Raw genomic sequence first — 48,418 nt, forward strand, 5'->3', positions numbered from 1 at the left:
ATCTGCCGACGTGCGCCGCGCCGTCTCCGTCGCCGAGCCCGTCGGTCTCGCCGTCCCCGTCCCCGAGCCCGTCGACATCCCCGTCGCCCAGCCCGTCGGTCTCGCCGTCGCCGAGCCCGTCTCCGTCGGACAGTGACGGCCCGTCACCGAGCCCGTCCCCGTCGGACAGCGACGGCCCATCGCCGTCTCCGTCCCCGTCGGACAGCGACGGCCCGTCCCCCTCCCCGTCGCCCTCGGACAGCGACGGTCCGTCCCCGTCCCCGTCGGACTCGCCCACGCACCCGACCCCGCACCCGACCAAGACCCACGACAACGGGCACATGGCGGACACCGGCGCCTCGTCCGGTGAGCTGGCGATCGTCGGGGCGATCGCGGCCGCGCTCCTCGGCACCGGCGTCACCTTCGTGATCCGGATGCGCCGCCGCAACGAGGGCCACTACGAGTGACCCGACCGCGGCACAAGCGGAACAACTGAAGAGTCGGGGCGTCAGGAAGAGGTGAACCGTTCCAGGGCCTCCACCACCAGCGCGTGATCCGCGACCTGGGGGAGGCCCGAGACGGCCACCGTGCCGATGACGCCCACGCCCTCGACCCTGACCGGGAACGCGCCGCCGTGCGCGGCGTACCGGTCGGGGTCGAGCCGCGAGGACTCCTCGAACGTCGTGCCCTTGGCGCGGAACCGGCTGCCCACCAGGTACGACGAGCAGCCGTACCGCTCGACGACGCGGCGCTTGCGGTCGAGCCAGGCGTCGTTGTCCGGCGTCGAGCCGGGCAGGGCCGCGTGGAAGAGCTGCTGGCCGCCGCGCCGGATGTCGACGGCGACGGGCGCCGACCGCCGGCGGGCGAGCTCCACGAGCAGACAGCCGAGCCCCCACGCGTCGTCGTACGTGAAGTGGGGGAGCGTCAGGCGCCGCTCCTGCTCTTCGAGTTCCGCGACGGAGGGGGCGGACGGGGCGGAGGGGGCGGAAGGGACAGAGGGGGCGGCAGGTGTGTCGGGGTGCGCGGTCACAGGGCCACCGCCACGCCCTCGCGGGCCGAGCGGCGCGCGGCTTCGAGTACGTCGAGGGCCGCGGCGGCCTCGTGCGCGGTGACCGGGTTCGGGCCCTCGCCGCGCAGGGCGGCGGCGACGGCCGCGTAGTACGCGGGATAGTCACCGGGCAGCGTGCGCAGCGGGCGGCCGCCGCCGGTCAGCGGGGACTCGCCGGAGCCGACGCGGCCCCACATGCACTCGGCCTCCTCGCCCCAGGGCTCCGCGTCGTCGCCGGGGCGCCTGCCCTCGCGCAGGGCGGCCTCCTGCGGGTCGAGGCCGTACTTCACATAGCCCGCGGACGAGCCGAGCACCCGAAAGCGCGGGCCGAGCTGGGCGGTCGTGGCGCTCACGTACAGGTGCGAGCGGACGCCACCGGCGTGGGTGAGCGCGAGGAACGTGTCGTCGTCGGCCTGCGCGCCCGGGCGCCGCACGTCCGCCTCCGCGTACACCCGCGTCACCGGGCCGAACAGGACCAGGGCCTGGTCGACGACATGGCTCCCCAGGTCGTACAGGAGGCCGCCGATCTCCTCGGGGTCACCGGACTCGCGCCAGCCGCCCTTGGGGTGCGGGCGCCAGCGCTCGAAACGGGACTCGAAGCGCCATACGTCGCCGAGCTCGCCGCCCGCGATCAGTTCGCGGAGCGTCAGGAAGTCGTTGTCCCAGCGGCGGTTCTGGAAGACGGACAGGAGCAGCCCGCGCTCGTCGGCGAGGCCCGCGAGCTCCCGGGCCTCGGCGGCGGTGCCCGCGAGCGGCTTGTCCACGACGACCGGCAGGCCCGCCTTGAGCGCGGCGGTCGCCAGCGGTACGTGGGTCTTGTTCGGCGACGCGATCACGACGAGGTCGAGCTCGTCCGCGCGGTCCCACAACTCGTCGGCCGACGCGGCGGCGCGGGCGCCGTACGCGGTGCGGGCCTCCTGCTGCCGGTCGGGGTTCGACGTGACCACCGTGTCGAGGGCGAGGCCGTCGGTGGCGGCGATCAGGGGGGCGTGGAAGACGGAGCCCGCGAGGCCGTACCCCACGAGGCCCACGCGCAGGTCGTTCTTGCCTTCAGTCATGACGTCCATGCCTTCCACTTTGGCAACGCTGTTGCTTAAGTGCAAGCGGTGGCGACAATGGGGGTGTGAACAGGGCTGACTCAGGTACTCGTCGCGGCGACCGCACCGGCGCCACCGGCGCTCATTCCGCCGGTGGCGCCGGTGCGAATCTGCGGGCGTTGCGCGGGCACAACGCGGCGGTGGTGCTCGACCTGCTCCGGAGCGCCGGGGACGACGGGGTGAGCCGCCTTGAGCTCGCCGACCGGGCGGGACTCACGCCGCAGGCCGTCAGCAAGATCGTCGCCCGCCTCCGGGACGAGGGCCTCGTGGCCGACGCGGGGCGGCGGGCGTCCACCGGCGGCAAGCCCGCCGCGGTCCTCCGCCTCGTGCCGGACGCCGGGTACGCGGTCGGCCTGCACCTGGACCGGGACGCGCTGGTCGTCGTCCTCGTCGACCTCGCCGGGGGCGTGGCGGCCGAGCGGCGGGCCGCCCTCGACTTCGGGGCGGGGGCCGACGCGGTCGTGGACGTCGCGGCGCGGGAGGTCGGGGCGCTGGTCGCGGCGGCGCCGGGCGGGGTGCTCGGGGTCGGGGCCGCGCTGCCGGGGCCGCTCGACCACGGCACCGGTGTGCTGCACCGGGTCACCGGGTTCCCCTCGTGGGACGGGTACCCCCTGCGGGACGCGCTGGCCGCCCGTCTCGACCTTCCCGTCGTGGTCGACAAGGACACCAACGCCGCGGCGCTCGGGCTCGCGCTCGCCGGAGTCGCGGAGTCGTTCGCGTATCTGCACCTCGGCACCGGGCTCGGTGCCGGGCTCGTGCTCGGTGGCGGCCTCCACCGTGGTGCCCGCACGGGGGCGGGGGAATTCGGCCATCAGGTCGTGCAGTTGGACGGGCCGCCGTGTGCGTGCGGTGACCGGGGGTGCCTGGAGGCTCTGTGCCTGGCCGCCGTCGCGCGCGGCGACCTCGACGAGGCGGCGCGGGTGCTCGGCACCGGGGCGGGCAACCTCGTCTCGCTGCTCGACATCGACCTTGTGCTGCTGGGTGGGCGGGTGGTGGGTGGGGCGGTGGAGGTTTTTGTACGGGGGGTCGGTGCCGTTGTCGCTGCGCGGGCTCGGAGGGAAGGTGCCCGTGTGGCGGCGGGCGTCGCCGTTGCCCCCGGTGGGGAGCGGGTCGTTGCCGAGGGGGCCGCGCAACTGGTCCTGGCGCCGGTGTTCGGGCGTGCTGCCCTCGCGGGGGCGCCCCAGACCCGCCCCTTCCCGAAACTAGGGGGCTCCGCCCCCTAGGACCCCCGCTCCTCAAACGCCGGAGGGGCTGGAATGCACCAGCCCTGGTGGGGCGCACCCGGGAGGGCCACGGCTCCGCTGTTCGAGGGGCTTTCGGTGGCCCGGAGGGCAAGGGCGCGGCGCCGCGGCGCCTACGCATGGCAGGGTCACGCCCACGGCCTGTCGTCGCCCAGCCAAAGGTCCCGCATGCGCATCAGCCGCCACCTGGCCGCAGGCGTCACCGCCGTGGCTCTCGCCGTACCCGCCGCGACCCCCACGATGGCGCTCCCCCCGGCAACCCCCGCGCTCCAGCCCACCTGCGCCACCCCCACCCGCACCTCCTTCCCCCTCGACACCCGTGTCCGGAAAGGGCCCGCCACCTACCACCCCGGCGGCGGCTGGCGGCGCTGGGCGGTGCGGTTGACCAACACCACCGAGGGCACCTGCGACACCATCCACCCGGTCGTCGTGCTCGTCGACCGGACGGGGAAGCTGCGGGCGAAGCAGATCCAGCTGGAGTTCCGGGACGGGGACCGCTGGCGGCCCGTGAGGTTCGAGCGGACCGCGCGGGACGAACACGTCGGCGTCTTCGGCGACGGGTCGGACCGGTCAGACGGGTTCGACGGGTTCGACGGGTTCACGGCCGGGCCGGGGGAGACCGTCACGGTCGACGTGCGGCTCGCCTTCACCTCCGACACCGCGCCCGACCACGTCGTGGCGAGCGCCGCCGTCGTACAGCGCAGGGACGACGACGGCGACTGGGTGGGGGAGTCCGACGACTACCCGTTCGACATCGTCGGCGACGGCGGCCCGTCGTGGCCCCTGCCCGGCGAACTCGCGCGGACCGGTCGCGGCAGCGCGCTCGGCCTGGGCGCCACCGCCGCCGCGCTGCTCCTCAGCGGCACAGCCCTCATGGCGGCCGCCCGGCGCCTACGGGGACTAGGGGGCTCCGCCCCCTGAAATCAGCCCGTCCGGCGTTTGAGGACGAGGCCGAAGGCCGATTGCTTTGCGGGGGTGCCAGGGGGCTGGCCCCCTGGTTCGGGAAGGGGCGGGACTGGGGCGCCCCCGCGACGGCCGCACGCCCGGTCACCCACCCATGCGACCATCCCCCCGTGGACTACCAGGACAACCGCACCACCCCACCCGCCCACCTGCGCGACCAGGCCCCCGGCGCACCCATCCGCTCCGGGATCCCCGAGCACGGCCGCATCCCGAAGTACTACGCCGTGAAGGCCCGCATCGCCGGACTGGTCGACGAGTTGGGCGAGGGCAGGGCGCTCCCCACGGAGCGCGATCTCGCCGAGCGGTACGAGGTCGCGCGCGAGACCGTGCGGCAGGCACTGCGGGAACTGCTGCTCGAAGGGCGGCTGCGCCGACAGGGACGCGGCACGGTCGTGGCCGGGCCGAAGCTGGAGCAGCCGCTGTCCCTCGCCAGCTACACCGAAGGCGTACGCCGCCAGGGCCGCACCCCGGGGCGGAATCTGATCTCGCTCGACCGCTTCCCCTGCCCGGCCGCCCTCGCCGCCGACATCGGGGCCGAACAGGGCGAGCCCGTCTGGCACATGGAGCGCGTGCTGCTCGCCGACGACGAGCGGGTCGGCCTGGAGAGCACCTACGTCTCCGTGGCCCGCGTGCCGCACCTCGACCGGGACTTCGACCCCGACTCGTCCTTCTACGCGTATCTGCGCGACGAACTCGGCATCGCGTTCGGCGACGCGGACGAGCGCATCGAGACCGTGCTGGCCACGCCCCGCGAGGCGCTGCTCATCGGGACGCCGCCCGCGCTGCCGATGCTGCTGATCCACCGCCTCTCGCGGGACACGGCGGGGCTTCCCCTGGAGCGGGTGCGGACCCTCTACCGGGGGGACCGCTTCTCGTTCACGACGCATCTCGGCTGAACCACCCCTTTCCGGGCGCCAGTTGGCCGCCAATGGTCACGAGAAGATAACGGGTCTAGTCCAAGCTTGCGCGCCCGTTCACCGTCCCGTTGCCGGACCGCCCCCGCCGGGTCACCCGTCGGCAGGAGCGTTGCCGCCGTGAGAGTCATCGTCGTAGGAGCCGGCGTGGTGGGAACCATGCACGCCTGGCACGCACTGGAGCGCGGCCACGAGGTCGTACAGATCGAGCGCGAGAGCGAGGCCCGCGGGGCGTCGCTCCGCAACTTCGGGCAGATATGGGTCAGCGGCCGCGCGGGCGGCGAGGAGCTCGACACGGCCCTGCGCGCCCGCGAGCTGTGGGAGGAGATCGGCGCCCGCGTCCCCGGCATCGGCTTCCGCGCCAACGGCTCGCTGACCCTCGTGCGCAACGAGCGCGAGCGCGCCGTCGCCGAGGCCGCGCTCGCCCGCCCGGACGCCGCCGCCCGCGGCTACAAGCTGCTCACCGCCGACGAGGCCCGCGCCCTCAACCCGGCGCTCCGCGGCGACTTCACCGCCGCCCTGTCGTGCGAGCGGGACGCCGCCGTCGAACCGCGCACCGCCCAGCTCCGGCTCCGCGAGGAGCTCGTGAAGTCACCCCGCTACACCTTCCTGCCCGGCCGCGAGGTCCGCGACGTCGTCGGCCCCGCGTCCGTCCGCGACGACCACGGCGACGTGCACACCGGCGACACCGTCGTCCTGTGCACCGGCGCCTGGCTCGGCGGGCTCGTCCGCGAGCTCGCCCCCGACCTGCCCGTGCGCCGCGTACGCCTCCAGATGATGCAGACCGACCCGCTCGGCGAGCCGCTCACCACCTCCGTCGCCGACGCCGACAGCTTCCGCTACTACCCGGCGTACCGCTCGCCGCAGCTGGACGCGCTCAACGCCGGGCAGGCGCAGACGCCGACCGCCGCCGCGCACAAGATGCAGCTGCTCATGGTGCAGCGCGCCGACGGCGGCCTGACCATCGGCGACACCCACGAGTACGAGCACCCCTTCGCCTTCGACACCCTCGAAGACCCCTACGAACACCTCACCGAGGTCGTCGAGGGCTTCCTGGGGCGCCCGCTGCCGCGGATCCGGCGGCGCTGGGCCGGGGTGTACGCGCAGTGCGTCGACACCAGCCGGGTCGTGCACCGCGAGCACGTGCGCGACGGCGTGTGGCTCGTCACCGGGCCCGGCGGGCGCGGCATGACGTGCTCGCCCGCGATCGCCGAGAAGACCGCCGACGAGCTGGGATGGTGAGGGAGTTGAACAGGCAGACAAAGCTTGTGGTGCTCGACATGGCCGGGACCACCGTCGCCGACGGAGGGCTCGTCGAGCGGGCCTTCTCGGCGGCCGCCCAGGAGCTCGGCGTCGAGCCCGGCTCCGCCGACCACGCCGCGAAGCTCGACTACGTCCGCGCCACCATGGGCGAGTCCAAGATCTCCGTCTTCCGGCACCTGTTCGGCGCCGAGGACCTCGCCCGGCGCGCCAACACCGCCTTCGAGAAGGCGTACGGGGAGCTCGTCGACGACGGCCTCATCGCCCCCGTCGACGGCGCCCGCGAGGCCATCGAGGACCTGCGCGGCGCCGGCCTGACCGTGGTCCTCACCACCGGCTTCGCCCGCGTCACCCAGGACGCCATCCTCGCCGCCCTCGGCTGGCGGGACCTGGTCGACCTCACGCTGTGCCCCGCCGACGCGGGCGGCCGCGGCAGGCCGTACCCCGACATGGTGCTCACCGCGTTCCTGCGCACCGGCGCCGCCGACGACGTGCGCGAGATCGCCGTCGCGGGCGACACGGCGTACGACATGCGCAGCGGGACGCGCGCCGGAGCCGGGATCGTCGCCGGGGTCCGCACCGGCGCCCACGGCGAGACGGTCCTGCGGGACGCCGGGGCCACGCACGTCCTGCCGTCCGTGACCGAACTGCCCGCCCTCGTCCGGGACTTCGGGTCATGAGCAGCGGCATACGGTTCGACTCCGTGTCGGTCGCCTACGGCACCAACGTCGTCCTCGACACCCTCGACCTGACCGTCGAGCCCGGCGAGGTCATGGCGCTGCTCGGGCCCTCCGGGTCCGGCAAGACCACCGCGCTGCGGGCCGTCGCGGGCTTCGTCAGGCCCGCGTCGGGGCGGGTGTTCATCGGCGGCAGGGACGTGACCGGCCTGCCGCCGCACCGGCGCGGCATCGGGATGGTCGTCCAGCAGTACGCGCTCTTCCCGCACATGCGGGTCGCGGACAACGTCGCCTTCGGACTCAAGGCGCAGAAGGCCCCCAAGGGCGAGATCCCCGGACGGGTCGCCGAGGCCCTGGAGATGACCGGCATGGCCGCGTACGCCAAGCGGTATCCGCGCGAGCTGTCCGGCGGCCAGCAGCAGCGGGTCGCCATCGCGCGGGCCCTGGCCATCCGGCCCGGCGTGCTCCTCCTCGACGAGCCCCTTTCCGCGCTCGACGCGCAGCTGCGCTCCGGAATGCTGGGCGAACTCGCCCGGCTGCACCGCGAGTTGCCCGACGTGTCGATCCTGTACGTCACCCACGACCAGGTCGAGGCGCTGACCCTGGCCGACCGGATCGCCGTCATGGACAAGGCGCGCCTTCGCGATGTGGGCACGCCGCAGGAGCTGTACCGGCGGCCGCGTACGGAGTTCACGGCGTCGTTCGTGGGCAACGCGAATCTCCTGCCGGTTTCCGTGGGGTCGGGTGCCGTGTCGTTCGGCGGCACCGATCTGAAGGTCGCCACCGACGGGGTGGCGGCCGGGGTCACGGCCACGCTCTGCCTGCGGCCGCACCTGGTGGGGCTCGGGCCCGGGCCCAACTCCCTGACCGGGGAGGTGTCCGAGGTGCAGTGGCGGGGGGCCACGCATCGGCTGTACGTGGATGTGGGCGGGCACGTGGTGAAGGCCGACGTGCGCGAGCTGCGGGAACCCCCTGGTCTCGGTGAACAGGTCACGTTGCACTTCGCGCCGGAGGATGCGGTGCTGTTGGCCGCGGGGGTTGGCGATGGGTAGCACGACGCTCACGGCACCCGCACAGAAGACCGAGTCACCCCGCCGACCGCCCGGCTGGGTGTGGGCCCTGCCCCCCGTCGTCCTCCTCGGGCTCGTCTTCCTCTATCCCCTCGCCCTCGTCGTCAAGCAGTCCGTGCAGCCCGATGCCGGGGGGACCTCGGTTCAGCCGTACTCCGACGTGTTCGGGTCCGAGGCGTTCCGGGAAGCGCTGGGGACCACCGTGTGGCTGGCGGTCGGGGCGACCGTGGGATGTCTCGTCCTCGGGTTCGTGCTGGCGCTCGTCATCGCCTTCGTGCCGTTCCCCGGCGGGCGGGCCGTCGCCAGGTTCATCGACGTCTTCCTCTCCTTCCCGTCCTTCCTCATCACCCTCGCGCTGCTCTTCATCTACGGCACCAAGGGCATGGCCAACGGGGTGTGGACGGACGCGACGGGAGCGGCCGACGGGCCCTTCCAGTTCCTGACCACACCGTGGGGCGTACTGCTCGCCGAGATCACGTACTTCACGCCGTTCGTGATGCGGCCGCTGCTCGCCGCCTTCTCACAGATCGACACCGCGCAGCTGGAGGCGGCGTCCAGCCTGGGGGCGCGGCCCGCGCGGGTGGTGCGGCGCGTCATCCTGCCGGAGGCCCTGCCCGCGCTCGCCGCGGGCGGCAGCCTCGTCCTGGTGATGTGCCTGAACGAGTTCGGGATCGTCCTGTTCACCGGCGCCAAGGGCGTCACGACCCTGCCGACGCTCGTGTACGGCAAGGCGATGCTGGAGTCGGACTACCCCGCCGCCTGTGTCGTCGCCGTCGTCAACATCGCGATCTCCGTGGGCCTCTACGGCCTGTACCGGGTGGTGAGCCGTCGTGCTGGTGCATAGCCGCAAGGGCAAGTGGGCGACGTGGGCGGTCTTCTTCGTCCTCTTCCTGCCCGTCTTCGCGCTGCCGCTGCTCGTGATCGTCGCGGCGTCCTTCGCGAGCCACTGGTCCGGGGCGTTCCCGTCCGGGTTCACCGCCGAGCACTACGACGCGGCAACGCGCGGCGAGTCCCTGGACGCCCTCACCACCAGCCTGCTCACGGCGCTCGGCGCGAGCCTGCTCGCGCTCGCCGCGGGCACCTGGGCGGCGCTCGCCGCGGCCCGGCTCGGGCGGGGCGGGAAGAAGGCGCTCGACGCGCTGTTCATGCTGCCCGTCGCCGTGCCCTCCGTCGTCGTCGGCCTCGCCGTGCTCGTCGCCTTCAGCAAGCCGCCGGTGATCCTCAACGGCACGTCCACGATCGTCGTCCTCGCGCACGCCATTCTTGTCACGGCGTTCGCCTACCAGTCGGTCTCGGCCGCCATCGTGCGTCTCGACCCGGCGTACGAGCAGGCCGCGGCGTCACTCGGCGCCCGGCCCGCGTACGTCCTGTGGCGCGTGAAGCTGCCGCTGCTCCTGCCGTCCCTGACGGCCGCCGCGGGCCTGTGCTTCGCCCTGTCCATGGGCGAGCTCAGCGCCACGATGATGCTCTACCCGCCGGACTGGACCCCGCTGCCCGTGCGGATCTACGCGGCCACCGACCGCGGCGCCGCCTTCACCGGAGCCGCGCTCGCCGTGGTCCTCATGGCGGCGACGCTGCTCGTCCTGTTCGCCGTCTCCCGCATCCGCACCCGCGCCTCCTACCGCTGAGCCCCTCCCCTTCAAGCCCCTTCAAGACCCTCTAAGCCCCTTCTAAGGAGTACGACACGTCATGCGCACCCTCACTCCCGTCCGCACGCTCGCCGCCCTCGGCGGCTGCGCCCTGCTCGCCGCCGGCCTCACCGCCTGCGGCGGCGACTCCTCCGCGTCCGACGCGAAGGTCGTCACCGTCTACAGCGCCGACGGCCTCAAGGGCGAGAACGGCGACGGCTGGTACGACAAGGTCTTCGAGGACTTCGAGAAGAAGACCGGCATCAAGGTGAAGTACGTCGAGGGCGGCTCCGGCGAGATGGTGCAGCGCGCCGTCCGCGAGAAGTCCAACACGCAGGCCGACGTCCTCGTGACGCTGCCGCCGTTCATCCAGCAGGCCGACGAGAAGGGCCTGCTCACGGCGTACGAGCCCAAGGGCTCCGAGCAGGTCGACGGCGCGAACAAGGCGCCCGACGGCAAGTGGACCGCCGTCGTCAACAACTACTTCGGCTTCATCTACAACAAGGCGGAACTGGGCGGCGCCAAGGCCCCCAAGACCTGGGACGAGCTGACGGACGGCCGCTTCAAGAACAAGCTCCAGTACTCCACGCCCGGCGTCGCGGGCGACGGCACCGCCGTGCTCATCAAGGCCATGCACGACTTCGGCGGCAAGGAGCCCGCCCTGAAGTACCTGGCGAAGCTCCAGTCCAACAACGTCGGCCCGTCCGCCTCCACCGGCAAGCTCGCGCCCAAGGTCGACAAGGGCGAACTGCTCGTCGCCAACGGCGACGTCCAGATGAACTACGCCCAGTCCAAGGACATGCCGAACCTCGGCATCTGGTTCCCCGCGAAGCAGGGCAAGAAGCCGACCACCTTCGCGCTGCCGTACGCCGCCGGACTCGTGAACAAGGCGCCGCACAGCGCCAACGCCAGGAAGTTCCTCGACTACCTGCTCAGCCGGCGCGCGCAAGCGCAGGTCAGCGGGGTCGGCGGCGGCTTCGCGGCCCGCAAGGACATCAAGGCCACCGACGCCAACGCCATCGCCCTCGACAAGATCATGGACGGCGTCGAGATCTTCGAGCCCGACTGGGACGACATCTCCGAGAACCTCACGTCGTACGTCGAGGACTGGAAGTCCGCCACGGACAGCTGACCTGCCGGCCGCCTGATTAGGCTGAGGGTGTCCCACCAGCCACCCGCTTCATCGCAGACCGCAGGAGTGCACCCCATGGCAGAGCGCAAGCCCATCGAATCGTGGCTCACCGACATGGACGGCGTACTCATCCACGAGGGCGTGCCCATTCCTGGCGCGGACGCCTTCATCAAGAAGCTCCGGGAGTCCGGCAAGCCGTTCCTGGTCCTGACGAACAACTCCATCTACACCGCGCGCGACCTCCAGGCCCGCCTCACCCGCATGGGCCTGGAGGTCCCCGTCGCCAACATCTGGACCTCGGCCCTCGCCACCGCCAAGTTCCTCGACGACCAGCGGCCCGGCGGCACGGCGTACGTCATCGGTGAGGCGGGCCTCACCACGGCCCTGCACGACATCGGGTACGTCCTGACCGACCACGACCCGGACTACGTGGTGCTCGGCGAGACCCGCACGTACTCCTTCGAAGCCATGACCAAGGCCGTGCGGCTCATCAACGACGGCGCGCGCTTCATCTGCACGAACCCGGACGAGACGGGCCCCTCCACGGAGGGGCCGCTGCCCGCCACGGGGGCCGTGGCCGCGCTGATCACCAAGGCGACCGGGAAGAAGCCGTACTTCGCCGGGAAGCCGAATCCTCTGATGATGCGGACGGGGCTGAACGCGATCGGGGCGCACTCGGAGACCAGCGCGATGATCGGGGACCGCATGGACACGGATGTCCTTGCCGGCCTCGAAGCCGGGATGGAGACCTTCCTCGTCCTCACCGGTCTCACGTCCCGTGCCGACATCGACCGCTATCCCTTCCGGCCCTCGACGGTCGTTCCGTCGATCGCCGACCTGGTCGACCGGATCTGAAGCTGAGCGGGTGCGGGTCGGTGGGGGGTCCGCCGCTACCGCGGCGGCTTTTTCCCACCCGCCCGCCCGTTTCCACCCTCCCAGGGGGTGGGCGCCCCTCGTGGGGGTTCCCCGCCGTCGGCGGCTGCGGGGGTGGGCCGGATGGGGGCGCTGGGGATGCGGGGGGTGGGTGGGGGCGGGAATCTTCTCGGTGAGGAGGTTCACGATGCGTATACGTTTGGTCGCCGTGAGCGGCGTGGGGGTGATGGCCCTCGCGGCGGGGCCCGCCATCGCGCACGACCAGGACCAGGTCAAGGCCAGGACGACCCCGTCGACAGCGGCCCCGTCCGCCCACGTGGAGGTCCGGGTCGAAGGCTGCAAGGGCACCACCGGCGCCGCCGGGTCCGGCGCGTTCCAGGCGGACGCCGAGCTCACGGGCCGGTCGGGGGCGCTGTCCGGGTCCACCCGGATCAAACAGGGCGTCTCAGGAACGTACGAGATCACCGTCACCTGTGACGGCCACCCGCACCAGGGCGTCGGCACCGTCCAGGTGACCGGCGCGGGCCCCACCCCCGTGTCACCCGTACGGGCGGGCGGCGGCGGCACCGCCCCCCTGACACCCGCCGTCGCCGCCCCGGAGGAGACCGGACCCGGCACGCGCCACGCCGTTGTGGGCCTGGTCCTCGCGGGCGCGGCGGCCGTCGCCGTGGCGCTGCGCAGCGCCCGCCGGCGCCGCCCTGGGTGAGCCGCCGACATGACAGGGCCGGAGCCCCCCAGCGGCCACCCGCACGGCACGAGCCGTCTCGTCATGGGCGTGGCGTGGGCCGTGCTGCTCGTCGGCCTGTGGCTGTGGGGCAACGAGATCACCGACGTACGCGGAGGCCTCTCCGACCCCACGACCGGTGACGTCGCGGCCGTCGGCCGCCCCGCCGGGGTCGACCTGCCGCGCGCCCACGAGCCGCTGGCCCCGGCCCGCCCGCAGCGCGTCGACGTACCGTCCCTCGGCGTGCGCGCCCCGGTGGTGGCCCGCGGCCTGGATGTGCGGGGAGCGATCGACCCGCCGCCGTACGCGCAGCCGGGCGTCGTCGGCTGGTACGGCGGGGGAGTGCGGCCCGGCGCGGCCGGTACCGCCCTGTTCGTCGGGCACGTGGACACCGAGAGCAGGCCCGCGATCTTCTACCACCTCAGCGCGGTGCGCCCGGGCGAGAAGATCCGGGTGACCCGCGACGACGGCTCGCTCGCGGAGTTCACGGTGGACGACGTGCAGGTCCTCAGCAGGGACGACTTCGACGCGGGCCAGGCCTACGGCCCCCGCGAGACGGGACGCGCCGAACTCCGCCTGATCACCTGCGGCGGCACCTTCGACCGCGCAAGCCGCACGTACTCGGCGAACGTCGTCGTCTCCGCGTACCTCACGGGGACCGGACCCTAGGCCGTGTCCGCCCCCGGCCGACGGCCAGGCGGGCACACGGGCAGGCACGCGGGCTGGCGGGTCAGTGCCGGGGGCGGGCCGGCCTGGCACCTCCCCGAGCCCTCGCGTTCGTCCGCTCGCCCGAGCGGGCGCCCCCCGCTCCTTGCCTCGCGCCGGTCCATGGGACAGCGCTTGGCCCTGCCGTCGCCCCTGGCCCGCCCCTCGGGACCTTGCGGACACGACCTGGGCCCCTGCCCGCCCCCGGCCGACGGCCAGGCGGGCACGCGGGTCAGTGCCGGGGGCGGGCCGGCCTGGCACCTCCCCGAGCCCTCGCCCTCCTCCGCTCGCCCCAGCGGGCGCCCCCCCGCTCCTTACTTCGCGCCGAGCCCCCGGACAGCGCTCGGCCCTGCCGCCGCCCCCGGCCCGTCCTTCGAGCGGACGGCGGGGGAAGCGACGACAGGGCCAGGGCCGGGAGGTCCGGGGCTACGCGGTTGCCGGAGTCTGGGCCTCCGTTGTCGTCCCGGTCCGTGCCGGGGCCTTGGCCCGTAGCGCGCGCAGGCCGAGGCCGCCGAAGACTGCCGCGAACACCGCCCACATCAGGACGTGGGACGCCAGGGACAGCATGCGGAAGTCCCAGAGCAGCGTGGGACTGACCGGGACCGGGTCGGGGTTGTCCGGCAGGGCCCAGAGCAGGGCGAGGACCGCCGTGGCCGTCACGGCCGCGGCGGCCTGGCGGACCGGCAGCGGGCGGGACGCCAGGCGCACGTACACCTGCCACACCAGGAACATGCCGAGCACGCCGACGGCGACCGCCCCCAGCCACATCTCCTGCCGGTCGCCGACCGTGCCGGAGTCGCCCACGCCCGGCGGGTTCGCCGGATAGCGCAGGGCGGGGAAGAGGGACACGGCGAGGAACGCCGCGGCGCAGAACGCGAGCGCTCTCGGCCACGGGTTCGCGCGCGGATCGCGCCGGTGCACGAGGGCGTACGCGACGGCGAACAGCACGCCGATCGCGAGGCCCGCGACGACCAGGGCGATGACCAGGCCCGCGTGCTGGGTGGAGCGCGAGAACAGCTCCTCGTGGTGCTGGACCGCGCCACCCGCGGCCTCGTGGGCGTGCTCCTGCGAGCGGGCCTCCTCCGCGCGGATCGCCCGGTCCATCAGGGGCTCCGCGAGGAGGAGTGAGAAGAGCCCGGCCGCGAGCCCGCCCAGGCCCCCGGCCGCGAGCCCGCGCCCGAGCAGCGACAGGACGGGCGAGGGCGAGGACGAAGACGAGGGCGGTATCGGGACGGAGGAGTCAGCGGAGGCGGACTCGGGGGGAGAAGTGCGGGGAGCGGTGAGCGAGTTCGGGGAATCGGGGGACGCAGGCATGGTGCGGGCGGCCCCGATCAGTGGCAGGGGGCACCGAAGAGGTGCCGGCCGTCGTGGGCGAACTCGTGCAGATAGTCGCCGGTCGCCGAGATCAGCGAGCCGTTGTCCATGAAGACGGCGTAGAGCACGATCAGCGCCACGAGCGCGGCGCCCGCCGCGATCAGCCAGTCACGGGCCTGGATCGTCGCGGACTGTACCGCCGCGGTGTCGGTGTGTGGTGCGGTGTGCGCAGAGGTAGCGGACATACCGTGGCTCTCCTTCTGGGGTTTCCACGCCCCATGGCAGGAGGACGACGGGTTCAGTTCCTGACTTTCCCGCGCGACGTCGGCGTGCGCGTGGGATCACAGTGGCGGGACCGTCCCGGATTCGCACCGGGTTCCTGGCAACCGTCGCCTCGACGTATGGACTTGTCGCCCGGAGAGTCCCAGGTGGTCATGGACACTGTCAACCAGGCCGGGCGCCCCTGACGGCGGCGCGCGGATGCGCGGCGCGGGCGCGTGAGCTGCGGATGTGTGACGGCCGTGGCGCGGGGACACCTGGCCCGGTCAACGACCCGCTCCCCCCGGAGCCGCTGACCGGGCTGGTCCTCGACCGCGTGCGCTCGAGCTGCGGGAGTAACCCGGCGCCGGCGCGGGAGGCCTTGGATGGTCCCATCGTGGTGGAGTGCTGACGTGAGTCAACTCGGGCCGGGGGCTTGGGCCGTTGACACGACTCTAGAGCGGATGACGGCCCTGTTCTAGAGGGGGTTTGACGCCAAGTGGTCTTTTGCGGGCGGTGCTTGCTACGGCGGTTTCGGACCGTCGTCGCGCAGGGCGGCGTCGTCGATCGCCCCCTTGAGCACGTTTCCGGCGACCACGTCCATGGTGAGGCGCTCCCTGCGCGCGTACCGGCGCAGCGCGTCGAAGGCCGTGTCGAGCCCGGTGCCCCAGCGCTCGGCGAGCATCCCCTTGGCCTGCTCGATGCGGATGCGGCTGGTCAGCGCGGCCTGCAGCTGCTGCGAGAGGTCGCGGTACGCGGTGTACGCGCGGTGGTGGTGCAGCCCGACGGCGGCGGCGTCGGCGAGCGCCTGCGCGAGCTCCAACGCGCCCTCGTCCTCGCCCTCGTGCGGCACGACGCCGTTGCGGGACACGAACACGTTCAGCACCCCGAACACGTTGTCCCGCACCCGCAGCGGCACCGCGAAGGTGGCGCCGACGCCCCGCGCGCGGGCCCGCTCGGTGAACCCGGGCCAGCGGGTGAGCGCGGCGTCCGAGGCGAGCCGCACCGACGGCACGGGCTTGCCGGAGCCGTAAGCGTCGAGGCACGGCCCGCCCAGGTGCTGCGCCTGGAGGAGGTCGTACGCGAGCTCGCTCCCGTGGTGGCTCGCGGCCAGGTGCACCTCGGTGTCCCCGTCCGCGTACATCACACCGGCCGCGAGGGCGTCGAGGAGCTCCACGCAGTGCTGGGAGACACGGGCCAGATGGTGTTCCGCGTCGAAGTCGTCGGTGAGGGTGTCCACGATCTCGACGAGGGCGCGCGCGAGCTTGAGCTGAGAGGTGCGGTCCGGCATGGGCCTCCCCTTATCCGCCGCCCCCCACAGATCTCGCCTACCCCGCATCGGGACGGTGTAACAGCTCTCCAACAGGTGCTTTCGCGCGCTTGCCCGCCCTCGTGGGCCGCTCGTAGTTATGTCAGGATTGAGCACCGCACCGTGCACCCAAGGGGGAGTGGATGTACCGCAAAAACACAGGTCGCGGACGGGGGTTCGCGGCCAGGGGGGTGTCGGCGCCGGTGGCCCGCACGGGGGCCGCGCTGCTGCTGTCCGCCCTCGCCCTGTCAGGGTGCTCGTCCGACGGCGACGACGGGGACGGCGAGAGTGCCACCCGCCCGGTGAAGCAGCAGCCGAAGGGCGAGGACCCGTTCTGGGTCAACCCCGACGGGAACGCGGCGCAGCAGGTCGCCGCGTACGAGAAGGACGGCGAGAAGGACGACGCGGAGCAGATCCGCAAGATCGCCGAGCAGCCCGTCGGCGAGTGGATCGGCCCGGAGAAGCCCGAGGAGGAGGCGCGCGGCTTCACCGAGGCGGCCGAGAAGGCCGACCGGGACGCGCTCCTCGTCCTCTACAACATCCCGCACCGCGACTGCGGCCAGTTCTCCAAGGGCGGCGCGGCCGACGGCAACGCCTACCGCGCGTGGATCGACGGCGTGGCCAAGGGCATCGGCGACCGGAACGCCACGGTCGTCCTGGAGCCGGACGCGGTCCTGCACATGGTCGACAAGTGCACGCCGGAGCAGTTCCACGAGGAGCGCTACGACCTCCTCAGGGGCGCCGTCGGCAAGCTCAAGTCCCTGAAGAACACGAAGGTCTATCTGGACGCGGGCAACGCGGGCTGGTCCCACCCGGACGGTCTGTACGAGCCGCTGAAGCGCTCCGGCGTCGAGCAGGCCGACGGCTTCGCCGTGAACGTGTCCAACTTCCAGACCACCGAGGCCAGCAAGACCTACGGCAAGACGCTCTCCGCCAAGATCGGCGACAAGCCCTTCGTCATCGACACCAGCCGCAATGGGCGCGGGCCCTACACGGGCAAGGGCAAGGACCCCTGGTGCAACCCCCCGGGCCGGGCCCTGGGCGAGACGCCCACCACCAAGACCGGTGACCCGAAGGTCGACGCGTACCTCTGGGTCAAGCGGCCTGGGGAGTCCGACGGGACGTGTCGGGGCGGCCCGCAGGCTGGTCAGTGGTGGCCGGAGTATGCCCTCGCCCTTGCGAAGGGGAGTAAATAACTGAAGGGGCGCGGTGAACTGCGGGTCCGTTGTGGCTGGTCGCGCCCACGCGGCGGAGCCGCATATCGACACCGCCCCGCGCCCCTTATGGGGCACTCCTTACGGCACGTGCACCCACTGCGCCTTGCTCGGCGTGCCCTCGCCATCCGTCACGAAGAGCATGTACCAACCCGACTCCACCAGGCTCCGGTTCTTCGGCACCGTCACCGTGATCTTGTCGCCGGACTTCTTCATGTCGAGGGCGATCGACGTCTGGTCGATGTCCGTGACATGGGTCGTGGCGGAAGGACGGATCAGGCGGGCCTTCTTGAGGGACGCGGCGTCCTTCGTCGGGAACGTCCCCGACGCCCCCCGCTTGATGGCCCTGGGGCCAGCACCAAGCGTCGGCTGGTCGCCGTGGTACAGATACGGCGGCGTATAGATCTCCACACGCTGCTCGAAGCTCCCCGGCTTGGTGTTGGCCTTGTCGGCGTAGAGCGAGTCCGAGCCGAAGAACATCACGCGGCCGTCGGGAAGCAGGATCGAGCCCGAGTGGTAGTTGCGGCCCACGTGCGGGTCGGCGACCTTGTCGAGGGTGTTCTTGCGCGGGTCGTAAAGCCGCGCCTCGTGGATGTTGGAGGCGCCGCGGCCGCGGTAGTCCTCGGAGCCGCCGGAGATCAGGACGGAGTCGTCGGGCAGGACCGACGCCTGCGGATAGCGGGTGCCCTTGTCCAGCTCCGGGCCGTCCACGAAGCGCGGCGCCTTCGCCTTCAGGTCGACGATCCGCGTCTTCGTGCTGGACTCCTTGGACTCGCCGACGCCACCGCCGCCGACCACCATGTACCGCTGGTCCTGGGCGGGCGGCAGCTCCACCGTGTTGGAGGTCTCCAGGAGGTCCGGGTCGCTCATGCCGGGGATCTTCTTGAACTTGTTCGTGCTGAGGTCCCAGATGCCCGGGTCACGGCCGACGTCGTCGGGGCCGTAGCCGGCGTTCGAACCGGAGTAGAAGAGCTTCCCGTCGGCCATCTGGAAGATCGCCGGGTACGTCGGGAACTGCCGGACGCCCTTGGTGTACGTCCACTTCTTGGTCTTCGGGTCGTACACCTCGTTCTTGCCGGGGACCAGCTGGCCGATCTCGTCGAGGCCGGAGAGGCTGAGCACCTTGCCGTCGGTGAGCGTGGTCAGCGTGGGGTACCAGCGCGCCTCGTTCATCGGGTCGACCTTGATGTACTTCTCCGCCACCGGGTCGAACTCGAAGGTGTCCTTGATGCCCTGGAAGTCCTTCTTGTCGAGGGCGAGCTTCTGCGCGATGCCGTAGGTGTTGCGGGCGTCGGAGCCGTTCAGGCCCTGCACGCGGTAGTTGTCCTGCGTGCCGGTCTCGTACTGGGCGCCGCTCTTCTGCGCTTCGACGTAGATGCGGCCGAGGCCGGGGTCGTTGCGCAGGAACCGGCCGGTCTGCTTGTCGAAGACCTTCTTGGCGCGCTCCACGACGACCGGGTCCTTCGACACGAACGTCTTGCCGTTCTTCTTGCCGGTGAACCTGGTGCCCGCGGGCAGCGTGATCGGCTTGTCCGGGTTCTCGTTGTGGACGATCATCAGGCCGCCGGCCTTGGTGACGTCGCCCTTCAGCTTCTCGTACCGCTTGGTGCCGCCCGCGATGAGCAGCTTGCCGTCGGCGAGCTGGGTGTGGCCGGTGCAGAAGAGGTCCGTGGGCGTCGGGATCTTCTTGATGGTGTTCTTCTCGGGGTCCCACAGGCGGGTGTCGAACTTCTTCTCGTCGAAGTTCTTCTGGTTGTTCCCCGACCCCGCCACCATCAGGATCTTGCCGGTGTGGAGCAGCGACGCGTGGATCGTGTTCTGCCGGTACTCCTCGGGGAAGTCGATGACCTTCCAGTGGCCGTTGGCCGCCTTGTACTCCGGCTTGTTGATCTTGTAGTTGTGGTACTTCTCGGAGCCCACGCGCCACAGCCAGGGGCCGTTCATCCCGGCAAGGGCAAGCACCACCGCCGTGCCTATCGCGATGCGGCGGGCGCGGCGGCGGCTTGAGGGGTCTCTCATTTCTCGTGGCTCCCGAGGGCGATCTGCATGGTCTCCTCATTCGAGGCCCAGCTGGGCTTCTGCTGTCCGTGCGGTCCGTGGTGACCGGGCTGGCCGTGGTGTCCGGGCTGGCCGTGGTGCTGCCCGTGCTGGCCCTGCTGCCCGTACCCGGCGTGGTGCGTCGGCACGGCGCCCTGCTGCGCCGCGCGCGCGGCGTCGGTGTCCCCGGCGGCCCGGCCCGGCTGCCGCGTCTGCTGCTGCTTCTTCTTCTCCTGCCGCATGCCGTGCCGCCAGGCGAAGATCGGCGACGCGGTGATGAGCAGCGCGAACGTGGCCCAGATGATCATCGCCGGATGCGCGTGGTCGTACACGTACGCCGCCGTGATGGACCCGGCGAAGACCAGGATGAAGAACAGATGGATGCGGAACGTGCCGAACAGCGTGTCCGGGCTCGCCGAGTCGCCCTTGGGCGTCACCACGAACTTGGACTTGCGGCGCAGCGCGGCGTCCATCAGTGAGCGCGCGTAGATGGGCGCCGAGAGCGCCGACATCACCATGCCCGCGACACCGCCAGAGCCCTCGGGCTCGTGCGGCGAGACGTTGTGGCGGCGGTTCCAGATGTACAGGCCGATCTGCAGCGCCGACGCGTTGCCGTACAGCATCAGCCAGATGGTCGGGTCGATGTTCACGCCGGACGCGCCGAGGCCCAGGAACAGGGCGCAGCTCAGCGCCGCAAGGATCCAGTTCATGGCGGACATCGGGTAGAAGATGACCATCATCGTGTAGTTGAAGAACCGCCCCGGGGGCAGCGAGAACGGCGCCTTCCAGAACTGCTTGAGGATGGTCTCGTACGTCCCGCGCGACCAGCGCAGCTGCTGCGTGAAGAAGTCCGTCCAGGCGTTGGGTCCCTCGCCGACGGCGAGGACGTCCGGGGTGTAGACCGACTTCCACTTCTTCCCGGTGTCCGGGTTCTTGGCGCGGTGTATCTCGAAGCCCGTCGCCATGTCCTCGGTGATCGAGTCGTACAGGCCGCCGATCTGCTTGAGGGCCTTGATCCGTACGGCGTTACTCGTGCCCACGAACATGGGTGAGCCGTAGGCGTTGCCCGCGCGCTGGATCAGGGCGTGGAAGAGGAACTGCTGGGACTCGGCGGCCTTGGTGACGAACGTGTCGTAGTTGCCGTACACCTGCGGGCCGATGACGAAGCCGACGTCCGGGTCGCGGAAGAAGCCGAGCATCCGCTCCAGGTAGTTGGGCATCGGGACGTGGTCGGTGTCGACCGAGGCGAAGTAGTCGTAGCCGTCGCCGTGCGCGTCCAGCCAGGCGTTGTAGTTGCCGTGCTTGGTCTTGGCGCGGTGCGGGCCCTTGGCCTGGTTCCACTTCGCTATGCCCTTGCGGGAGAAGTGGTGCACGCCGAGGCGCGCGCAGACCGCCTTGACCTCGGGGTCGTCGCCCTCGTCGAGCAGCCAGACGTGCAGCAGGCCGCGGTGGCGCAATTTGACCGCTGCTTCGAGCGTCTTCGTCACCATCTCGATCGGCTCCTTGCCGGGCACGAACGAGGTGAGGAAGGCGACGCGCGTGCCGGTCTCGGGCACGACGGGCACCGGGTCACGGGCGACGAGCGTGGCGTGCGCGTTCGACAGGACGTTCATGCAGCGGAAGAACTCGATCAGGCCGATCGAGACGAGCATGACGACGTCGAGCACCGGCAGGAAGTCGTACGCGGGGTAGTCGCGTTCGGTCCAGTGCTCGGGCTGGAGCAGCCAGGCGAGCAGGACGAGCGAGAGCAGCGGCGCCGCGCCGAGCATCAGGGCGGCGCGGATGCGGTGCGGCTCCTGGGAGAGCAGCGAGCGGTACTGGACCTTGTACGGCTTCGACGGGTCCGGCTGTGTGAGGGGCCCGGCCAGGCGGCTGTAGTGCTCGTAGTCGTAGCGCGGCAGGGACTTCTTGATGCGACGGAAGCCGCCCGTCCGCGACACCGCTCTGAGCTGGGTCGTCTGGGACGGGTCGCTGTGCTGCTCGCCCGCCGGCGTGGACGTCATGGTCATCCCCCCGCACGCGGCCGTCCGCGTGGTCGTCGGTCCTTCCGCCCGCCGGGTCGTCTCCCCGGCCTTCGCGGACGCATGAGTGGCCGGCCACTCTCTGCTGAGACAGCGAAAGGTGGCCTTCCGGTTGCATGATGCCCCCCTCGGCATCCGTTCATGAACGCGGGGACCCCCTGTCCTGGCGTTCATGCGGAGCTCTCACGGCGGCCCGTGCCCAAGCCCCCCAACTGCCCCGTGCCGCACGCTTCATGAAGCCCGGGCCTGCCCGGGACTCCCGTCAGGGTTCTACGCGCCTAGCCATGATCGCAAGAGCGAAACAAGGAGTTTACCGGTCATATGTGGGATGGGGGGCGGTTGTTGAGGCGGGAGCGGTCAAACGGGTGCGAATGTTACCGAAGTGTTCCCTTATCGCCCGCTCGGCCCGGAGCACGTCCGAGGAGCGCACCGCGTCCAGGATCTCGCGGTGCTGCCGACAGGTGATCTTGGGGTCCTGGGGGACGTCGACCAGGTCGGTGCGGACGCGGTGGAAGGCGTCCCAGAACGCCTCGAGGACCTCGCCGAGCAGCCGGTTGCCCAGGCAGCGGTAGAGGGTGGTGTGGAAGGCGCGGTCGGTCTCGGCGCGCACGGCGCCGCCGGGCGGCGCGGCCTCGGCGTCCATGCGGTCCACGAGGGCGTCGAGCTCGGCCAGGTCGGCGGGCGGGATGGAGCCCGCGAGGCGCGCGATGAGGCCGGTCTCGACGGCCTCGCGCAGTTCGAGCAGCTGGAGCAGGCTGTCCTCGCCGCGGTAGTGCCCGGCGACGGTGCGGAACGTGAGGCCCTCGATCATCGGCGCCACCGACATCGGCCCGACGTAGGTGCCGAAGCCGTGGCGGATCTCGACGATGCCCATCGCCTGGAGGGCCTTCAGGGCCTCGCGCACCGAGTTCCGGCTGACGCCCAGGTGCTCCATCAGCTCGGGCTCGGTGGGCAGCACGGCCCCGGAGGGCAGCCGCTGGTCGATGATGAGCTTCTTGATCCGCTCCTGGATGTCGCGCGCCATGGCGCAACGGTAGCGGTCGTCCCTGGTCGGCAGGGGGGTGAGCAGCGAAAAGGCCCCCCGTCGGAACGGAGGGCCTTTTCGTGTCTGTGCGCCGCCAGGGACTCGAACCCCGGACCCGCTGATTAAGAGTCAGCTGCTCTAACCAACTGAGCTAGCGGCGCCTGCTGACCTGGATAACTCTACCGGACGTCCGGGGGTGGTCATGACCACCGGCTGGCGGGGTGGGCCGGGGCGGGTTCCTTGGCGGGCCATTCGGGGGTGTCGTGCGTACGGGCGGGCCCGGACCCGGAAAGGCGGGGCGCTCCGTCATTCGGACCGTCAACATGCGCCATCCGGAGACAGTTGAGAAACTGACGGATGTGCAGATGCGCGGACAAGCCGCTCGGGGGGAAATCCCCGGGGAACTCTCGGGGTGTGAGGGGAATCGCATGGAGGCTGCTCCGGTATTCGAGGAATTCGAGCCCGCGACCGACTGCGACTGCCCCGGATGCGTGCACTGGCGGCGCTCGGGAACGCACGCCCTGCCGCCCCGGCTCGGCGGCCACCCGGCGGCGCACGGGGCCCGCCGCGCGCTCGTCCTCGCGACCGCGGCGGGCTCCGTGCTCGGATCGGGCCAGGCGGTGGCGGCCCCCGTGACGGCCCCGGTACCGGGATGGTTTCCGCAGGTCAGAGAGGGTGCGCTGGCCGATTCCCGGCCGGGTGTCGACGATCCGGCCACGCCGCAGGGCAAGCAGAGCGCCCTGCACGGGGCCGCGGGACAGGGCGCGCGGCTGCGCACGACGACCCGGGCCGAGATCATCAACCGGGCCAAGCGATGGGTGGCCGCCGAGGTGCCGTACAACCTGCACGGCTTCTGGTCCGACGGCTACCGGCAGGACTGCTCCGGCTTCGTCTCCATGGCCTGGAATCTCGGCGGGAACGAATGGACGGGCAGCCTCGCCACGTACGGCACGCGCATCTCCAAGGACGCGCTGAAACCCGGCGACATTCTCCTCTTCCACAATCCGGCGAACCCGGAGAGAGGTTCGCACGTGACGATTTTCGGCGGCTGGACCGACTACACGCGCAACTATTACCTCGCCTATGAGCAGACCCGGCCGCACGCCCGCAGAGCGGCCACGCCCTATGCGTACTGGAAGTACGCGGACCGCTATCTGGCCTATCGCTACAAGGGGCTGCGGAGCGCGGGCCAGGGCGCGCCCGACGCCTCGGACGCGGCGCGCTACCCCGGCGCGCGGGCCTTCGGACCCGGCGCGAACAACCCGTACGTCACGCGGCTCGGGAAGATGCTGGTGGCCCGGGGCGGCGCCCGCTACTACCGCTCGGGCCCGGGGCCGCGCTGGACCGAGGCCGACCGCAGCGCGACGCGGGCGTTCCAGCGGGCGCAGGGCTGGACGGGCGCCGACGCGGACGGGCTTCCGGGGCCGACGACCTGGTCGTATCTGGTGCGTGGGGCGGGGCGGGACATTCCGGCGGGCGGGGGCGGGACCGCTGGCGCGGGTGGCGCGAACGGTACGTCGGGTGCGTCCGGTGGGTCTGGTGGGCCCGGTGTGCCCGGTGTGCACGGGGTTCCCCGGGTTCCGGCCTTCCCCGGTAAGGGCTATTTCCGGCCGGGGCAGCGCAACCGGTACGTCGAGCTGCTCGGGCGGCAGCTGGTGCGCAAGGGGTTCGGGGCGTCGTACGCGGTGGGGCCGGGGCCGCGCTGGGGCGAGGCCGACCGGCGCGCGGTCGAGGCGTTCCAGCGGGCGCAGGGGTGGCGGGGCGGGGCGGCGGACGGGGTTCCGGGGCCGGAGACGTGGCGGCGGCTCTTCCGGTGAGGGGGATGTCGGTTCGGGGGTCGGGTCCGGTACGGAACGCGCGACGGAGGCACGGATGAGTACAGCGACACAGCGGCCGTCGGAGTCGGGCGGCGGGACGGGTGCCGGGCCGGGCGGTGGGACCGGCGGTGGGACCGGCGGTGGGACCGGCGGTGGGAGTGGGGTCGGCGGGGCCGGTGGTCGGCCGCCTCGGCTCATCCACAGTGAGGCCACCACCGAGATCCCCGTCCACCTGCTCTTCCGCGACGACCCCCAGGACCCGGTCGCCCTGCCGCCCACGGTGGTGCGGCGGCACGGCACCGAGCCCACGCGTGCGGCGCGGCGCGCGGCGGACAAGGCGCCCCCGTCGGTGCCGTCCGCTCCGGCCGGCGTCGTCCCGGGGCCCGCCCCCGTGGCCGTGCCCGACATCGACCCGGACCTCGTCGAGCGGCACGCGCGCGTGCTGCCCGGGGCCGTCGGGGTGCTCGTCGGCGGGGCGGGCGCCGCGGTGTGCGTGCTCGCGCTGTGGTGGGCGGGGGTGCTGCCGGGGCCGGTCGTGCGGATCGTGGGGCTGCCGGGGCGCGGCGGGTCCGGGGTGGCGGGGAGCGGGGCGGCGGGGATGGGGGGCGCGTGGTGGGCGGTGCTCGCCGGGGGCGGGGCGCTCGCGCTGTTCGGGTTCGGGGGGCTCGCCCGGGGGCGGGTCGGCGGGGCGTGGGTGCTCACGCTCTTCGGCCGGTACCGGGGGAGCGTGCGGCGGACGGGGCTGCTGTGGGTGAACCCGCTGCTGCTGCGGCGCCGTGTCGACGTACGCCTCCGGCACTGGCGCAGCGAGCCGATGCCGGCCGTGGACCGCTCGGGTGTCGCGCTGCGCGTCGTGGTGCTCGTCGTGTGGCGGGTCAAGGACACCGCGCGGGCGACGCTCGCCGTCGCGGACCACCAGGAGTATCTGCGCGAGTGCGTCGAGGCGACCACGGCGCGCGTCCTGTCCCGGCTGCCCGCCGACGCCTTCCACGACGTCCATGGCTCAGCCGGTGCCGCCACCGGTGCCGCCGCGGGTGGGGCCGACGACGGTCCGACGCTGCGCGACGCCGAGGCCGTCGGCGAGGCGCTGACCCGGGCGCTCGCCGCGCAGGCCGAGCCGGTCGGCGTCGAGGTCTTCTCCGCGCAGCCGACCCGGATCGAGTACGCACCGGAGGTCGCCGCCGCGATGCACCGCCGCCGGATCGCCGCCCTCGACGCGCGCCACCGCGACAGCGTGCTCACGTCGGTCGTGGACGCCGTCGAGGACACGGTGGCCCGCCTCACCGGGCGCGGCCTGGTCGAGCTCGACGACTACGAGCGCAAGGCGCTGGTCAAGGATCTGACGGTGGCGTTCTACACGGGGCACGGCGAGCGCTGACGGCGCCTGGCGCCCCGTCCGGACCGCACCTGGCCCCCGTCTGACCGCACTGCACCGCACCGGACCGCACTGCACCGCGCGCGGCGGCCCGGCCGCATTGCCGGTGAACCGGTGGCGGCCGGGCGGGAACGGCACGGTCGGATCGCTCCGACTATTGGTATGGACATGTTCAACTACGCGCAATAATCTGGGACTTGGTCTAGACCGCACTTCCCCGCAGTGCCCCAGGGGCACCGACACAGCTCGGGTCCGTCAGTGCCCCAGGGGTCCCAGAGGGCTGCCCCCGCACCACGCGGCCTTCCCTGTCGGCACGAGCGACACCAGCCCCACCAGCGAGACCACCAGCCCCACCAGCCTCACCAGTCCTACCAGCCCCACCAGGCAAGACAAGTCCGTCAGCGCGCGCACGGCTCACAGAACTCCCCCACGTTCTTCAGGAGCAGCAGCATGCGAAAGAAGATGTCCGCGGCCATGCTCGGGATGGCGACGGTCGGAGCGTTCGCGCTCTCCACCGGCGGCGCCAGCAGCCATGGCTACACCGACCTGCCCGCAAGCCGTCAGATCAACTGCGCCAAGGGCGTGGTGACCGGCTGCGGCGCCATACAGTACGAACCGCAGAGCGTCGAGGGCCCCAAGGGCTTCCCGGCGGGCGGTCCTGCCGACGGAAAGCTCTGCTCCGCCGGGCTCGCCGGCTTCAGTTCGCTGAACAAGCCGACGCAGCCGAACGGCAACGCATGGCCCACGACGAAGCTGTCGGGCGGCCAGAGCTACACCTTCCGCTGGCAGTTCACCGCGCGGCACCGCACCACCGACTTCCGGTACTACATCACCAAGCAGGGCTGGAACGAGAGCCAGCCCCTGACGAGGGCGGCGCTCGACACCCAGCCGTTCCTCACCGTTCCCTACAACGCCCAGCAGCCGCCCGCGACCCTCTCGCACAGCGGCACGATCCCGAGCGGCCGCAGCGGCCACCACGTGATCCTCGCGGTCTGGACGATCGCCGACACGGGCAACGCGTTCTACGCCTGCTCCGACGTCACCTTCTGATCCGTTCCGACCCGTTCCGAGCCACCCCCCACGGGGCTGTGCCGCGCACGCCGTCCGCACGGACGGCGTGCGCCGGCACGCGCCTCTCCTCATCTGACGGAGCGTCAACTACCGTGCCCCGTCATGGACGCCAAGGACAGCACGCCGGGCACCGTCGCCGAACTCGTCGCGGCACGCTGGGGCGACCACCGCCCCGGCCTGCGCTTCGAACGGCTCACGCTCAGCCACCACCAGGTGGCCGCGGGCGCCGCGGCGCGGGCCGCGCTGCTCACGGAGCGGCTGCGGCCGCGCGGCGAACCGCACATCGGCGTGCTCCTCGACAACACACCTGAATACCCGCTGTGGCTGAGCGCCGCGGCCCTCGCGGGCGCGGGCGTCGCCGGCCTCAACCCCACCCGGCGCGGCGCCGAACTGGCCCGCGACATCCTGCACACCGACTGCCAGATCCTGGTGACGGAGCGGGCGCACCTGCCGCTCGTCGACGGGCTCGAACTGCCGGGCGTGCGGGTGCTCGTGACGGACACGACCGCGTACGAGGAGCTCCTGGCCGCGTACGAGGGTGCCGCACCGGAGACCGCGCCGGGCGTCGGCCCGCGCAGCCGCCTGCTGCTCTACTTCACCTCCGGGTCGACGGGAGCGCCCAAGGCGGCCCTGTGCAGCCAGGGACGGCTCGCGGCGGCGAGCCGCTCCCTGGTGTCGCACTTCGGCGTGCGCGCCGACGACGTCCACTACGTGTGCATGCCCCTGTTCCACGGCAACGCGGTCATCGCCGACTGGGCGCCCGCGCTCGCCGCCGGGGCCCAGGTGGCGCTGCGCCGCCGCTTCTCCGCGTCCCGGTTCCTCGGGGACGTACGCCACTTCGGAGCGACGTACTTCACGTACGTGGGCCGGGCCGTGAGCCATGTCCTCGCCACGCCGGAGGCCCCCGACGACCACGACAACCCGCTGCGCGTCGGCTTCGGCACCGAGGCCGGGGCCGTGGACGCGCGGCGCTTCGAGGAGCGGTTCGGGGTGCGGCTGGTCGAGGGGTACGGGTCGTCCGAGGGCGGCGCGGCGATCCAGCGGAGCCCCGGTACGCCGCCCGGTGCCATCGGCCGCGCCGCGCCCGGCGACGACCTGGTGGTCCTCGACCCCGCCACGCGTGCGGAGTGCCCGCCCGCCGTCTTCGACGCCGACGGCCGCGTCCGCAACGGCGACGCGGCGATCGGCGAGCTGGTGAACCGGGGGCCGAGCCCCTTCGAGGGGTACTGGCGCAACCCCGCCGCCGACGCGGAGCGCGTCCGGGACGACGGCTGGTACTGGACCGGGGACCTGTTCTACCGGGACGCCGACGGCTACTTCTACTTCGCCGCACGCGCCGACGACCGCATCCGCGTCGACAGCGAGAACCTCGCGGCGGCGATGATCGAGGACATCCTCGCGCGCTGGGACGACGCGACGGCCGTCGCCGTGTACGCGGTCCCGGACCCGGTCGCGGGGGACCAGGTGATGGCGGCGCTGGCCCTGCGCCGGGGGACGGCCTTCGACCCACTCGCCTTCACCGCGTTCCTGCGGGCACAACGGGACTTGGGGACGAAGATGGCGCCACGCTTCGTACGCGTCGTACGGGAGCTGCCGACGACCGCCACGAACAAGGTGGCGCGGGCCGCCCTGAGGGGGGAGGGGTTCCACTGCACGGACCCGGTGTGGTGGCGCCCGCTGTCAGGGGAGGACAGGTACCGACGCTTCACGGAGGAGGACGCGACGGACCTGGTAGAGCAGTTCAAGAAGCGAGGCAGACAGGACCAACTCCCCCCGCAGCCGCCGACGGCGAAGCACCCCCACGAGGGGCGTCCCCCCGAAGCCAGGGTGGAAACGGGCGGGCGGGTGGGAGAGGCCGATAGCGTGAGCCCATGTGGCGGGGGACAGCATGGCGAGGCGCACTCTACGTAGGGACGGGATTCCTCCTGGGCCTCCTCCTATGCGCCGGGCTGGCCCTGGGACTCACCCTCAGCCTCATCCTCATAGGCATCCCCCTGCTCGCCTTGGCGGGCATCCCCGTAGGCGCCCTGGAACGCCAACGGCTACGCCTCATGCTCCCGGGGCCCGCGGCCACCCCGCACCGCACCCCCGAGGCCCCCGGCCTCACCGCATGGCTGCGCCTGCGCGTGAGGGAACAGGCGACGTGGCGCGAGCTCGCGTACGCCGTCCTGATGGCGGTCGTCCTGTGGCCCCTGGACCTGACGGTGGCCGCGTGCACCCTGGGCCTGCCCCTCGCCCTGGTGGCGGCGCCCGCCCAACTCGCCCTCACGGGCGGCCCGGACGGCGGCGGCGCGAGGCCCGCCAAGCTGTGGCTCGTCGACGCCTACCCGGCGGCCTGGGGCACCGCCGCGCTCGGCCTGGTCCTGCTCGCCGTCCTGGCGTACCCGCTCGGCGCGTACGCCGTCGCCCGCGCGCGGCTCGCCCTGCTGCTCCTGTCCGCGCGCGAGGCGGAGACGGAGGCCCGGCTCGCCGAGGTGACCCGCTCGCGGGCCCGGCTCGTCGCGGCCTTCGAGGCGGAGCGCCGCAGGATCGAGCGGGACCTGCACGACGGCGCGCAGCAGCGCCTGGTCGCGCTCAGCATGACCCTGGGCCTCGCCCGCCTCGACGCGGACCCGGAAGGGCCGCTCGCGGCGCGCCTGGCCACCGCACACAGGGAGGCCGACCAGGTGCTCGCGGAGCTGCGCGAACTGATCCGCGGCGTGCACCCGCAGGTCCTCGCCGACTACGGCCTCGCCGCCGCCCTGGAGGACGCCGCCGACCGCTCCCCGGTGCCGGTGGACACCGACGTGCGGCTGCCCCGGCTGCCCGAACCCGTCGAGTCCGCCGGGTACTTCGCGGTCCGCGAGGCCCTGGCCAACGTCGCGAAGCACAGCGGGGCCGCGCGGGTCGCGCTGCGCGCGCGGTACGCGGACGGCGCGCTGCGCGTCGACGTGCGCGACGACGGGCACGGCGGCGCCGACCCGGCGCGCGGCACCGGCCTGACGGGGCTCGCGGACCGCCTCGCCGTCCTCGATGGCACACTGACCGTCACCAGCCCGCCCGGCGGCCCGACCGTCCTCTCCCTGGAGATCCCGTGCAGCCCCGCACCCACCGCGTAGTCCTCGCCGAGGACAGCGTGCTGCTGCGCGAGGGCCTCGTCGGGGTGCTGAAGCGCTTCGGCCACGACGTCGTGGCGGCGGTCGGCGACGCGGACGCGCTGCGCGCCGCCGTGACGGCGCACGAGCCGGACGTCGTCGTCACCGACGTACGGATGCCGCCCGGGTTCCAGGACGAGGGCCTGCGGGCCGCCGTCGCCCTGCGCGCCGAACGCCCCGGCCTGCCGGTGCTCGTGCTCAGCCAGTACGTGCAGCGCGCGTACGCCGCCGAGCTCCTCGACACCGGGGACGGCGGCGGCGTCGGCTACCTCCTGAAGGACCGGGTGGGGCAGGTCGAGCAGTTCGTGGACGCGTTCACACGGGTCGCGGCGGGCGGCACGGTCGTGGACCCCGAAGTCGTACGCCAGTTGCTGCGCCGCAGGCGCGACCCGCTGGAGCGGCTCACCCCGCGCGAGCGCGAAGTCCTCGCCCTGGTCGCGGAGGGCAGGTCCAACGCGGCGATCGCCGCCGAACTCGTCGTCACGGAAGCCGCCGTGGGCAAGCACATCGGCAACATCCTCGGCAAGCTCGACCTGCCGGTCACCGACGGTACGCACCGCCGTGTCCTCGCCGTCCTCGCGTATCTGAGGGCCTGAGTCCCCGTGCCCGTACCCGAGTTGACGTGTACGTATCGACTACGATCCCGGGCATGAGCGTGTCGGACCAGGCGCCAGCGGAACGGAAGGCCCTCACCCCGCGCCAGGCGCGGCGGCTGCGCGTCGTCGCCGCCACCGCGGGGATGGCGGTGGCGGCGGTGCTGCTCGGGGCGCGCCTCGCGAACAGGTCGTCCGTCCTGGTCGTCGGCGTGTACGGGCTGCTGCTCATTCTCTGCGGTCTGGTCGTCGAGCTCAGCAGGCGCGGCCGGACCAGGCTCGGCAGCTATCTGCTCGGCGCCGGCCTGGTCGCGGCGGTGGTCATGGACGTCGCCGTGCTCTCCTGAGGTGCGGTCCCGCCGGTGCGGCGCCGAGGCTCAGCAGCGCCGGTACACGTGGCCGCGCTCCCCGGCGGGGCGTACGTCGCGGTCGCGCAGGACGACGGACAGCTTTGCGCCCCAGCGGCGGCACGCGGTCTCGTACCCCTTCGTCTCGTACTCGACGTCGAAGACCTTCCCGTCGAACTCCTCGGCGTACGCCTCGCACTCGTCGTACTGCCCGCACTCCTCCGCGACCGCGAAGTCGAACCCGATCCGCTTGCCGAGGAGCTCGGTGGTGTTCTTCTGCGCGATGGCCAGGCCCTGTGCGTGCGCCCTGCGCACCAGGAGGCGCGCGAACCTCACCGCGTCGTCGTCCTTGAGCCGGCCGCCGGAGCGCGCGTACGAGTCGAGGTTGTCGGGCTCCACGGCGTCGTACCCGGCGCGTGCGCAGCCGTCGATCCAGGGGCCCACGACATCGAGCAGGGCCTTGCGCCGGTCCGCGGTGGAGATGTCGAGCAGTGGCTCGTTCCAGTCCTTGTCCATGACGAGCCCGCCGTCGTCGTCGCGCAGGAGGAGACGCGGGTGCTCGTCCCGCCACCACTTCTCGGTCTTGCGTCCTGGCTGGGCCTGGAAGGCGTTGACGTAGCAGATGTTGTAGCGGCCGGGTACGGGCTTCGCCGCGCGGTCGCGGGAGACGGCCTTGACGCCGTCGGGGGGCGGGTAGGCGCCGCCCAGCTGGTAGTCGAAGGGGGTGTCGGGGCGGGGCAGGCGCGGGGTGCCCTCGGCCTTCGTGGGCGACGGGTCGTCGGTGGCGCAGCCCGCGAGGAGGGCCGCGGCGAGGGCGAGGCCGAGGGAGAGAGGGAGGGCGCGGGACGCGCGTCGTGCCGGCATCGGACCGTCCTGTGAGTTCCGGGTGAGGTGCGCGTCCCAGTGTGCGCTCGCCGCGCGGCGCTCAGTCCGCGTAGGACGCCCCTTCGACGACCGCGAACGGCGGGTCGTCGGCCAGATAGAAGTGCCCGCCCGCGAAGGTGAGCAGCTCGAACGCGCCCCCGGCCGACTGCTCCCATGCGGCGGCCTCCTCCGGGGTCACCCGGGTGTCCGTCTCGCCGAGGAGGGCCGTGACCGGGCAGTCGAGCGGGCCCGGCGTGGCCGCGTACCCGGCGACCATCCGGAAGTCCGCGGTCACGTACGGCATCACGAGCTCCAGGAAGACCGGGTTGTCCAGGAGCTCCGCGTCCGTGCCGCCCAGCTGCCGCAGGGTCCGCAGGATGGACTGGTCGTCCAGGGCCAGGGCCTTCTCGGGGGTGCCGTTCGTGGTCCGCGGGCCGCGCGCCGCCGAGGCGAAGAAGTGGCTCACGCGGCGGCCGCGCTCCTGCAGCAGGTGGGCCACCTCATAGGCGACGAACGCGCCCATGCTGTGCCCGAAGAACGCGAGGGGCCGGTCGTCGGCCGAGGACAGGAGCTCCGCGGCCACCTCGCGCGCCATCCCCTTCAGGTCCGTGGCGGGCGGCTCGGAGATGCGCTCCGCGCGCCCCGGATAGCGGACGACGTGCACCTCGAAGTCCGTGAGCGCCTTGCCCCACGAACGGAAGAAATAGGGCGAGCCACCGGCGTGCGGGAAGCACACGAGGCGCCGCGCGGCAAAGGGACGCGCTTCGGTCCGTTCGGTCCACACCATGTCGATCCCCCACCATCCCCCGTAGGTCAAGACCGTTACCGCGCCCATGATTCCATCTCGCACTGACGTGCGCCGGGCCGGTGCCTGTGACGTGCGGCACCCCGGTCCCGCGCTCAGGGAGGGGGAAACGACGAGAAGGCCCTCCGCCGGAGCGGAGGGCCTTCTCGCTGTCTGTGCGCCGCCAGGGACTCGAACCCCGGACCCGCTGATTAAGAGTCAGCTGCTCTAACCAACTGAGCTAGCGGCGCCTGCTGACAGAGAAAATATTACCTGGTCCCAGGGGGTGCTCGTGACCACCGCCCCGTGCGGCGGGACCGTGCACCCGGTGAGGGCGGACCGCGGGCTCAGAGGGCGAGGGAGAGCAGCACCGGCGCCGCCCTGCGGTTCAGGGTCTCCGCGGCGGCCCGCAGCCGGTGGGCGCGCTCGACCGGCAGGGACAGGGCGAGGGAGCCGACCGTCGCGCCCGCGGTGATCGGGACGGCGGCGCAGACCGTGCCGACCGCGTACTCCTGGAGGTCGAGGACCGGGACCGTCGGGGCCTGGGCGGCGAGCCTGCTCAGCAGGATCCGCTCGCTGGTGATCGTCCGCGAGGTGAGCCGGGCCATCTTGTGGCGGGAGAGGTGGTCCCGGCGCCCGTTCACGTCGAGCTGGCCGAGGAGGCTCTTGCCGACCGCGCTGGCGTGGGCGGCGACCCGGAAGTCCACCCACTCGTTGACCTTGGGCGTGCGCGGGCCGTCCGCACAGTCCGTGACGCGGATCTCACCGTCCACATAGCGGCTCACGTACACCGCGGCGCCGATCGCGTCGCGCAGGCCGCCGAGGGTGTCCTGGAGCTTGTCGCGCAGGACGAGGCCCCGGTCACGGGCGGAGCCGAGCCGGGAGAGCGAGACCCCGGGGACGTACGCCCCGTCGGTGATCTGCTCGACGTACCCCTCGCGGCGCAGCATGCGCAGGAGCGGGGTCAGGCGCGCCGCGGGCAGCCTGGCCTCGCGGCACAGCTCGGACTCGGTCACGCCGCTGCCGCGGCGCGCGACGACTTCGAGGACGCGCAGGGCGTGCTGCACCGACTGGTGCGCCGTCGTCTCGTGCTGCAACGCCACAGTTCCCCCCACGGAACAGTTCCAGACAGCTGGACAACGTCCACGATAGCTGTCAAATCCCCTCCGGGGAGAGGGTGTTGACAAGCCAGGTGGCGCACTTCCGACCTTTCGGGTCGGGGGCGCGCCACCGGCTCACAACGCGGCCGTCGCGGCGCGGCGACCCCGGCCCCGCGTCACAGCACCGCCGACAGGAACTCCCGGGTCCGCTCGTGCTCCGGATCGCTGAAGATCTTCTCCGGCGGCCCGGACTCGATCACGCGGCCCGCGTCGAACATGAGCACCTGGTCCGAGATGTCCCGCGCGAAGTTCATCTCGTGCGTCACGCAGAGCATCGTGATGTCCGTGGTGTGCGCGATGTCCCGCAGGACGTCGAGGACGCCCGCCACCAGCTCCGGGTCGAGCGCGGACGTCACCTCGTCCAGGAGCAGCACCTGCGGCCGCATCGCGAGGGCGCGGGCGATCGCGACGCGCTGCTGCTGGCCGCCCGAGAGCTGCGTCGGGTACGCGTCGCAGCGGTCCCCGAGCCCGACCATCTCGAGCAGGTCACGGGCCCGCTGCTCGGCCTCGTCCTTGGGCAGGCCGAGGACGGTGACGGGCGCCTCCGTGATGTTGCGGAGCACCTTCATGTTCGGGAAGAGGTTGAACTGCTGGAAGACCATCCCGATGTTCTTGCGGACCTCGCGGACGTGCTTCTCGCCCGCGGGCACGAGCTTGCCGTTCTTCTCCTCGTGCGTCAGGTACTCGCCGCCGACCTTGATCGTGCCCTCGTCGGGCTTGAGCAGCGTCATCAGGAGCCGCAGGATCGTCGTCTTGCCGGATCCCGAAGGACCGATCAGCGTCACGTGCTTGCCGGAGTCGACGGAGAAGTCGAGCTCGTCGAGGACCGTGTTCGACCCGAAGCGCTTGACGACCTTGTCGAAGCGGATCAGCTCGCTGCCGTCGACCGCGGGGTTCGGCTGTTCTTTGGAAAGGCTGGTGTCAGCGGACAAGACGGCGCTCCAGGGCTCGCAGGAGGAGGGACGACGGGTAGGCGATGAGGATGAAGGCGACGCCGACGACGGTCAGCGCCTCCGTGTACTGGAAGGTCTGCGCGGCCTCCAGACGGGAGCGCTGAAGCAGCTCAAGGACGCCGATGCTGGCGAGCAGCGGGGTGTCCTTGAGCATCGCGATGACGTAGTTGCCGAGCGCGGGCACCACGCGGCGGATCGCCTGCGGCAGGATCACCGCGGTCCACGTGCGCGGGTACGACAGGCTGAGCGCCTTGGCGGCCTCCCACTGGCCGACCGGCACGGCCTCGATGCCCGCCCGGTACACCTGCGCGGTGTACGTCGAGTAGTGAAGGCCGATCGCGACGATGCCGGTCGTCTCCGCGGAGAACTGGATGTCCCACTCCGGAAGCACGAAGAAGAGGAAGAACAGCTGCACCAGGAGCGGGGTGTTGCGGATGAACTCGGTGATCAGGCTGACGGGCCAGCGGACGAAGCGCGTCGGCGCCCGGAAGGCCAGCGCCCACACGAGCCCGAGCGAGAAGGAGATCAGCGAGCCGAGCACGAGGATCTGGAGGGTCTCGACCACGCCGTCCCAGAAGTGCGGCATGAAGTCGGCGACGGCGCCCCAGTCCCACTTGTCCGCAGTGTTGTTGCCGTCGTTCATCGGGACACACCCCCGCCCGTGACGCCCGCGCTCCTCAACTCGTCGGACTTCGCCGATGGCTGACGGAACCTCAGCCACGGCCCGATGCCCTGGCGCGGCTCCGGGAACTGCCCGACCCCGGCCTTCGCCTTCCGCTCCAGGACCTTCATGCCGCGCGTGAGCAGGAAGGCGATCACGAAGTAGATGACGAGCGTGATCGAGTAGATCTGCGCGCTCTCGGTCGTGGCGAGCCGCACCAGATAGGCGGCGAAGGACACGTCGCCGATGCCGAGCATGGAGACGAGCGCGGTGCCCTTCAACAGCTCGATCAGCAGGTTGCAGAACGACGGGATCATCTCGGGGACCGCCTGCGGCAGCAGGATGAGCCGCATCCGCTGCCACGGCGTGAAGCTCAGCGCGACCCCCGCTTCGCGCTGGGCCGGGGCCACCGCGTTCAGGGCGCCGCGGACGATCTCGGCGCCGTAGGCACCGTAGGAGAGGCCGAGCGCGAGCACCGCGGCCCACATCGGCACCAGCGCCCAGCCCACGAGCTGCGGCAGGACGAAGAAGATCCAGAACATCAGGACGAGCGCGGACGTGCCCCGGAATATCTCCGTGTAGAGCCCGGCGAAGAACCGCACGACGCGCAGCCGGTGCGTACGGGCGATGCCGATGCCGAAGGCCACGACGGTCGCGAGCGCGGCGCTGTACAGGGTCAGCTGGATGGTGATCCAGATGCCGGGCAGCACCCACTGTTCCCACAGACCCGCTGTCATCGGCACAGCTCCTTGGCGGTCAGGGTGGTCATCTCGGCCTGCGTGAAGCCGAATCGTTTGAGCACCCGGAAGAGCTCGCCGCTCTTCTTCATCTTGTGGATCTCCACGTTGAAGGCGTCGCGCAGCCCGGTGTCCGTGGGCCGGAACGTGAAGCCGCCGCCGTCGACGTGCTTCTTGCCGTCGATGACCGGCGCGAAGGCCTTGGTGGCCTCGGCCCTGCGGCTCTTGCGCACCACTTCGCGCGCGGTCAGGGCGGTGCCTCCGAAGACGTCGATGCGCCCGGCCTCGACGGCGTTCATGCCGGCGACCTGGTCCTGGAAGATGACGATGTCGCTCTCGCGGTACCCGGCGGCGACGGCGTAGCCGATCTCGGCGTACCCGGTGCCCGTACCGAACTTGGCCTTCTTCCGCACGACGTCCTGGTACGTGTGCAGGCCCATCGGGTTGCCCTTGCGGACGATGAAGGAGTCCAGCATCTGGTACTCGGGGTCGGAGAAGATGACCTTCTGGCAGCGCTCCTTGTTGATGTACATCCCGGCGGACACGACGTCGAACTGCTGGGTCGTGAGCCCCGGGATCAGCGAGCCGAACTCGGTCGCGACGGGCTGCACGCTGTCGACGCCGAGCCGCTTGAAGATGATCCTGGCGAGCTCCACCGCCTCGCCGGTGAAGTCACCCTCGTCGTTGATGTACCCGTACGGCGCCTCGCCCGCGATGCCGAGCCGCACCGTGCCCTGCGACTTCAGGCGGGCCAGGGTGTCGCCCGTCGGCACGCGGCTGCACCCCGCGGCGCCGAGCGCCCCGGCCGCGCCGAGACCGGCGACGGAGGCGAGCACGGCACGCCGCCGCGGGCCTCTTCGCGTCCCTTTCGGTGCTCTCTGTGTCTGATTCGGGTTCCTCAGTGGTGGAGCCATGGGCGCGCGGCTACCCGACTCGATGCGAGATATGCCGGTGACTTCGAGCCCCTGACCCGATCGTTGTCGTCTTGACGCGGGCCGTGATCCGGGGAGGACCATGGGGTCCATGGCAGACCGCTACATCGAAGTCGCCCTGGCCAAGCGCGGTGTCCGCGCGACCGCGAAGCTCCTGGACGAGCGGGCTCCGGTGACGTGCGCCGCCGTGTGGGACGCGCTGCCGCTCGGCGGCGACGTCTACCACGCGAAGTACGCCCGCAACGAGATCTACGCCCTGTTCCCGGCCTTCGCGGCCGAAGAACCCCCCTTGGAGAACCCCACCGTCACCCCCATCCCCGGGGACCTGTGCTACTTCACGTTCACCGGGACCGAGCTCGGCACCACGTCGTACGGCTACGACAGCGCCCAGCGCGGCACGATCGTCGACCTCGCCCTCTTCTACGAGCGCAACAACCTCCTGATCAACGGCGACGTCGGCTGGGTCCCCGGCATCGTCTGGGGCCAGGTCGTGGAGGGCCTCGACCGCATGGCCGAGGCCTGCGGCGACCTCTGGCGCGGGGGAGCGGAGGGGGAGACCCTCCACTTCCGCCGCCTCTAGCCGCGGGGGCGGGGGAGCGACGGCACCCCCGCCTCGTACAGCGCGTGCGCCGCCCTCAGGACCAGCCCGTCCGCGAACCTCGCCCCCACCAGCTGCACCCCCACCGGCAATCCGTCGCCGTCCACCCCGCAGGGCACCGTCCCCGCCGGCTGCTGCGTGAGGTTGAAGGGGTACGTGAACGGCGTCCAGCCCGTCCACCGCCGCGCCCCGCCGCCCGGCGGGACCTCGACGCCCGCCGCGAACGCGGTGACCGGCAGCGTCGGCGTGACCAGCAGGTCGTACGTCTCGTGGAACCGCCCCATCCGCCGCCCCAGCTCGACCCGCACGTCCACCGCGGCCAGATAGTCGAGCGCGCTGTAGCGCGCGCCCCGCGCGCAGATCTCCTGCAGGCCCGGATCGAGCAACTCCCGCCGCGCGGGCGGCAGATGCTGCGCGACCCGCGCCGCCCCGCTGAACCACAGCGTGTGGAACGCCTCGACGGGATCGGCGAAGTCGGGATCGGCCTCCTCGACGTACGCGCCGAGCGAGGCGAGGGTCTCCACCGCGCCCCGCACCGCCGCGGCCACCGCGGGCCGCACCGCGACCTGCCCGCCGAGCGTGGGCGAGTACGCCACCCGCAGCCCCCGCACGCCCCCGCGCAGCTCGTCCCGGAAGCTCCCGGCGCGGGGCCCGACGCAGGACCAGTCACGGGCGTCGGGCACACCGATCACGTCGAGGAGCAGCGCCGCGTCCGCCGCGTCCCGCGTCATGGGGCCGACGTGCGAGAGCGTGCCGAACGCCGACGCCGGATACAGCGGCACCGTGCCGTACGTCGGCTTGAGCCCGAAGATCCCGCAGAACGACGCGGGGATCCGCACGGACCCGCCGCCGTCCGTGCCGAGCGAGAGCGGCCCCGCGCCGAGCGCGACGGCGGCCGCGCTGCCGCCGCTGGACCCGCCCGCGGTGCGCGACGTGTCGTACGGATTGCGGGTGATCCCGTGCCGCGGGCTGTCCGTCACGCCCTTCCAGCCGAACTCGGGCGTGGTCGTCTTGCCGACGAACACGGCGCCGTGCTCGCGCAGGCGGGCCACGGACGGCGCGTCCTCGTTCCAACTCCCCTCTTCCGCCACGGCCTTGGAGCCGCGGAGGGTGGGCGCGCCGCGCTGGAGCAGGATGTCCTTCACGGTGACCGGCACCCCGTCCACCAGGCCGAGCGGCTCGCCCGCGCGCCAGCGCGCCGCGCTCTCCTCCGCCCGGACCAGGGCGTCCCGCTCGTCGACGCGGACGAACGCGTTCACGGCGGGCTGGATCTCCGCCGCCCTGCGCAGCACCGCCCGCACCACGTCGACGGGGCTGAACTCGCCCTTGCGGTAGCCGTCGACCAGGTGGACGGCGGTGAGGTCCGTGAGCTCGGTCATGCGCGCTCCTTACGTGAACGGATCGGATTGCGGGGGCGACGGATCAGTGTCCGGGGACATACCCACGTTTCTTGTCGACCACGTTCACCAGCGGCCGACCCGCCTCCCAGCGCCCGTACAACTCCACGAACTGCGCGCCCAGTTCGTCCCGCCAGCCGACCGTGTCGCCGCTCATGTGCGGCGAGACGAGCAGCCCCGGCGCGGTCCACAGCGGGCTGTCCGGCGGCAGCGGTTCGCGCTCGAAGACGTCGAGGGCCGCGCCCGCGATCCACCGCTTCGACAGGGCCGCCACGAGGTCGTCCTCCACGACGAGCTGGCCGCGCCCCACGTTGATGAAGCGCGCCGACGGCTGCATCACGCCGAAGCGCCGCTCGTCGAACATGCCGCGCGTGTCGTCCGTGAGCGGTGCCGCGCACACCACCCAGTCGGCGCGCGCGAGCAGCCGGTTCAGGTCGTCGGGCCCGTACACGCCGGTGCGCGGGGTGCGGCCGACGAGCGCCGTCGTGATGCCGATCCCCTTCAGCATCCGCACGATCGCCCGGCCGATCGGCCCCGAACCCACCACGCACGCGCGCGTGCCCGCGATCCGCTGGCTCTCGCGGTGCCGCCAGGTCCGCTCGCGCTGGAGGTCGAGCGTGCGCGGCAGGTCCTTGGCGAGGGCGAGGACGAGCGCGGCCACGTACTCGGCGATCGGCCGGTCGAAGACGCCGCGGGCGTTGGTCACCACCGTGTCGGACGCGGCGAGCTCGGGGCACAGGAGCCGGTCGACGCCCGCGCTCGCCGTGTGCACCCAGCCGGGCCGCGGCCCCTCGCCGGGCCAGGCGCGCCGCACCGCGTCGGACAGGAAGTCCCACACGAGCAGGACGTCGGCGTCCGGGAGGCGCGCGGCGAGGGTCGCCTCGTCGGCGTGCAGAATGCGCGCGCGCCCCGTGAGCGCGCCGAGGCGCGGTGGGGGCGCGGGCGCCGGCGCGTCGAGCACGAGGACCGTGGGGGCGACGGCGGCCCGGCCGGACCCGGCACTTTCGGACACGGCGGAGAAACCATTTCGCAACGAGAGCCCGCTTCCCTGGTAAGGGCGTCTGGCCGACCTGCCGAGCACCTGGCGCCTGCTGACACGTGACGCGAACCGCCCGCGACTGTCTGAGATGCGCGGATTGACCACGCTGGCACCCGAACCTACCTTCGTCAACAGAGGCGGTTCCGTACGCGGATCAGTACCCGGATCAATGCGGGGATCAGTACGTGGTCCCGTATCCCGGACCGGCGCGAGACCCCCGTGCGAGACCGCCACCGCGGGACCCTCCCGCGTCCCCGTCCCGACGTCCCGGCGCGTCGCCGCCGCCCGCACCACTTCCGGCCCCCGGCCGGCCCTGTCCCCGCTCGCACGACTTAAGGGCCTGCTCATGGACGTCACTTCGTATTCGTCGTACGCGATGTTCCGTGGACCTCAGCCGCAGCGAGGCGTCGGCGTCGTCGCCCCCTTCGACTTCGCCCTCGACCGCGAACTGTGGCGCTGGGTCCCGGACGAGGTCTCCCTGCACCTGACGCGCACGCCGTACGTGCCCGTCGAGGTCAGCCTGGACCTGGCGCGCCTGGTCAGCGAGCACGAGACGCTCGCCGAAGCGGTGCGCGCCCTGTCGGCCGCCGAGCCGGAGGTCCTCGCCTACGCCTGCACGTCGGGCAGTTTCGTCGGCGGCATCGCGGGCGAACGGGCCATGTGCGAGGCCATGGCCCGCGAGGGCACGGTGGCGTCCGTGACCACGTCGGGCGCGCTCCTGGAAGCGCTCGACGAACTGGCCGCGCACCGCATCGCCCTCGTCACGCCCTACACCTGGTCGGTGACCCGCGCCCTGGAGGAGTTCCTGGCCGAGGCGGACGTGGCCGTCGTGGGCCGCGCCTACCTGGGGCTCACCCGGCACATCTGGAAGGTGTCGTACCGGGACGTGGCGGACATGGCACGGCGCGCCGTGCGCGGGCCGGTGGACGCGCTGTTCATCAGCTGCACGAACCTCCCCACGTACGACGTGATCCCGCAGCTGGAGGCGGAGCTGCGGGTCCCGGTCCTGTCGGCGAACCAGGTGACGATGTGGTCGGCACTGCGACGGTTGGGTACGCGTGCGGTAGGGCCCTACCAAGCGCTGATCGACGCGGGCGCGCGGCCGGGCGCGGAGGAGCTGACGGCGCCGCTCGGCGCGCCACCGCTCGACCCGCCACCGGTCGCCGCGCTCGAACCCTCGGCGCTCGACCCGGCGGCGTACGACCCGGCGGCGTACGATCCGCAGGTGCCGCCGCCCGCGCCGGCGGCCCCGGCGACGCCGCCGGCTCCGCAGGTGCCGACGGAGGGCCTGCCCGACCCGCCGCCCGCGGGTCCCGGGCCCGCGGGACCGGAACCCGCGGGACCCGCAGGACCCGCCGCCGAAGGAGGCTGGACTTGACCGCACTCGGATTCCTCTATCCCGGCCACTCCGCCGAGGACGACTACCCCCGCATCGAACAGCTCATCGGCTCCGACATCCGCCTCCAGGTCGTCCACACGGACATCGGCGAGGACGCGCACCGCGTCGACGCCCTCCTGGAGATGGGCGCGCCGGGGCGCCTCGCCGCCGGGGTCGAGGAGCTCCGCCTGACCGGCGCGGAGGCCGTCGTGTGGGCATGCACCAGCGGGAGCTTCGTGTACGGCTGGAAGGGCGCCCACGACCAGGTGCGCGCCCTGGCCCGGGCCGCGGGCCTGCCCGCGTCGTCGACGTCCTTCGCCTTCGCGCACGCCGTACGGGAGGTGGCGGCGTCCCGTGTCGCGGTCGCCGCGACCTACCCCGAGGACGTGGCCGACCTCTTCGCCGGCTTCCTCGCCGACGCGGGCACCGAGGTGGTGGCGCTGCGGGGGAGCGGGATCATCACGGCGGCGGAGGTCGGCACGTGGGGGCGGGACGAGGTCCTGGCCCTCGCCCGTGCGGGCGACCACCCCGAAGCCGACGCCCTGCTCCTGCCCGACACCGCCCTCCACACCGCCGCGTACGTCCAGGAGCTCGAGTCCGAGCTCGGCAAGCCGGTCCTCACGGCCAACCAGGTCACCGTTTGGGAGGCCCTGCGCCTGGCGGGCCGCCGCGTCAACGCCCCGTCCCTGGGCGCCCTGTTCACCCGCCAGCCGGTGGTCCAGGTCCCCGTCGACTGACGACGGCGGGGGACGGGCCGACCGGCGGCGAGGCACAGCCCGTCCCACCTGCGGGGAATAAGCGGAGACCGCCTCCTGTTAGATCGTGGCGTAGCTCAAGACGCCCGCCCGAGCAGGAGGCACCCGTTGGACCGCAACGAAGAGGGAATCCACGGCCCGCGCCACGGAACCGCCCCCACCCCCCTCTCCGTCCTGGACCTGGTGACCGTCGGCTCCGGCCGCACCGCCACCGACGCGCTGCGCACCTCCGTCGAGCTGACCAAGCTCGCCGAGTCCCGCGGATACCACCGCCACTGGGTGGCCGAGCACCACTCCATGCCGGGCGTGGCCTCCTCGTCCCCGGCGGTGATCCTCGCCCACCTGGCGGCCCACACGAACCGCATCCGCCTCGGCTCCGGCGGCGTCATGCTGCCCAACCACGCCCCGCTGGTCATCGCCGAGCAGTTCGGCACGCTGGAGGCCCTGGCCCCGGGCCGCGTGGACCTCGGCCTCGGCCGCGCACCCGGCACGGACGGCGCCACCGCGGCCGCCCTGCGCCGCACCGACCGCCTCCACGAGGGCGCCGACGAGTTCCCCCAGCAGCTCGCCGAGCTGACCCGCTTCCTGGACGACGACTTCCCCGACGGCCACCCCTACGCCCGCATCCACGCGGTCCCGGGGCCCGTCCAGGCCACGTCCCCCGGCGGCGTGCAGTCCCCGCACCGCCCGCCGATCTGGCTCCTCGGCTCGTCCGGCTTCAGCGCCCGGCTGGCCGGCACCCTCGGCCTGCCGTTCGCCTTCGCGCACCACTTCTCCGCGCAGAACACGATCCCGGCGCTCGACCTGTACCGCGACGCGTTCCGCCCGTCCGCGGTCCTGGCCGCCCCGTACGCCCTGATCGGCGTCTCCGCGCTCGCCACGGACGACGAGGAGGAGGCGCGCCGCCAGGCCAGGGCCGCCGCCCTCAACATGATCCGCCTGCGCACCGGCCGCCCGGGCCTCGTCCCGACCCCGCAGGAGGCCGCGGCGCACGTCTTCACCGACGCCGAGCGGGACTTCGTCACCAGCTGGAACTCCAACGTCATCCACGGCACCGCGGAGCAGGTCCGCGCGGGCCTCGACGACCTCGCCAAGCGCACCGGCGCCGACGAACTGATGCTCACGGCCAACGCGCACGGCGGCGACGTACGCCTGCGCAGCTACGAACTCATCGCGGACGCCTACGGACTGCCGAAGAGCACTCCGTAGCGGCCGGGGGTGAGGGCGCCGCCCCCGACGGGGGTGGGGGCGGCGCCGTACCCCGCGCCCACCGCGCGCCTACGCGGCATCGCCGTCCACCGGCAGTGCGGAGACCTCTCCGGGGAGCACGGGCACGTCTCCGGAGAGCGTGGGTACGTCTCCGGGGAGCGTCGGTACGTCTCCGGGGAGTGTGGGTACGTCTCCGGGGAGTGTGGGTACGTCTCCCGGGAGCGCGGGCGCGCCCCCAGGGAGCGCGGGCACATCTCCGGGGAGCACGGGTGCGTCCTCCAGAAGTACGGAGATACGATCCGCCCCCACCGCCCGCGAGTACAGCCACCCCTGCCCGGTGTCGCAGCCGATCCTGCGCAGGCGCTCCGCCTGCCCCGCCGTCTCCACGCACTCCGCGGTGACGGTGAGCCCGAGCTGGTGGGCGAGCCGCACCATCGCCTCGACGATCACCTCGTCGGCGTGGCTGCCGTGCTCCGCCCGCTCGTCGCCGTCCTCGTACTGGAAGCCGCGCACGAAGGAGCCGTCCAGCTTCAGGACGGACACGGGCAGACGGCTGAGGTAGGCGAGGTTCGAGTAGCCGGTGCCGAAGTCGTCGATGGCGATGCGCACCCCCATGTCGCTCAGGGCCTGGAGGGCCTGCAGGGGGCGCCCCGCGGAGCCCATGACCGCCGACTCGGTGAGCTCCAGCTGGAGCAGGCGCGGCGCGAGGCCGGTCTCGTCCAGGATCTGCGCCACGTCCGCGACGAGGTCGGAGTCCCAGACCTGCCGCACGGCGACGTTGACGCTCACGAACAGCGGCTCCCTGTCCGGGTGTTCGAGCTGCCACCGGCGCGCCTGCCGGCAGGCCGTGCGCAGCACCCAGCGGCCCAGCTGCACGATCGACCCGTCTTCTTCAGCAAGTCCGATGAACCGATTCGGCGTGAGCAGGCCGAACTGCGGATGGTCCCACCGCACCAGCGCCTCGACGCCCCGGAGCCCGCCGTCCTCCAGGCTCACCAGAGGCTGGTACTCCAGGACGAACTCGTCCCGCTCGACGGCGGGCCTGAGCGAACTGGCGAGGGCCTGACGGGTCATGCGGTGCGCGTTGCGCTCGGGGTCGAACAGCGTCCAGCGGGCCTTGCCGTCGGTCTTCGCCCAGTACAGCGTGGTGTCCGCGGCCTGCATCAGACCGGTCGTGGTGGTCCCCGCGGCGCGGCGCTCGACGACGCCGATGGAGGCCGAGAGCGAGAGTCTCTGCCCGGACAAGTCGAATGGTTCCTGCAGGGCCCGCAGGGTCGCGTCGGCGAGCTCCGTCAGCTGGTCGGTGCCCGTGGAGTCCTCCACGAGCAGCGCGAACTCGTCCCCGCCGAGCCGCGCGACCAGCGGCGCCGACGCCCTGCCGTACGCGGCCCGGTCGGCGCAGGCGGTCAGCCGCTCGGCGACGGCCGCGAGCAGCCGGTCGCCGACGCGGTGCCCGAGCGTGTCGTTGACGGCCTTGAACCCGTCGAGGTCGAGATAGCAGAGCCCGACCCGGCCGGTGCTCGTGTCGTCGTACGCACCCGCTTCGAGGGCCGAGGCGAGCCGCTCGAAGAACAGGGCGCGGTTGGGAAGGCGGGTCACCGGATCGTGCATCTGCAGATGGCGGAGCCGGGCCTGCAGGTCGCGCCGTGCGCTGATGTCGGCGGCGGCGAGCAGCACCGTGCCCGTCGGCCCCGCGCGCCCCGGCAGCGGCGACACCGTGACCTGGGTCCACAGCGAGTGCCCGTCGGGGTGTTTGAGGCGGCGCGTGCAGCGCAGCTTGGCCTGCCGGCCGCGCAGCACCTCGCGGTACGCGTGCCAGGTGCGGGCGTCCGACGCGAGGTCCACCAGATCGGCGGCGACGCGCCCGGTGAGCTCGGCGGCGTCCGTGCCGATCAGCGCGGCGAACGCGTCGTTGGCGCAGACGACGAGGCCGTCGCGGTCGACGACGGCCAGGGGCAGGGGGGCCGCGGCGAAGGCGGCGTGGTAGTCGGCGGGGGCGTAGGAGCCTGCCCGACGTGATTGGTTACGCTCTGTGATGGCGGGCCGCGTGCGGCCCGGTGCTGTGACCGTTGTCGTAGTCGGCCCTTCAGACGTTCCGTTCACCGCTTGCTCCCGCAGTGCAATTGATCGAGCAGGTCGATGGGGCCCCTGGTCCTGGCGGGTCTGGGGTGGTGGCCGACCGGATGGCGGGCGGCCGTTGGGGCCGGGAAAGTGTGCCGATCATAGAGGGTGGTCCGCGGTGGCTACAGCCGCTTCGTGAGCCAGAGCCGGGCCCAGGATCACCGGCAGATCGTTTCTGCTCGGCACTGCCCGCCTTTCTCCCGACACGGACCGGTTGTGACACTGAGTGAGTGCTCGGAGTGTCGTCCCTCTGACCGTTCTCACTCGACCGGGTCAGACAAACTGGGCGAAGTTCAACAAAATATTTCAAGGTGGGTGAGGTGTCTCGCATTCCGCATCCGGAGGTCGACGTGGAGCGTCAGCTCCCCCCTTGGCGGCTCACCCGTGGAGGGGAGCGCCGGCGCCTGCGCAGCGCGGCGGCCCTGTTCACCGGCCTGACCGCGTTCGCCGCCACGTCCCTGGTGGCGGGCCCCGCGATCGCCCACGGCGCGGCGGGCCCGTGCGCCCTGCGCCGCACGTCCGCGCACCACTCGGAGGGGCTCGACACCTGGAACGCCGCGTACCCGCGCCCCACCCGGTCCCTCGACGCGGTCCTCGTCTTCCTGTCCTTCCCGGACTCGCCGCCCCTGACCTCGCCCGCGGAGCTGACCGCCGACCACTTCCCGGCCACCAGCGACTTCTTCGAGCGTGCCTCGTACGGGCGGTTCCGGTTGCGCGCGCATCCCCAGTCCGAGTGGATCGCGATGCCGCAGGCCTCCACCGCGTACGCGATAGAGCGCGACTGGAGCCCGCGGCTGCGCGGCGCCTACCTGAGGGACGCGCTGGCCGCGGCCGATCCGCACGTCGACTTCTCGGCGTACGACATCGTGTACTTCGTCGCGGACCCGGACGCGCCGGGCGTCGACTCGGACGCGACGAAGGTGGTCAACTTCGACCGCCCGATGCGCGCGGACGGCAAGGGCATCCGGCGCATCGTCACGGTCTTCGAACGCCACCCGCCCGACCGCAACGTCCTCGCCCACGAGACGGGCCACGTCTTCGACCTGCCGGACCTCTACCACCGCCCCACCGACGGCAAGGGCGACTGGGACACCCACGTCGGCGACTGGGACGTCATGGGCAGCCAGTTCGGCCTGGCCCCCGACCTGTTCGGCTGGCACAAGTGGAAGCTCGGCTGGCTCGCGCCGCGCCAGGTGGCGTGCCTGCGGGGCGGTACGAAGCGGCTGACCCTCGACCCGCTGTCGTCGCCGCCCGCCCGCGGCGGCGTCGGCGGCACCAAGCTGGCGGTGGTCCGCACGGGCCGCGGCACCGCCGTGGCCATCGAGGCCCGCGGTTCCCTGGGCAATGACCGCGCGACGTGCGGCGAGGGCGTCCTCGCCTACCGGGTGCGCAGCGAGACGGCGTCGGGCCGCGGCCCCGTCGAGGTGATCGACGCCCACCCGCGCTCGGCGTCGTGCTGGGGCGACTCGGTCTATCCGCCGCTCGCGGACGCGCCGGTGCGGGTGGGGGAGAGCTTCACGGTGCCGGACGCGGGGGTGCGGATCGAGGTGGAGGGCCGCATGGCGTCGGGGGCGTGGACGGTGACGGTGACGGCGTCCTGAGCGCCGTGACCTTCACGTCGACAGCCACTCTGTGAGGGGGGTGTGGGTGGGCGAAGCCCCCCACAACGCGCGGCGAAGCCGCGCAAGAACAACGATGGCGAGACAGGATCGCGCTTTCCGCGATCATGCCTCGCCATCGACAACGTGCGCCGCCAGGGACTCGAACCCCGGACCCGCTGATTAAGAGTCAGCTGCTCTAACCAACTGAGCTAGCGGCGCCTGCTGACGTCGTAGACCTTAGCATCCTGATCGGCGGAGGGAAAAATCGATATACGCACCGCCGGTCCCGCCGCCGCGCGGGCGGCCCGTACGCACGCCCAGAGGACCACCTCGGGCCCCGGCAGCCAGGGCCTGCGGGTGTCGGGGGCGACCAGCCACCGCGAGCCGAGCCGGTGGTCGCTCCAGGCGCCGTGGGCCAGCGGGGGCACGGTGACGGCGTCACCGGCGCCGTGGCACAGCAGCGACGGCACGGCGGCGCCCCACTCCTCCCACTCCAGGAGGGCCGGGAGGCGCTGGGCCGTGCCGGGGGCGACGAACAGCAGGACGCGCCCGCGGTGCGCGGCGACAGGGCCGGATCCCGGCCCCTCGTGCCATAACCGGTCGACCATCCGCCGCCCGAAGACGGCGGGCACGCTCACCACGTCGAACACGGTCCCGCAGGGCAGCACGGCGGGCGCCGTGGGCCGGGCCCGCCAGTCGGCGAGCACCCCGCGGGCGTACGTTTCGGCGGACGTGAGCCAGGCGGCCCCGTCGGCCGTGACGTCGGCGGCGGACCGCTCGCTGGTGTGGGGGAGGGGGATGCTCATGCCAACTACATGTACGGGTGGTGAGCACCCCGTCCCGCAGAGTTGCCGAAACCGGGGACAGGGCGGCGCGGCCTCCGGTACCGTGCCCCGCCCGGCATATGCCAGCGGGTCTTACGGAGCCTCGTCGGTACCGCGCAGCAGGTCCCGCCCGAACTCCACCATCTTCTTGGCGTAGTCCTCGGTCCACTGGGCGCGCTCGGCGATGGCCGCGGGGGTGAGCCGGTCGAACCGGCGCGGGTCGGCGAGCTGGGCGGCGGCGATCGCCTGGAACTCCACGGACCGGTCCGTGGCGGCCCGGAAGGCATGGGTCAGCTCGGTCGCCCTGGTCAGCAGCTCACGAGGGTCCTCGATCGACTCCAGGTCGAAGAAGTGCTCGGGGTCGGCGGCGGCCTCCGCGGGTTCGAAGAGCAGCGGCGCCGGGCGCATGCGCTTGCCCTGTGCCGGGGGTTCCGCCATGTCCACGTTCCTTCCCTAGTACGCCGGCTGACCACCCCCATTCTCCCTTGCCCCGCAAGGCCGTGGGGGTGGTGGTGTCCTCGCGGGGGCGCCCCAGGCCCGCCCCTTCCCGAAACTAGGGGGCTCCGCCCCCTAGGACCCC

At 72.6% G+C, this 48,418-nt stretch carries 47 protein-coding genes, 3 tRNA genes and 1 riboswitch; of the genes, 26 read left to right on the plus strand and 24 right to left on the minus strand.

Annotated features, from left to right (window positions below; translation table 11 throughout):
* Positions 1-277: hypothetical protein (locus ACFWZ5_RS08085; RefSeq protein WP_384890535.1), on the minus strand; the 277-nt coding region annotated here is incomplete at its 3' end.
* A gap of 43 nt (positions 278-320) precedes the next feature.
* Here ACFWZ5_RS08085 and ACFWZ5_RS08090 point away from each other — a divergent pair.
* Entirely contained in the window at positions 321-446 is a 126-nt protein-coding gene (locus ACFWZ5_RS08090) for an LPXTG cell wall anchor domain-containing protein (protein WP_384806764.1), read from the plus strand.
* Between the two features lie 41 nt (positions 447-487).
* Here the strand turns inward: ACFWZ5_RS08090 and ACFWZ5_RS08095 are convergent, their stop codons facing one another.
* Together ACFWZ5_RS08095 and ACFWZ5_RS08100 are read right to left on the minus strand one after the other, a co-directional pair.
* Positions 488-1,009 carry a heme-degrading domain-containing protein gene (locus ACFWZ5_RS08095; RefSeq protein WP_384806767.1) on the minus strand — a complete coding sequence of 174 codons (522 nt, stop codon included), beginning with the start codon at positions 1,007-1,009 and terminating at the stop codon, positions 488-490.
* Entirely contained in the window at positions 1,006-2,094 is a 1,089-nt protein-coding gene (locus ACFWZ5_RS08100) for a Gfo/Idh/MocA family oxidoreductase (RefSeq protein ID WP_384806769.1), read from the minus strand. The genes ACFWZ5_RS08095 and ACFWZ5_RS08100 overlap by 4 nt, the downstream gene beginning before the upstream one ends.
* 56 nt (positions 2,095-2,150) lie before the next feature.
* On the opposite strand from ACFWZ5_RS08100, the gene ACFWZ5_RS08105 reads away from it, so the two are divergent.
* From ACFWZ5_RS08105 to ACFWZ5_RS08160, 12 genes are all read left to right on the plus strand, one after another.
* On the plus strand, positions 2,151-3,347 hold the full coding sequence (locus tag ACFWZ5_RS08105) for an ROK family protein (protein ID WP_384890537.1): 1,197 nt from the start codon (positions 2,151-2,153) through the stop codon (positions 3,345-3,347).
* A 186-nt stretch (positions 3,348-3,533) separates the two neighbouring features.
* On the plus strand, positions 3,534-4,286 hold the full coding sequence (locus ACFWZ5_RS08110) for a hypothetical protein (protein WP_384794843.1): 753 nt from the start codon (positions 3,534-3,536) through the stop codon (positions 4,284-4,286).
* A gap of 152 nt (positions 4,287-4,438) precedes the next feature.
* Positions 4,439-5,224 carry a GntR family transcriptional regulator gene (locus ACFWZ5_RS08115; RefSeq protein ID WP_384794841.1) on the plus strand — a complete coding sequence of 262 codons (786 nt, stop codon included), beginning with the start codon at positions 4,439-4,441 and terminating at the stop codon, positions 5,222-5,224.
* 138 nt (positions 5,225-5,362) lie between these two features.
* Positions 5,363-6,484 carry a TIGR03364 family FAD-dependent oxidoreductase gene (locus ACFWZ5_RS08120; protein WP_384794839.1) on the plus strand — a complete coding sequence of 374 codons (1,122 nt, stop codon included), beginning with the start codon at positions 5,363-5,365 and terminating at the stop codon, positions 6,482-6,484.
* 5 nt (positions 6,485-6,489) lie between these two features.
* Positions 6,490-7,182: a phosphonatase-like hydrolase gene (locus tag ACFWZ5_RS08125; RefSeq protein ID WP_384794837.1), complete on the plus strand. Its 693-nt coding sequence runs from the start codon at positions 6,490-6,492 to the stop codon at positions 7,180-7,182.
* Entirely contained in the window at positions 7,179-8,231 is a 1,053-nt protein-coding gene (locus ACFWZ5_RS08130) for an ABC transporter ATP-binding protein (protein WP_384794835.1), read from the plus strand. Before ACFWZ5_RS08125 ends, ACFWZ5_RS08130 begins: the two co-directional genes overlap by 4 nt.
* Positions 8,224-9,093 (plus strand): 2-aminoethylphosphonate ABC transporter permease subunit, encoded by an 870-nt coding sequence (locus ACFWZ5_RS08135; protein ID WP_384794833.1) that lies wholly within the window; start codon positions 8,224-8,226, stop codon positions 9,091-9,093. The genes ACFWZ5_RS08130 and ACFWZ5_RS08135 overlap by 8 nt, the downstream gene beginning before the upstream one ends.
* Positions 9,080-9,877 carry an ABC transporter permease gene (locus tag ACFWZ5_RS08140; RefSeq protein ID WP_384794831.1) on the plus strand — a complete coding sequence of 266 codons (798 nt, stop codon included), beginning with the start codon at positions 9,080-9,082 and terminating at the stop codon, positions 9,875-9,877. Before ACFWZ5_RS08135 ends, ACFWZ5_RS08140 begins: the two co-directional genes overlap by 14 nt.
* A gap of 61 nt (positions 9,878-9,938) precedes the next feature.
* Positions 9,939-11,009: a 2-aminoethylphosphonate ABC transporter substrate-binding protein gene (locus tag ACFWZ5_RS08145; RefSeq protein ID WP_384794829.1), complete on the plus strand. Its 1,071-nt coding sequence runs from the start codon at positions 9,939-9,941 to the stop codon at positions 11,007-11,009.
* Between the two features lie 75 nt (positions 11,010-11,084).
* Complete coding sequence (locus ACFWZ5_RS08150; protein ID WP_384794827.1) at positions 11,085-11,864, plus strand: HAD-IIA family hydrolase; 780 nt, start codon at positions 11,085-11,087, stop codon at positions 11,862-11,864.
* Positions 11,865-12,069: 205 nt separating this feature from the next.
* Positions 12,070-12,588: a hypothetical protein gene (locus ACFWZ5_RS08155; RefSeq protein WP_384794825.1), complete on the plus strand. Its 519-nt coding sequence runs from the start codon at positions 12,070-12,072 to the stop codon at positions 12,586-12,588.
* Between the two features lie 9 nt (positions 12,589-12,597).
* Positions 12,598-13,275: a class F sortase gene (locus ACFWZ5_RS08160; protein WP_384794823.1), complete on the plus strand. Its 678-nt coding sequence runs from the start codon at positions 12,598-12,600 to the stop codon at positions 13,273-13,275.
* Between the two features lie 462 nt (positions 13,276-13,737).
* Here the strand turns inward: ACFWZ5_RS08160 and ACFWZ5_RS08165 are convergent, their stop codons facing one another.
* The 3 genes from ACFWZ5_RS08165 to ACFWZ5_RS08175 all read right to left on the minus strand — a co-directional run bounded on the left by ACFWZ5_RS08165 (position 13,738) and on the right by ACFWZ5_RS08175 (position 16,174).
* Positions 13,738-14,625 carry a CbtA family protein gene (locus ACFWZ5_RS08165; RefSeq protein ID WP_384794821.1) on the minus strand — a complete coding sequence of 296 codons (888 nt, stop codon included), beginning with the start codon at positions 14,623-14,625 and terminating at the stop codon, positions 13,738-13,740.
* Between the two features lie 17 nt (positions 14,626-14,642).
* Positions 14,643-14,870 (minus strand): CbtB-domain containing protein, encoded by a 228-nt coding sequence (locus ACFWZ5_RS08170; protein WP_384794819.1) that lies wholly within the window; start codon positions 14,868-14,870, stop codon positions 14,643-14,645.
* A 54-nt stretch (positions 14,871-14,924) separates the two neighbouring features.
* Positions 14,925-15,007: riboswitch (cobalamin riboswitch) on the minus strand.
* A 399-nt stretch (positions 15,008-15,406) separates the two neighbouring features.
* The gene (locus ACFWZ5_RS08175; RefSeq protein ID WP_384794817.1) at positions 15,407-16,174 is read right to left on the minus strand and encodes an ANTAR domain-containing protein; all 768 of its coding nucleotides are present in this window, start codon (positions 16,172-16,174) and stop codon (positions 15,407-15,409) included.
* 161 nt (positions 16,175-16,335) lie between these two features.
* Between ACFWZ5_RS08175 and ACFWZ5_RS08180 the strand changes: the two genes are divergently transcribed.
* Positions 16,336-17,388 carry a glycoside hydrolase family 6 protein gene (locus ACFWZ5_RS08180; protein ID WP_384794815.1) on the plus strand — a complete coding sequence of 351 codons (1,053 nt, stop codon included), beginning with the start codon at positions 16,336-16,338 and terminating at the stop codon, positions 17,386-17,388.
* A 99-nt stretch (positions 17,389-17,487) separates the two neighbouring features.
* Here the strand turns inward: ACFWZ5_RS08180 and ACFWZ5_RS08185 are convergent, their stop codons facing one another.
* The 4 genes from ACFWZ5_RS08185 to ACFWZ5_RS08200 all read right to left on the minus strand — a co-directional run bounded on the left by ACFWZ5_RS08185 (position 17,488) and on the right by ACFWZ5_RS08200 (position 22,649).
* On the minus strand, positions 17,488-19,425 hold the full coding sequence (locus ACFWZ5_RS08185) for a galactose oxidase-like domain-containing protein (protein WP_384794813.1): 1,938 nt from the start codon (positions 19,423-19,425) through the stop codon (positions 17,488-17,490).
* On the minus strand, positions 19,422-21,446 hold the full coding sequence (locus ACFWZ5_RS08190; RefSeq protein ID WP_384794811.1) for a glycosyltransferase family 2 protein: 2,025 nt from the start codon (positions 21,444-21,446) through the stop codon (positions 19,422-19,424). The genes ACFWZ5_RS08185 and ACFWZ5_RS08190 overlap by 4 nt, the downstream gene beginning before the upstream one ends.
* 328 nt (positions 21,447-21,774) lie before the next feature.
* A complete protein-coding gene (locus ACFWZ5_RS08195) occupies positions 21,775-22,488 on the minus strand; it encodes a FadR/GntR family transcriptional regulator (protein ID WP_384794809.1) in 714 nt (237 codons plus the stop codon).
* 87 nt (positions 22,489-22,575) lie between these two features.
* Positions 22,576-22,649: transfer RNA gene (locus tag ACFWZ5_RS08200), tRNA-Lys, on the minus strand.
* A gap of 267 nt (positions 22,650-22,916) precedes the next feature.
* Between ACFWZ5_RS08200 and ACFWZ5_RS08205 the strand changes: the two genes are divergently transcribed.
* The 7 genes from ACFWZ5_RS08205 to ACFWZ5_RS08235 all read left to right on the plus strand — a co-directional run bounded on the left by ACFWZ5_RS08205 (position 22,917) and on the right by ACFWZ5_RS08235 (position 30,825).
* Complete coding sequence (locus ACFWZ5_RS08205) at positions 22,917-24,305, plus strand: peptidoglycan-binding protein (protein WP_384794807.1); 1,389 nt, start codon at positions 22,917-22,919, stop codon at positions 24,303-24,305.
* A gap of 55 nt (positions 24,306-24,360) precedes the next feature.
* Positions 24,361-25,683, plus strand: a complete 1,323-nt coding sequence (locus ACFWZ5_RS08210; protein WP_384794805.1) for an SPFH domain-containing protein — start codon at positions 24,361-24,363, stop codon at positions 25,681-25,683.
* A gap of 447 nt (positions 25,684-26,130) precedes the next feature.
* Entirely contained in the window at positions 26,131-26,730 is a 600-nt protein-coding gene (locus tag ACFWZ5_RS08215) for a lytic polysaccharide monooxygenase (protein WP_384794803.1), read from the plus strand.
* Between the two features lie 123 nt (positions 26,731-26,853).
* Positions 26,854-28,662 (plus strand): long-chain-fatty-acid--CoA ligase, encoded by a 1,809-nt coding sequence (locus ACFWZ5_RS08220; protein ID WP_384794801.1) that lies wholly within the window; start codon positions 26,854-26,856, stop codon positions 28,660-28,662.
* Positions 28,623-29,849 (plus strand): sensor histidine kinase, encoded by a 1,227-nt coding sequence (locus ACFWZ5_RS08225; protein ID WP_384794799.1) that lies wholly within the window; start codon positions 28,623-28,625, stop codon positions 29,847-29,849. Before ACFWZ5_RS08220 ends, ACFWZ5_RS08225 begins: the two co-directional genes overlap by 40 nt.
* A complete protein-coding gene (locus ACFWZ5_RS08230; protein ID WP_384794797.1) occupies positions 29,825-30,481 on the plus strand; it encodes a response regulator in 657 nt (218 codons plus the stop codon). Before ACFWZ5_RS08225 ends, ACFWZ5_RS08230 begins: the two co-directional genes overlap by 25 nt.
* A 53-nt stretch (positions 30,482-30,534) precedes the next feature.
* A complete protein-coding gene (locus ACFWZ5_RS08235) occupies positions 30,535-30,825 on the plus strand; it encodes a hypothetical protein (RefSeq protein ID WP_384794795.1) in 291 nt (96 codons plus the stop codon).
* Positions 30,826-30,855: 30 nt separating this feature from the next.
* Here the strand turns inward: ACFWZ5_RS08235 and ACFWZ5_RS08240 are convergent, their stop codons facing one another.
* The 8 genes from ACFWZ5_RS08240 to ehuB all read right to left on the minus strand — a co-directional run bounded on the left by ACFWZ5_RS08240 (position 30,856) and on the right by ehuB (position 36,898).
* Positions 30,856-31,689: an endo alpha-1,4 polygalactosaminidase gene (locus ACFWZ5_RS08240; RefSeq protein ID WP_384794793.1), complete on the minus strand. Its 834-nt coding sequence runs from the start codon at positions 31,687-31,689 to the stop codon at positions 30,856-30,858.
* Positions 31,690-31,750: 61 nt separating this feature from the next.
* Positions 31,751-32,476 carry a thioesterase II family protein gene (locus tag ACFWZ5_RS08245; RefSeq protein WP_384794791.1) on the minus strand — a complete coding sequence of 242 codons (726 nt, stop codon included), beginning with the start codon at positions 32,474-32,476 and terminating at the stop codon, positions 31,751-31,753.
* A 174-nt stretch (positions 32,477-32,650) separates the two neighbouring features.
* Positions 32,651-32,724 (minus strand) — tRNA-Lys (locus tag ACFWZ5_RS08250).
* A 96-nt stretch (positions 32,725-32,820) separates the two neighbouring features.
* On the minus strand, positions 32,821-33,576 hold the full coding sequence (locus ACFWZ5_RS08255; RefSeq protein ID WP_384794789.1) for an IclR family transcriptional regulator: 756 nt from the start codon (positions 33,574-33,576) through the stop codon (positions 32,821-32,823).
* A gap of 173 nt (positions 33,577-33,749) precedes the next feature.
* The gene (gene ehuA, locus ACFWZ5_RS08260) at positions 33,750-34,565 is read right to left on the minus strand and encodes an ectoine/hydroxyectoine ABC transporter ATP-binding protein EhuA (RefSeq protein ID WP_384794787.1); all 816 of its coding nucleotides are present in this window, start codon (positions 34,563-34,565) and stop codon (positions 33,750-33,752) included.
* Positions 34,555-35,229, minus strand: coding sequence for an ectoine/hydroxyectoine ABC transporter permease subunit EhuD (gene ehuD, locus ACFWZ5_RS08265; RefSeq protein ID WP_384794785.1), 675 nt, complete (start codon positions 35,227-35,229; stop codon positions 34,555-34,557). Before ehuD ends, ehuA begins: the two co-directional genes overlap by 11 nt.
* Positions 35,226-35,984 carry an ectoine/hydroxyectoine ABC transporter permease subunit EhuC gene (gene ehuC / locus ACFWZ5_RS08270; RefSeq protein WP_384794783.1) on the minus strand — a complete coding sequence of 253 codons (759 nt, stop codon included), beginning with the start codon at positions 35,982-35,984 and terminating at the stop codon, positions 35,226-35,228. Before ehuC ends, ehuD begins: the two co-directional genes overlap by 4 nt.
* Positions 35,981-36,898, minus strand: a complete 918-nt coding sequence (gene ehuB, locus ACFWZ5_RS08275) for an ectoine/hydroxyectoine ABC transporter substrate-binding protein EhuB (RefSeq protein ID WP_384794781.1) — start codon at positions 36,896-36,898, stop codon at positions 35,981-35,983. Before ehuB ends, ehuC begins: the two co-directional genes overlap by 4 nt.
* A 109-nt stretch (positions 36,899-37,007) precedes the next feature.
* Here ehuB and ACFWZ5_RS08280 point away from each other — a divergent pair, with 109 nt between their 5' ends.
* Positions 37,008-37,496, plus strand: a complete 489-nt coding sequence (locus ACFWZ5_RS08280) for a DUF3830 family protein (protein WP_384794779.1) — start codon at positions 37,008-37,010, stop codon at positions 37,494-37,496.
* On the opposite strand, the gene ACFWZ5_RS08285 is transcribed toward ACFWZ5_RS08280, so the two are convergent.
* Entirely contained in the window at positions 37,493-38,893 is a 1,401-nt protein-coding gene (locus ACFWZ5_RS08285) for an amidase (RefSeq protein ID WP_384794777.1), read from the minus strand. The genes ACFWZ5_RS08280 and ACFWZ5_RS08285 overlap by 4 nt on opposite strands.
* 43 nt (positions 38,894-38,936) lie before the next feature.
* Complete coding sequence (locus tag ACFWZ5_RS08290) at positions 38,937-39,923, minus strand: D-2-hydroxyacid dehydrogenase (RefSeq protein WP_384794775.1); 987 nt, start codon at positions 39,921-39,923, stop codon at positions 38,937-38,939.
* A 373-nt stretch (positions 39,924-40,296) separates the two neighbouring features.
* Between ACFWZ5_RS08290 and ACFWZ5_RS08295 the strand changes: the two genes are divergently transcribed.
* The 3 genes from ACFWZ5_RS08295 to ACFWZ5_RS08305 all read left to right on the plus strand — a co-directional run bounded on the left by ACFWZ5_RS08295 (position 40,297) and on the right by ACFWZ5_RS08305 (position 43,292).
* Positions 40,297-41,328 (plus strand): decarboxylase, encoded by a 1,032-nt coding sequence (locus ACFWZ5_RS08295; protein WP_384890539.1) that lies wholly within the window; start codon positions 40,297-40,299, stop codon positions 41,326-41,328.
* Positions 41,325-42,065, plus strand: coding sequence for a decarboxylase (locus ACFWZ5_RS08300; RefSeq protein ID WP_384805374.1), 741 nt, complete (start codon positions 41,325-41,327; stop codon positions 42,063-42,065). The genes ACFWZ5_RS08295 and ACFWZ5_RS08300 overlap by 4 nt, the downstream gene beginning before the upstream one ends.
* 126 nt (positions 42,066-42,191) lie before the next feature.
* Positions 42,192-43,292: an LLM class flavin-dependent oxidoreductase gene (locus tag ACFWZ5_RS08305; protein WP_384805364.1), complete on the plus strand. Its 1,101-nt coding sequence runs from the start codon at positions 42,192-42,194 to the stop codon at positions 43,290-43,292.
* 69 nt (positions 43,293-43,361) lie between these two features.
* On the opposite strand, the gene ACFWZ5_RS08310 is transcribed toward ACFWZ5_RS08305, so the two are convergent.
* The gene (locus ACFWZ5_RS08310) at positions 43,362-45,395 is read right to left on the minus strand and encodes a putative bifunctional diguanylate cyclase/phosphodiesterase (protein WP_384805366.1); all 2,034 of its coding nucleotides are present in this window, start codon (positions 45,393-45,395) and stop codon (positions 43,362-43,364) included.
* A 338-nt stretch (positions 45,396-45,733) separates the two neighbouring features.
* On the opposite strand from ACFWZ5_RS08310, the gene ACFWZ5_RS08315 reads away from it, so the two are divergent.
* Positions 45,734-47,014, plus strand: coding sequence for a M6 family metalloprotease domain-containing protein (locus tag ACFWZ5_RS08315; protein WP_384805368.1), 1,281 nt, complete (start codon positions 45,734-45,736; stop codon positions 47,012-47,014).
* 145 nt (positions 47,015-47,159) lie between these two features.
* Here the strand turns inward: ACFWZ5_RS08315 and ACFWZ5_RS08320 are convergent.
* The 3 genes from ACFWZ5_RS08320 to ACFWZ5_RS08330 form a co-directional block, all read right to left on the minus strand.
* Positions 47,160-47,233 (minus strand) — tRNA-Lys (locus ACFWZ5_RS08320).
* Complete coding sequence (locus ACFWZ5_RS08325; protein WP_384805370.1) at positions 47,224-47,820, minus strand: bifunctional DNA primase/polymerase; 597 nt, start codon at positions 47,818-47,820, stop codon at positions 47,224-47,226. The genes ACFWZ5_RS08320 and ACFWZ5_RS08325 overlap by 10 nt, the downstream gene beginning before the upstream one ends.
* A 111-nt stretch (positions 47,821-47,931) precedes the next feature.
* A complete protein-coding gene (locus ACFWZ5_RS08330) occupies positions 47,932-48,276 on the minus strand; it encodes a hypothetical protein (protein WP_384805372.1) in 345 nt (114 codons plus the stop codon).
* Positions 48,277-48,418 lie beyond the last annotated feature (142 nt).

It is taken from the genome of Streptomyces sp. NPDC059003 (genome assembly GCF_042740445.1).
Classification (GTDB): Bacteria; Actinomycetota; Actinomycetes; order Streptomycetales; family Streptomycetaceae; genus Streptomyces.

Excerpts from the sequence above, each read along its gene's own strand:
- ACFWZ5_RS08090 (WP_384806764.1), top strand. The coding sequence starts at position 321 with ATGGCGGACACCGGCGCCTCGTCCGGTGAGCTGGCGATCGTCGGGGCG.
- ACFWZ5_RS08100 (WP_384806769.1), bottom strand. The coding sequence starts at position 2,094 with ATGGACGTCATGACTGAAGGCAAGAACGACCTGCGCGTGGGCCTCGTG.
- ACFWZ5_RS08110 (WP_384794843.1), top strand. The coding sequence starts at position 3,534 with ATGCGCATCAGCCGCCACCTGGCCGCAGGCGTCACCGCCGTGGCTCTC.
- ACFWZ5_RS08130 (WP_384794835.1), top strand. The coding sequence starts at position 7,179 with ATGAGCAGCGGCATACGGTTCGACTCCGTGTCGGTCGCCTACGGCACC.
- ACFWZ5_RS08135 (WP_384794833.1), top strand. The coding sequence starts at position 8,224 with ATGGGTAGCACGACGCTCACGGCACCCGCACAGAAGACCGAGTCACCC.
- ACFWZ5_RS08145 (WP_384794829.1), top strand. The coding sequence starts at position 9,939 with ATGCGCACCCTCACTCCCGTCCGCACGCTCGCCGCCCTCGGCGGCTGC.
- ACFWZ5_RS08150 (WP_384794827.1), top strand. The coding sequence starts at position 11,085 with ATGGCAGAGCGCAAGCCCATCGAATCGTGGCTCACCGACATGGACGGC.
- ACFWZ5_RS08155 (WP_384794825.1), top strand. The coding sequence starts at position 12,070 with ATGCGTATACGTTTGGTCGCCGTGAGCGGCGTGGGGGTGATGGCCCTC.
- ACFWZ5_RS08160 (WP_384794823.1), top strand. The coding sequence starts at position 12,598 with ATGACAGGGCCGGAGCCCCCCAGCGGCCACCCGCACGGCACGAGCCGT.
- ACFWZ5_RS08165 (WP_384794821.1), bottom strand. The coding sequence starts at position 14,625 with ATGCCTGCGTCCCCCGATTCCCCGAACTCGCTCACCGCTCCCCGCACT.
- ACFWZ5_RS08170 (WP_384794819.1), bottom strand. The coding sequence starts at position 14,870 with ATGTCCGCTACCTCTGCGCACACCGCACCACACACCGACACCGCGGCG.
- ACFWZ5_RS08175 (WP_384794817.1), bottom strand. The coding sequence starts at position 16,174 with ATGCCGGACCGCACCTCTCAGCTCAAGCTCGCGCGCGCCCTCGTCGAG.
- ACFWZ5_RS08180 (WP_384794815.1), top strand. The coding sequence starts at position 16,336 with ATGTACCGCAAAAACACAGGTCGCGGACGGGGGTTCGCGGCCAGGGGG.
- ACFWZ5_RS08185 (WP_384794813.1), bottom strand. The coding sequence starts at position 19,425 with ATGAGAGACCCCTCAAGCCGCCGCCGCGCCCGCCGCATCGCGATAGGC.
- ACFWZ5_RS08190 (WP_384794811.1), bottom strand. The coding sequence starts at position 21,446 with ATGACGTCCACGCCGGCGGGCGAGCAGCACAGCGACCCGTCCCAGACG.
- ACFWZ5_RS08195 (WP_384794809.1), bottom strand. The coding sequence starts at position 22,488 with ATGGCGCGCGACATCCAGGAGCGGATCAAGAAGCTCATCATCGACCAG.
- ACFWZ5_RS08205 (WP_384794807.1), top strand. The coding sequence starts at position 22,917 with ATGGAGGCTGCTCCGGTATTCGAGGAATTCGAGCCCGCGACCGACTGC.
- ACFWZ5_RS08210 (WP_384794805.1), top strand. The coding sequence starts at position 24,361 with ATGAGTACAGCGACACAGCGGCCGTCGGAGTCGGGCGGCGGGACGGGT.
- ACFWZ5_RS08215 (WP_384794803.1), top strand. The coding sequence starts at position 26,131 with ATGCGAAAGAAGATGTCCGCGGCCATGCTCGGGATGGCGACGGTCGGA.
- ACFWZ5_RS08220 (WP_384794801.1), top strand. The coding sequence starts at position 26,854 with ATGGACGCCAAGGACAGCACGCCGGGCACCGTCGCCGAACTCGTCGCG.
- ACFWZ5_RS08225 (WP_384794799.1), top strand. The coding sequence starts at position 28,623 with ATGTGGCGGGGGACAGCATGGCGAGGCGCACTCTACGTAGGGACGGGA.
- ACFWZ5_RS08235 (WP_384794795.1), top strand. The coding sequence starts at position 30,535 with ATGAGCGTGTCGGACCAGGCGCCAGCGGAACGGAAGGCCCTCACCCCG.
- ACFWZ5_RS08240 (WP_384794793.1), bottom strand. The coding sequence starts at position 31,689 with ATGCCGGCACGACGCGCGTCCCGCGCCCTCCCTCTCTCCCTCGGCCTC.
- ACFWZ5_RS08245 (WP_384794791.1), bottom strand. The coding sequence starts at position 32,476 with ATGGTGTGGACCGAACGGACCGAAGCGCGTCCCTTTGCCGCGCGGCGC.
- ehuD (WP_384794785.1), bottom strand. The coding sequence starts at position 35,229 with ATGAACGACGGCAACAACACTGCGGACAAGTGGGACTGGGGCGCCGTC.
- ehuC (WP_384794783.1), bottom strand. The coding sequence starts at position 35,984 with ATGACAGCGGGTCTGTGGGAACAGTGGGTGCTGCCCGGCATCTGGATC.
- ehuB (WP_384794781.1), bottom strand. The coding sequence starts at position 36,898 with ATGGCTCCACCACTGAGGAACCCGAATCAGACACAGAGAGCACCGAAA.
- ACFWZ5_RS08280 (WP_384794779.1), top strand. The coding sequence starts at position 37,008 with ATGGCAGACCGCTACATCGAAGTCGCCCTGGCCAAGCGCGGTGTCCGC.
- ACFWZ5_RS08285 (WP_384794777.1), bottom strand. The coding sequence starts at position 38,893 with ATGACCGAGCTCACGGACCTCACCGCCGTCCACCTGGTCGACGGCTAC.
- ACFWZ5_RS08295 (WP_384890539.1), top strand. The coding sequence starts at position 40,297 with ATGGACGTCACTTCGTATTCGTCGTACGCGATGTTCCGTGGACCTCAG.
- ACFWZ5_RS08325 (WP_384805370.1), bottom strand. The coding sequence starts at position 47,820 with ATGAGCATCCCCCTCCCCCACACCAGCGAGCGGTCCGCCGCCGACGTC.
- ACFWZ5_RS08330 (WP_384805372.1), bottom strand. The coding sequence starts at position 48,276 with ATGGCGGAACCCCCGGCACAGGGCAAGCGCATGCGCCCGGCGCCGCTG.